Here is a 57671-nt window from a genome sequence, read left to right on the forward strand (position 1 = left end):
TGTTTCAACGCATGCCACTGGCGTAGACAGCCAAGAACCAGTTCATGATATAAGGCACGGTCTTTATCTGACACGATATTCATATGCTGCGCTAATACGGATTGCAGCGATTGACCATTTTGGACAGCCAATAACGTTTTCACCACCTGAGCACGTAAGTTTAAAGTCTTACCCGAGGCTTGGGGAGATTGTCTCATTATAAAATTTGTCCAATATTCAGTTTTTGGGTTTGTAAAATTTGTACGGCATTGAGCGGCTTGCCACCCGGCCATTGTAAAGCAGTGAGCGTGATTACAGTGTTATTTGCGCAGGCAACCTGTACACCGTGTTTGTCAATCGCAATAATTTCACCCGGTTGGGCATTTTCCGCAGTTGCAGCGGATAACTGGGAATTCCAGACCCGCAGGTTGTTTTGTTCATCCAGGCGAATAAAAGCCACTGGCCACGGGTTGAAGGCGCGGATATTACGGTCAATTTGTACGGCATCAATAGACCAGTCAATTTCTGCTTCGGCTTTTGACAATTTGTGCGCATACACGGTTAAGGCTTCGTCTTGTACTTCACGTGTCGCTAAATAATGCTGTAATTTTTCTTCTGACTCTAAAACAGCGGCAATGGCTGTTGCACCCTGTTCAGCCAGTTTGTCATGCAAAGTGGCTGAAGTGTCATTTGCTTCAATAGGACAAAGGGTTTTATACATCATGTCGCCCGTATCCAAGCCAGCCGCCATTTTCATGATGGTCACGCCAGTCTCACTATCACCTGTTGCAATGGCACGCTGAATCGGGGCTGCACCGCGCCAGCGCGGCAACAGGGAACCATGAATGTTGAGACAGCCATATTTAGGCGTGTCTAAAACCACTTGCGGCAAAATCAAACCATAGGCGGCAACCACCATCACGTCGGCATTTAGAGCTGCTAACTCTTGTTGTGCGGCCAAGCCTTCTTCAGTCGAAGATTTAAAGTGAAGTGGTTGGTAGACTGGAATATTATTTTCTAAAGCCAGCTGCTTTACTGCAGACGCTGTCAGTTTTTGTCCACGCCCAGCTTTGCGGTCCGGTTGAGTATAGACCGCAACAATGTCATGTTCGGTTTTAAGCAGTGCAGCCAATGCTGTGGCTGCAAATTCTGGGGTACCCGCAAAGATGATTTTCACACATGAAATTCCAAATAAACTTAACGTATTATAAGGCAAAAACTGAGTGAGACCTAAGGTCCTCTATAGGTAGTTATAAGCTGTTGAAACTCAGATATTTATCAGAAGATAATAACTAAAAAATCTGCTTTAAATCATAAAATTAATAAAATAAAGTAATGCAAAATTAAAAAATTATTCATGGAAGTTTTGTATTTAATTCACTGCTATGGCGTTATATTAGTTTTCAGTATCAGTTTATTTTATATGAATCATTGAAACATCAATAGATTTATCTCATAAAACAGCCTGCTTATCGGACTTTGCAAAACAGTAAGCTGTAGTAAGATAGATCTCTATTTCAACTGATTTAGCGTTATATATCAGTATCATTCAGCCAGATTGAATCCTAGAATTCATTTCGAGCACAAACTTTGTTGGAAATACACAATGCCTGACTATCGTTCAAAAACATCGACACACGGAAGAAATATGGCTGGCGCACGTGGCTTATGGCGTGCGACAGGTATGAAAGATGAAGATTTTGGTAAACCGATTATTGCGGTAGTCAACTCTTTCACCCAGTTTGTACCGGGTCACGTCCATTTGAAAGACTTAGGTCAGCTGGTGGCACGTCAAATTGAAGCGTCAGGCGGCGTAGCCAAAGAATTCAATACCATTGCTGTGGATGACGGCATCGCGATGGGTCATGACGGCATGCTGTATTCATTGCCTTCGCGTGACCTGATTGCGGATTCAGTCGAGTACATGGTCAATGCCCATTGTGCCGATGCGATGGTGTGTATTTCGAACTGTGACAAGATCACCCCGGGCATGTTGATGGCATCAATGCGTCTGAACATTCCGGTAGTTTTTGTCTCTGGCGGTCCAATGGAAGCGGGTAAAGTCAAAATCCGTGGCAATGAAAAAGCCATTGACCTGGTCGATGCCATGATTGTTGCGGCAGATGACAACTTTACGGATGAAGAAGTCGCAGAATACGAACGTTCTGCTTGTCCAACCTGTGGTTCATGTTCAGGCATGTTTACCGCGAACTCGATGAACTGTTTGACTGAAGCTTTAGGTTTATCTTTACCGGGTAACGGCTCAACACTGGCAACCCATGCCAACCGTAAAAAATTATTTGAAAAAGCTGGTCAACTGATTGTTGAGTTGGCGAAGCGTCATTATGAACAGGAAGATTACAGCATCTTGCCACGTTCAATCGCAACCAAGGCTGCATTTGAAAATGCCATGACGCTGGATATTTCCATGGGTGGTTCGACCAATACGGTTCTGCATTTGTTGGCAGCTGCACACGAAGCTGAGGTCGACTTCACCATGACCGACATCGACCGCTTGTCGCGTAATGTGCCGGTACTATGTAAAGTTGCCCCAGCGAAGCAAGACGTCCATATGGAAGATGTACACCGTGCCGGTGGCATCATGTCGATTCTGGGCGAACTGGATCGTGCAGGCTTAATCGACACATCTGTTCCAACCGTGCATGAAAAAACATTAAAAGATGCCTTGGACAAATGGGACATCATCCGTACTGAAGATGAAGAAGTGTATCAATTCTTTAAATCAGCGCCGGGTGGTGTACCAACGCAAACCGCATTCTCGCAAGACCGTTATTATGCCCGTTTAGATGGTGACCGGGACAATGGCGTAATCCGTAATGCAGCCAATGCCTTCTCGCAAGATGGCGGTCTGGCGGTACTTTACGGCAACATCGCGCTAGAAGGCTGTATCGTAAAAACAGCGGGTGTGGATGATTCAATCCTGAAATTCAACGGCACCGCACGTGTGTTTGAAAGTCAGGATGCTGCGGTTGAAGCGATTTTGGGCGGCAAAATCACTGCAGGTGATGTCGTCGTGATTCGCTACGAAGGTCCACGTGGTGGACCAGGTATGCAAGAAATGCTGTACCCAACCAGTTACTTGAAATCGAAAGGTTTGGGTAAAGACTGCGCACTTTTAACGGATGGTCGTTTCTCGGGTGGTTCGTCTGGTCTTTCAATTGGTCACGTGTCGCCTGAAGCAGCGGAAGGCGGTGCGATTGGTCTGGTTGAAGATGGTGACCGTATCGAAATTGATATTCCAAACCGAACTATTCACCTGGCAGTGGATGATGCAACCATGGCAGCGCGCCGTGAAGCACAAGAAGCCAAAGGCTGGCAGCCTGCTGAACAGCGTCCGCGTAAAGTGTCTAAAGCACTGAAAGCGTATGCAATGCATACTACCAGTGCCTCGAAAGGTGCGGTACGTGATATCTAAGCTGTAAATTTTTATAGCGTTAAAAAAGCACTCCTGATGGGGTGCTTTTTTTATACAAGAAACTATTTTTTAGACCTTCCAAATTTTGCCCAGTGGAGTGCGACAGGAAGTCGCACGTTTGCCCGTATGGCAAGGATGCTATATCGGGCAAACAAAGGGGGCTTTCTTGCGGAGCTGTGCTCCTCATTTTGGCCAGTCAAAAGTAAAAGTGCCTACGAGATAGCATTAAAAATTACTCAGGTAATTTGAGGCTGTATGGTAAAAAATCAAAGCTTTAATAACTTTAAAAGTTCTGATGATCTTTGTGCAGGCAGAATCTTACTTTTGACGGCGCAAAAGTAACAAAACGCTCTTGTTCCGCTGACTCTACTTCCCTGTAGAGCATCGAAACAGCGACATCCATGTCGCTTTATCATGTGATTTGGTTGGAGTTGAAAAGCATTAAATGGGGCAATACCATAACAGAGTTTCGCTTTTATGTGTTGTCTACCTTATATACAATGACCTTAGAATAAATTGCCAAAGACCCATGCTTAAAATTGGTCATCGCCCAGGAAGAGAATAATGAGTAAAGATAATATCCGCGAGCATTCTGCACCGGTGTATGAAGGTATTGAAAATGCACCGGCACGTTCCATGATGCGTGCTACAGGTTTTAAAGATGCCGATTTTGAACGGCCATTCATTGGTATTGCCTCGACTTGGGCCAATGTCACGCCATGTAATATGCATATTGATGGCTTGGCACGTGAAACTGAAAAAGGCGTGAATGCCGCAGGCGGTAAAGGCATTATTTTCAATACCATTACCATTTCTGATGGGATCTCGAATGGTACTGAGGGAATGAAATATTCCTTGGTGTCACGTGAAATTATTGCCGATTCGATTGAAGCCGTAGTCGGCTGTCAGGCTTATGATGGCGTGATTGCGATTGGTGGCTGCGACAAAAACATGCCGGGTTGCATCATGGGGCTTGCGCGTTTAAATCGTCCGGGTCTGTTTATTTATGGTGGAACCATCAAGCCAGGTGCTGGTCATACTGACATGATTTCAGTTTTTGAAGCGGTCGGTCAGCATGCTAAGGGCGAAATCAACGAAATTCAGGTCAAGCAGATTGAAGAAGTCGCATTGCCGGGCCCGGGTTCCTGTGGCGGGATGTATACCGCAAACTCGATGGCCTCTGCGATTGAAGCACTCGGTATGAGCTTACCCGGTTCATCGGCTCAGGAAGCAGTGTCAGACGAGAAGCTGCTTGACTGTAACCGAGCGGGTGAGGCGGTGATGAACCTGCTGCGTCTGGACATTAAACCGCGTGACATCATGACCAAGGCAGCATTTGAAAACTCGATCAAAGTGCTGATTGCACTGGGTGGCTCGACCAATGGCGTACTGCATTTATTGGCGATGGCCCATACTGCCGGCGTTGAACTCACTCTGGATGATTTTGTACGGATTGGCAAAGACATTCCTGTAGTGGCGGATGTGCGTCCATCAGGGAAATACCTGATGTCGGAACTGATTGCCATTGGCGGGATTCAGCCGCTGATGAAACGTATGCTGAATGCAGGCATGCTGGATGGTTCCTGCTTGACCGTGACCGGTAAAACGCTGGCGGAAAATCTGGCTGATGTAGAGGATTACCCCGAAGGGCAGCAAATTATTCTGCCATTTGATGCGCCGATCAAAAAAGACTCCCATCTGGTGGTGTTAAAAGGCAACTTGTCACCGACTGGTGCAGTGGCAAAAATTACCGGTAAAGAAGGTCTGTATTTTGAAGGGCCGGCACGCGTATTCGAAGGTGAAATTGGCGCCATGCGCGGGATTCTGGATGGTGAAGTACAGGAAGGCGAAGTGGTGGTGATTCGTGGCGAAGGTCCTAAAGGTGGACCGGGGATGCCAGAGATGCTGAAACCGACTTCCGCCATTATTGGTAAAGGTTTAGGAAAATCTGTTGCGCTGCTCACTGATGGACGTTTCTCAGGCGGCAGTCATGGTTTTGTAATTGGTCACGTGACCCCTGAAGCCTATGAAGGCGGCCCGATTGGTCTGGTCAAAAATGGCGATAAAATTTCCATTAATGCTGAAACTCGTGAAATGACATTGCATATTTCCGATGAAGAGCTGGCAGCGCGTAAAGCGGCATGGGTTAAGCCTGAACCGAATTATCGTTACGGCGCTTTGGCGAAGTTTGCCAAATTGACTACAGGTGCTGAAAAAGGGGCAGTTACGGATCTAAATTTAGATGTATAATTGATCATTACCTAACAAATTGTTATAAACCCTTGTAGCACACAAGGGTTTTTTTTCGAGGCTGATCTCATGTCACTGTTACGCCGTTGGTTTGATCCACTCCGATCGCGTTGGTTTTACCAAAAGCCGACTCGTCAGGTGGTGTTATCTACGGAGCAGGGTTTAAGCATCCACTTGCGTCTGGATGATGTCTATAGCTATCTGGCTGCACAGCAGTTACCTGAACTTGAAGAAATCTTAAGTGATGAGATCAAACCTCTAAAGGTGATTATTTCCAGTCGAACGGCAGAACCTCCCAACAATATGTCGAAAATGGAGTGGCAAAATTACTGCCTCAACGATGCAAAAATTCTATCCAAACAGCATCGCTTTAGTTTTCATGAAACCCCGGAACAACCGCCACTTGAAGCCATAGCACAAGCAGAAACGATTCTGCGCAATACGCCCTTACGCGGACAGGATTTCCTGTATTTACTTGAAGATGTATTCCACATGCTGTGGCAAAAACAGTATGGAAAATTACGTACCTTGCACGCCATGGCCAGCCGCCATCATCAAGCGCAAAACTTCCCGGAACGAATTTTTAACGATGCCGAAGTGCTTGCCAGTTATTTTGAATTTGGTGAAAGGAAGTATCATGCAGTAGATGATCTGCTGCGTTTGACTCGCCGTTTAAAACAGCAAAAATTGCTGACCGGCAATCCCATCTTCCTGATTAACCATATTGAATGGCGCGAGCATCTGATTTCTGATGCAGAAGAACTGAATGAAATTCAGGCGCTGGACCCGGAACTGGATTTATATATTGCCCTGGAAGACCCGATCTCTTGGCTGTTATTGGCTTATATTAAGGAAGAACTGGCCAATTTTTATAATATTCACCTCAATGTTTATCCGCTGTCTTATCATGGCCGCGATTTCTTTGACTGGGGGTTGGCTACACGCCTTTCCAAGCGGACAGAGGTGAAATTTACTCCATTCTGCCGTCCCACCCAGCAGGCCACTTTTGAGATGGCACAACTGTTTTATAGCGTACCTGAAGAACAGCGGGTCGAAGCGATGTACCGCATTTTGCAAGCGGTCTGGACCAAAGGCAAAGATCTTTCCTTTAAGTCACATTTTGATCAGATTAAGCGTGATCTAGAGATTAATGAACTGAGTACTGAAGATATCACTGCCAAATTGAAAGAAAATGACATACTCTGTGAAATGAAATCTCAACCAGATTTTCCAGTGCTTGAACTGCGCATTGACGGGCAAAGTTATGTATTTAATAGCTTGTACCGGGTCTGGATGATTGAGAGTATTTTTAGTAATGTTTTAGAAGACCAATATAAAAGTGAAAATGATGATATCAAAGATGAAGAAAGAGAAATGTGAGTCTTTAGAACAAGCCCGTGCAAAGATTGATGTCATTGATACTGCGCTCATTGACATGATTGCGACCCGTCAATTTTATGTCGATCAGGCTGCGCGTTTTAAGCGTACTGTACAAGATGTGCAGTCACCTGAACGAGTGGAGCAGGTGATTCAGAAAGTACGTGCACAAGCCCTAGATTTGGGCACCGATCCCGACTTGGTAGAACACTTATATCGTGAAATGATCCAGCGTTTTATTCAACGTGAGTTAAAAGAGATTCGACCGTAATTTTATTGCCTGTTTATAAATTCAATCAGCAAAATAAAAAAGACACCTTATAAAGGTGTCTTCAACCGCGCGGCTTATCTATTAAGCCAGTCGGTAATAGGTATAGGTTACGCGGTCATTTTTATAAACAGCATGGCTGTTTTGGCGGAAATCAGAAACCCATTGACGACCGGTATAGGCAGCAATATGGCCATAAATATGCTTTTGGGTTCTATGGATAATATAAATATCGCCTTCTTTTGGATTATCAAAAGAGGGATTGATTTTTTTATAGCCAATTGTCTGTAGAGTATTTCCCCAATCCGCAGCTGCGACAGGATGATTTAAAATCCGAGCACCGGCAGACTGGAGTGCAATCCGGATGCTTCGAGCACATTTTTTAGTACTGGTCGCCGAGGAAATGCTATGTAACTTTTGCGTGAATTTACGCACATCGAGATAGGGAATACCTTTATTTTTGGAGTTTTTGGCGCCTGAACCTGCCTGATGTTTCTGGAAATTTTGGGAGATTACCGCAGTATTCTGATCCGCAGTATTAATCATATTGCTATGATGTCCATCATAAATCATTCTTAAATCTCTACCTTATCTTCAATTACTTTTAGAAAAAAATAGACAGCATTTTTCAGAACTAAAACCCGAATATTTTTTCTCTAACTCTCAATAGTGAAATGCTATATCATTACATAGCCTATTCATGCGAAGGGCGTACTTTAAAGAGGTTTTGTCTAAAAATCCACCCAATTTAGGCTAAAAAAAGATCAATTTTGAGTAAAAAAAGCACTAAAATTGTCAAAATCCGGGCAGAAAATGAACTTAAGATAGCTCATAAATCATACAGTTAAACCAGACTTAATAATGTGTTATTAATTGATGGAATTTTTATGTAAACATGCAATTAATTGCTCAATTGTTAATCAAAAATTAACATTTTGTCATATTTGCAGTCCTTTTTTTAACATTTCTGCCCCCTCTAAAAGGCCTCAATTTATTCTTGAGGCTTACTCTGGAAAACAGTGATTTTTAAAGTGCTCAGAGTCGCCTATGATCAGCTTAAAATTTAACGGGTGCTCAATATGATTGGCTTTGTGATTGGGGTGTTTGCCATTGCAGGCATGATTAAAGGCACCATTGGACTGGGTTTGCCTGCGGTTTCCATGGGCTTGCTGACGATTTTTATCAGTCCCTTTCAAGCAGCCACCTTGTTGATCGTACCGTCAATGGTCACCAATTTCTGGCAACTGTTTGCCGAAGGGCATGTGCTGAAACTGGTTCGTCGCTTTTGGCCACTGTTGCTGGGCATTGTGGTCGGTTCTATCTGGAGTATTTTTCCAACCCTGGGACATGGCGAGTTTCAGAGTGAGGCGCTGCTCGGCGGAATGCTGGCCTTATATGGCTTGTACGGTCTATTTGCCAAGAACATGCCCAATCTGGCTGCACATGAAAAATGGTTGTCTCCGATGATGGGTTATCTGGGTGGGGCACTGACAGTCGCTACCGGGGTGGTCGTCATTCCTGTGGTGCCTTACTTGCAATCGTTGCATCTCAAACGTGATGATCTGGTGCAGTCGCTCGGTTTGGCCTTTACCATCTCCACGATTTGTCTGGCGGTATTTCTGCATCAGAATCCGGTGGAAAATATTCCCATGGATTATAAGATGTCATTTATTGCCCTGCTTCCGGCCTTAGTGGGCATGTGGCTGGGAACCAAAATCCGCTATCGCATTCCCGAACAAAAATTTCGCAAAGTATTCTTTTGTGGTCTGGTCATTTTTGGTGGTTATATGGTGCTGCATCAGTTTGGTCTGCTTTAAAGTCAGCAAAACAATCTGCCCACATTTTTTTAACTTGGCAATCTGGATTTATGCGAAATTAAAAACTGGCTGAAATGTTGATAAGCGACTGGCAAGGCATCAAAGTTTTTTGCTGCCAATAATAGCTTGCGATTGGCCCAGTCACCAGTCAGTTCAATTTGTTGAAAAGAATAAACTGACTGTAAGCGATTAGCTGCACGTTTCGGCATAATGGCAATTCCGACGCCATTAGCAACCACCTGAGCAATCGCAGCAAAATTGGGTAAACGTAAACGGTACTGAATCGCACAGCCCAGTAATTTGGCTTGGGTTTCAATCGATTGCTGCAAGGAATGATATTGCATTAAACCGACAAAGGGATAATGCAGCACATCGGCTAATTGCAGGGTAGATTGCTGCTGCAGTTCATGATCTATGGGGCAAATCAGCACCAAAGGATCATCGGAAAACTCGAGGGTCTGTAACTTTTTTGAATTGAAAAAACCTGAAATCAAGCCGAGCTGGGCGTTGCCATTTTCCAGAGCCTGAATAATATCTTTACTTTCCGCTTCTTTTAAATCAATCTGGATATTGGGATTTTCAAGCAAATAAGAGGGTAAAAGCTGTGGAAGATACTCACTTTGAGCCGAGGAATTACACCACAGCGTCATTTCACTTTGTGCACCTGTAGCGAAGGGCAGCATCTGTTGTTGCAATTGTTGCGCTTGGTGAACCAGCATCTGCGCCTGCGTGGCAAACACCTGTCCGGCAAGGGTCAGTTTGACGCCGGAAGCATGCCGGGTAAATAAATGCACCGCAAACTGCTGTTCAATTTTTTTAATCCGTTCACTGGCGGCTTGCAGCGAAATGGCAGAGCGTTCTGCACCTTTGGTCAAGCTGCCCGTATCTACAATATTCAAGAAAAGTTGCAAATCAAAAAAGTCGAGACGCATCTGCTGAGTCTGTTCAGTGAAATTTAACTCATCATACTAAAATTTATTCAGCTTCAGACATAAAAAAAGCAGCCTGAAGGCTGCCTGAAAATTTGTCTTTATATTTATGATTTATCGCCCAGGCTAAAGAACCAGTTCAGGATGAGGGCTGCAAATGTAGCGGTGCCAATACCACCGAGGTTAAAGCTGCCGAATTGCAGGGCAAAGTCACCAGTACCTAAAATAATGGTCACCGCAGCCACCATCAGGTTTTTGTTTTTAGAGAAATCAACCTTGTTTTCAATCCAAATTTTGGCTCCGGCAATGGTAATTAAACCGAAGACCACAATCGAGGCACCGGTTAAAATCGCAGTCGGAATGGTGTGAATGATCGCACCAAATTTTGGTGAAAGTCCCAAGAAAACTGCAAAGATACCGGCAAAGACAAAAATGATGGTCGAATAGACACGTGTTACGGCCATCACGCCAATATTTTCACCATAGGTGGTCATGCCCGGAGCACCGACACCACCCGATAAAGTCGTTGCAAGACCATCGGCCACGAAGGCTTTGCCAATATGCGGATCAAGGTTTTCACCAGTCATGGCACCGACAGCTTTAATATGCCCCAAGTTTTCAGCCACTAAAATCAAGGCAATGGGTGCAATAATTAGCATGGCGTTGAAGTCAAAGACTGGAGAGTGGAAGGTTGGAATACCAAACCAATCGGCTTGCTGAATTGGCGCAAAATTAATTGGTGTGCCATGTCCCATCACATTGGAAACAATGTAATAGATCAGGTAAGCCAGTAATAAACCAATCAATAACAGCAGACGTTGCAGCAGGCCTTTGGTAAATACCGCAATCGAGCCCATGCACATTACGGTGACCAGTGACATCCACATATTAAAGTTATTACCCGCCACGCCTTTAACCGTCACCGGTGCCAAATTCAGGCCGATGATCATGACCACAGCGCCGGTCACTACAGGTGGCATGAGTTTTTCAATCCATTTGGTGCCGGTTGCCATCACAATAAAACCAAAAATGGCATAAAGCACACCACAGGCCATAATACCGCCAGCAGCCAAGGCCAGATTGGCATTGGGTGCACCTGTACCCGAAGCGGCATAACCCGTTGCCGCAATCACCACCCCAATAAAGGCAAAGCTGGACCCCAGATAACTCGGTACTCGACCTCCGGTCATCAGGAAAAACAGAATGGTACAGATCCCTGACATTAAAATGGCCAGATTCGGATCAAAACCCATCAGGAAAGGTGCAAGAACGGTCGCACCAAACATGGCAAAAGCATGTTGTACGCCCAAAACCACACTTTGTGCAGGCGGAAGGTATTCATTGGTACCTACAGGACGTGCATCGATACTGCCTTCGTACGGGCGCCATTTGGGAAACCAATTGGACATTTTTTGAGCACTCTAAAGATAAATTGTGCACATCATACGCTTCTTTTTTGGAAGATTTAATCATTGAAACAAAATTTTGTTCAAACTAATGCTATGACTTTTCAAACGTTTTTACCATATGGTAAAAATTTTACTATTTAAAAAATAATGCTAAATCAACAGCTAATCACTATGAAGATGTTTCAATTTATTCATAAGTATTTCTTATTTTAGTTATAAAAAATACCAGGAAACTTTTGACCATATGGTTAAAAAAAAAGCACATTACGAAAATGTGCTTTTTCTGGGGAAAATCAGGACTTAACCGGTATTACGCAGTCCGGCAGCAATTCCTGCAATACTCACCATCAAGGCATGATCGACCGGGGTATGTTCGGCCTGACATTCGGCCAGATAGCGACGGCGGCGTTTCATCAGTTCGGCCTGCAATAAATGTAGCGGCAATAAATATGGTTTACGCACTTTCATGGACTGATCCAGTACTTCATTGCTACTGAGCAGTTTGGATTCGCCTTTTAAGGCCAGCAGAGTTTGTACCGCATCTTTTAGGCGCTGACGCAGTTCATTGCCCAAGACTTTTAAATCTTCATCATCGGTTAAATGCGATTCGTAGTAGAGTGCGACATGACCATCAGCTTTAGAAAGAACCATTTCCAGCATGTCTATCAGCGTCTGGAAATAGGGCCATTGTTGCAGCATTTCATCCAGCAAATCTTTTTGGCCTTGATCAAGCACCTGATTAATTGCTGCTCCGGTACCGAGCCAAGCCGGAAGCATCAAACGGATTTGGGTCCAGGCAAATACCCAGGGAATGGCACGTAAAGATTCAATTCCCCCACTGACTTTACGTTTTGCCGGTCGTGAACCGAGTGGCAGCATTTGCAATTCAAGTTCCGGTGTAACCGTACGCAGGTATTTTACAAAATACGGATTTTCACGCACGGTTTGACGGTAGACCTGTACCGATAAATCGGTCATGGTATGCATCAATTGACGCCATTCATCTTTAGGCACTGGCGGGGGAAGCAAGGTGGCTTCTAAAGTAGCTGCGGTATAAATTTCCAGGTTTTGCAGGGCAATGCCTTCCAGACCAAACTTGAAGCGAATCATCTCGCCCTGTTCAGTCACGCGAATGGCACCGGAAATTGAGCCTGGCGGTTGTGAAAACAGCGCTTGCTGGGTCGGTGCGCCGCCCCGGCTGATCGAGCCGCCGCGACCATGGAATAAAGTCAGTTGTACAGCATGCTTTTGTGCAACCGCAGTCAGCTCTTCCTGTGCACGGTACTGCGCCCAGTTGGCCGACATAAATCCGGCATCTTTGGCAGAATCTGAATAGCCAATCATCACTTCATGTTTGCCCTGAATATGCTGTTTGTACCAATGCATATTGAACAGGGTATTCATGGTTGCGGCTGCGCCGTCCAGATCTTTCAGCGTTTCAAATAATGGCACGACTCGCAGCGGATATTTGATGCCCGCTTCTTTTTGCAGCAGTAAAACTGCCAATACATCGCTCGGATATTCCGCCATTGAAATAATATAAGCCCCCAGGCTTTCTTCCGGCTGCTGGGCCAGAGTCCGCATGGTGGCAAACACTTCCTGTACATCCGGATGTTCAATCAGGCTCTGTTTCGGTTCATTCAAATGTTTAGGCAGTAACGGACGTTTGCTTTGTAATTCTTGAAGTAAGAAATTTTGACGCGCCTGTTCGGTCCAGGTTTCAAAATTGCCCAGACCCAGATATTCAGTAATCGCTGAAATGGCCTGGCGATGACGACCGGATTCCTGACGGATATCCAGCTTTAATAACTCAATGCCAAAGCAGTTGACGCGGTGAATAAAGTCCAGCAGTTTGCCATTGGCAATTTCCGGCAAGTTGCAGGCAATCAGTGAGCGATAGCACAGCAATAGCGGTTGTAATAATTCATCTTTGCTTTTAATCACCAGATGCTCATCGGCATCTTGTCCATGCAGTTTTTGCGCCAGCCAGTGACGGGTCGCTTTGAGACGTTCGCGAGTATCGCGTAAATATTCACGGTAAGGCTCTGGATGCGACTGACCGAGTGCCTGCATCAGTTCATGACTACAGTTCTGAATCGACAGTTCCCAGCGCAGGTCTTCAATATCACGCAGATATAAATCAGCCGCTTTCCAGCGCGATAACCATAATACTTCCTGGGTAATGTTGTGCGTGACATTTGGGTTGCCGTCACGGTCACCGCCCATCCAGGAGGCGAAGCGAACCGGAGCAACGTTTAAGGGTAAGCGTTGACCACAGTGTTCTTCGACCATTTCATCCAGTTCGCGAATGAATTTGGGAATGGCATTCCACAGGGTTTGTTCAATGGTGGTAAAGCCCCATTTGGCTTCATCAACAGGAGTCGGGCGGTGCTGACGGATTTCATCAGTCTGCCAGGCAGAGCAAATCAGCTGTTTGAGTTCTTCCAGTACGGTTTTGCGTTCACGTGGGGTCAGTTTTTGCTGATCGGCCTTAAACAGGCAATCATTAATATCATCATATTTTTGAATCAGGGTACGACGGCTCACTTCTGTCGGATGTGCAGTCAACACCAGTTCAATGTTCAGCTCACAGATTTGCTTGAATAGGGTATCGGCTGAAATTTTGTGATCTTTAAACTTTTGCAACAGGTGATCGAGCGGATTGGGAGAGGGTGCATGCTCATCAAATTCACTTTGACGGCGGCTACGTACCACATTGTACTGTTCAGCAATATTGGCAAAATTCAGAAAGTGGGTAAAGGCACGGGTGAGCGGAAGAATTTCCTCATCTTTCAGGCTTAAAAAAAGTTGTTCAAGTTGTTTTTCTGCTTCCACTTGGCCATCACGTGCACCTTTAGACAGGGCACGAATCTGTTCGACCTGATTAAACAAATCTTGTCCTGCATGTTCCTTGAGGGTTTCTCCCAGTAGGTTCCCAAGTAAGCGTACGTCCTCACGCAGTGGAGCATCAATTTGTTGAATCATTTTTTTCATTCTCCTAGGCTTCTCTTTTGAATATACCTCGATTCGATGACATTCCAAGTAGGGGGCAGACAAAAGTCGGTAATCTTTTGCTGCTAAAACTAGCAATTCATATGCCGTTGCAGCACTTAGGAAAATAAAAGAAAAGGTTTAGGCCACTATTATCCTATTATAGTTATGCCAAGCACTTTTATTTTCTGAGAATAGTGAATTTAAAATTAAAATCATCTTATGTCGTTTAGAAGCTTTCACTGCCGCAGTTTTTCAATAAAACTGAAAGGTGTTTGTGTAGGCGAAAACTTACTTTTGAGAGGCCAAAATGAGAACCTCAAAATATATTTTGAGTTCGCAAGAAAAGCCTTTGTTACCCACACACAACATCCTGAGCCAGTTTTAAGCACTGCTTTAAAATGCAGCGCAAGGGTGGGTAACGTGTGGCATCCCTGCCACACTCATGCACCTAAAGCTTGTACAAATCAAGTTATGAGACAGGGGTATATTTAGCCCTTTTTTTGATATTTCAGCATAAAGATCTCAATACTGTTCAAGACAATCTGCTGTTTTTCTTCAGCAGTAGGCACTTCGCGAACTCCAAGCAGCACTTCATGATGGCGCATGCCAAACAATAAAGACACGATCAGCATGGTCAGTGTTTTTAATTCCTCAGCTTGAATAAAACCCAGATCAATCGCCTGCTGAAAGAAGTTTTCCCAAACGGCATTCATGCGCAGATGTGAGGCTTGATAAAATTTTTGTGCCAGCGGATTTTGTTCCGCTGCCAGTTCTATCAATAAGCGTTCCAGCTTGATGGCTTCGGGTAGATTGCTGATATTCAGCGCCAGCTCGCAGGCATGTATGAAGGCATGATGAAAATCACTGTTTAGCTGCAAATTGAACGGACGAGCATTGATCAGCTCATCGCAGGTGGCGGCAATCGCGCAGACAAACAGGTTGGCTTTGTCCTGAAAGTGGTTGTATACCGTCAGTTTGGTTACACCGGCTTCTTGCGCAATCTGGTTCATGCTGGAACCCTGATAACCGTATTTCAAAAATAAGCTTTTTGCCGCATTTAAAATACGCTGCTTTTTTTCTAAATCTTTGGGACGACCCACATTTATTTGCACAATTTTTTCCAAAAAAATTAAAAAGGTCATTGCTTTGACCTGATTATTATAATTACTGTACCAGTCAGTATATTAATTAAAAAATGATCAATTTAAGAGATTGCTTATTTTGCCCTAAAAAACATTTTGAGATAAGAGCGAACTTCATGAGCACAGTAAAGATTGCAGTAAAAACCGCCCTTGCCAGCATGATGATTATTTGCAGTGTGACTTTATTGGGCTGCAGCACGGACGCAACCGAAACAGAACAGGTTCCGTTTGTGATGGTCACTCAACCGAACAGTACTCATAACGAGCAGAAAAGCTACGCTGGAGATGTGCAGGCACGTCAGCAAACAGCTTTGGCCTTCCGGGTAGGGGGACAGATTACCGAACGTTATGTTGATGTCGGTGATCAGGTCAAAGTGGGTCAGGTACTGGCTAAACTGGATGTGAAAGATGCCCAGCTCCAGCTCAATGCAGCAAAAGCTCAACTGGAAAGTGCCCAGTCGGCAGCAAAAATTGCTGCAGATGAACAGCAGCGCTTTAAGCAGTTACTGCCGATGAATGCCGTCAGCCGTTCACAATATGATGCGGTGGATAACCAGTATAAATCGGCAATATCTGCACTGAAACAGGCACAATCCAATTATGAAGTCACTCGTAACCAGACTGGCTATAACCAGCTGATTGCCAATAAAAATGGTGTGATTACGGCACGTAATATTGAAGTCGGACAGGTGGTTGCAGCAGGGCAAGCCGCGTACCAAATGGCGATTGCCAGTGATCGTGAAGTGGTCATTGGGGTGCCTGAACAGGCCATTTCAGAGATTAAAGTCGGTCAGTCGGCATGGGTCACTTTATGGTCTAAAGCTGAAAATAAATTTGCAGGCTATGTACGTGAAATTTCTCCGGCGGCTGATCAGTCCCGGACCTTTAGTGTCAAGGTAGCCTTGCGTGAAGGCAACTCTGCCATTCAGCTGGGGCAAAGTGCCCGGGTGTTTTTTAATCATACCCAGAACAATGTTTTAAGTGTGCCTTTGTCCAGTGTTTCCGCCAATGGCCAGCAGGCCTATGTCTGGGTGGTCAAGCCAGACCAGACCATTCGTAAAGTGGCCGTGACCCTAGGGGCCTATGGGCGTGACAGCGTGCCGGTATTGTCCGGTTTGCAGGCAGATGATTATGTGGTGATTGGCGGTGTGCATTTATTGCGTGAAAAACAGAAAATCCAGCCAATTGACCGCGAAAACCGTGTCGTGAAAATTCGTGCAGGAGCGGTATCATGAATTTAGGCATGAACTTTAACCTGTCGGAATGGGCACTGAAAAATAAAGGTTTGATCCTTTATTTCATGCTGCTGTTAGGGATTGTCGGCATCGTTTCCTATTCCAAACTGGCACAAAGTGAAGATCCGCCGTTTACCTTTAAGGTCATGGTGATCCAGACTTACTGGCCGGGCGCAACCGCGCAAGAAGTGTCCTTGCAGGTGACCGATCGCATTGAAAAAGAACTGATGAGTACCGGTAATTATGACCGCATCATGGCCTATTCGCGTCCCGGTGAATCACTGGTGACCTTTGTCGCCAAAGATTCGCTGCGCTCGAACCAGATTCCCGATGTGTGGTATCAAGTACGTAAAAAAATCGGTGACATCCAGCATCAACTTCCGAGTGGAGTACAGGGCCCTTTTTATAATGATGAATTTGGTGATACTTTCGGAAATATCTATGTCCTGACCGGCAAGGATTATGACTACGCCGTATTGAAGGAATATGCCGACCGTTTGCAGTTACAGTTACAGCGTGTCAAGGATGTTGCAAAAGTCAATCTGGTTGGCCTGCAAGACCAGAAAATCTGGATTGAACTGTCCAATACCAAAGCAGCACAATTGGGTATTCCAGTCACTGCCATTCAACAGGCGCTACAGCAACAAAATACTATGGCCAGTGCGGGTTTCTTTGAAACAGGAACCGACCGCATTCAAATGCGCGTTAGTGGTCAGTTGCAAAGTGTCGATGAACTCAAGCAAATGCCACTTTTGGTGGCAGACAAAACCATTCAACTGGGCGATGTTGCCGAGATTTATCGCGGCTTTAGCGAGCCGGCCCAGCCACGGATGCGCTTTATGGGCGAAAACGGCATTGGCATTGCCGTATCCATGCGTAAAGGCGGCGATATTCTGGCCCTAGGTAAAAATCTGGAAACCGAATTTGCCCGTTTGCAAAAGTCATTGCCTTTGGGCATGGAACTGAAAAAAGTTTCTGATCAACCGGTTGCAGTAAAGCGCAGTGTCAATGAATTCATGAAGGTGCTGGCAGAAGCGGTGATTATCGTCCTGCTGGTCAGCTTTTTTTCACTGGGTTTTCGTACCGGTCTGGTGGTGGCATTTTCCATTCCGCTGGTTTTAGCAATGACCTTTGCCGGCATGAATTTGTTTGATGTCGGGTTGCATAAAATTTCCCTGGGTGCCCTGATTCTGGCACTGGGCCTGCTGGTGGATGATGCCATTATCGCCATTGAAATGATGGCCATTAAAATGGAGCAGGGCTATAGCCGGCTGGAAGCCGCAGGTTTTGCCTGGAAAACCACGGCTTTTCCAATGCTGACCGGCACCTTGATTACCGCAGCCGGCTTTTTGCCAATTGCCACGGCAGCCTCCAGTACCGGTGAATATACCCGTTCCATTTTCCAGGTGGTGACCATTGCCCTGGTGGTGTCCTGGGTTGCTGCGGTACTGTTTGTACCGTATCTGGGAGATAAGTTGCTACCAGATTTTAATAAAGACCTGATTCAAAAAGCACCGTGGTATCAGCGCTTATGGGCCCGTTTGCGCAAGCAGCCAGAGCCTCAGCCGTTCGTGCATCATGCCGGTGAGCATCATGACCCTTATCAAACCAGGTTTTATCAAAAATTTAGAGCTTGGGTAAGTAAATGTATTAGCTACCGTAAAACCGTGATTGCTATCACCGTGGGCATTTTTGTGTTGTCGGTCTTGATGTTTAAACTGGTGCCACAGCAGTTCTTTCCGCCGTCCAACCGTGCTGAAATTCTGGTGGATTTAAAACTGGAAGAAGGCGCATCACTGACTTCAACAGAAAATGCAGTGAAGAAAGTGGAGAAATTCCTGTCGACGCAGCAGGGAATTGATAACTATGTGGCTTATGTCGGTACCGGTTCAACCCGTTTTTATTTGCCTTTAGACCAGCAACTTCCACAGGCCAGTTTTGCCCAGTTTGTGGTTTTGGCATCCTCACTAGATGACCGTGATGAAATCCGCAAATCTTTAGATCAGCAGATCCGCAAATTGTTGCCAGATGTACGTACCCGGGTCTCGTTATTGGAAAATGGCCCGCCAGTCGGTTATCCGTTGCAGTATCGCGTTTCCGGTGAAGACCTGAATCTGGTGCGTCAGTGGGCACATAAAGTGTCGGCCGTCATTGCCGATAATCCGAATACCACCAATGTCCATCTGGACTGGGGTGAACCAAGTAAAGTGATTCATCTGAATATTGACCAGGATCGCGCCCGTCAAATGGGGATATCCAGCCTGGATTTATCTAATTTCTTAAACAGTTCGATTAGTGGGGCCACCATCAATCAATATCGTGAAAAACGTGAACTGATTGAAATCCGCTTACGTGGGGATCAGCAAGAACGGATCAATGTGGAATCACTGTCCAGTCTGGCCGTACCGACTGCCAATGGAGGTTCTGTGCCTCTTGCACAAATTGCCAAAATTGAATATGGCTTTGAAGATGGCCTGATTTGGCATCGTAACCGTTTACCGACCATCACCGTACGTGCCGATATTCAGAGCAAGTTACAGCCTGCCAGCGTGGTGGGAGAACTTGCTGACAAAATGGACCAGCTGCGCGCCGAACTGCCAAGCGGTTATTTGGTCGAAGTCGGCGGTACGGTTGAAGAGTCGGCACGTGGACAAAACTCGGTCAATGCCGGTATGCCGGTCTTCCTGGCAGTGGTCATGACCTTGCTGATGATTCAGCTCAAGAGCATGTCACGTGCCTTCATTGTGTTGTTGACGGCACCCTTAGGTTTAATTGGAGTGGTCCTGTTTCTGCTGTTGCTGAATAAACCTTTTGGTTTTGTCGCAATGCTGGGAACCATTGCACTCTCTGGTATGATCATGCGTAACTCTTTAATCCTGATCGACCAGATTGAACGGGATATTCAGGCAGGACATGATCCTTGGAATGCCATTATTGATGCAACCGTTCGTCGTTGCCGTCCAATTGTGCTAACTGCCTTGGCTGCAGTATTGGCAATGATTCCTTTATCACGCAGTATTTTCTTTGGTCCGATGGCTGTTGCCATTATGGGTGGCTTGATTGTGGCGACCCTGTTAACGCTGTTCTTTTTACCTGCATTATATGCACAATGGTTTAAAGTGAAAAAAAATAGCCAAATGGAGTAATTTTTTGACAATAATCAGGTGCGAAATGTTGAAAACTTCAATATAGTAGCACCTAATATTTGTATACATTTTTATCAAGCAATTTACTGCATATTAAAACTCTAAACATGTGGTAAATGGGGTTGAAACGCACATGATTCAAGACAACTTAAGCCGACTTCGCCGTTCTATTGCGATTTCCTATGTCTTGATGTTTTTCGCATTATTTACGGTGATTAGTGGCATATTTGCCTACTGGTTTGCACGCAGAGTCACCCAGGTGGATGAAGCAGAGGTCTGGCTTCAGGCGCAAGCGCTCTGGATCATGCGTAATATTGTCATTTATATGATTTTGGTGTGTTTTGCAGCACTGTGGTTTATTCCACTGGTTTTCTTTTATTGGGATAGCGCAATTTGGGTCAAAGGTTGTACGGTTGCAGGCGTGGTTTTTGCCATGATTGCCTTTTTATTCTTGTTGAATGCCTGGCTCAAAGGAATCTCTCGATTTTTCAAAAATAAAGCCGTTTTCTAATCTGAATAAACTTTTTTCCCATCTTACCCTTGTAAAATTTGTTTGCATCCCCAATTTCACTCCACAGTTAAGTATTAAATAAAATTCCGTGAGGAGCATCGCCAGACATGGCTAAACGTGATTATTATGAGGTTTTGGGCGTCGCTAAAACCGCTAGTGATGATGAAATTAAAAAAGCCTACCGTAAGTTGGCGATGAAATATCATCCAGACCGTAACCCGGACAACCCAGAAGCTGAAGAAAAATTTAAAGAAGCTGCTGAAGCTTATGAAATTTTATCTGACAGCGAAAAACGCAGCATGTACGACCGTATGGGGCATAACGCTTTTGAAGGCGGCATGGGCGGTGGTGGCTTTGGTGGCGGTTTCAGCGCAGAAGACATCTTTAGTCAGTTCGGCGACATTTTTGGTGGGGCATTTGGTGGCGGTGGTGGCCGTGGCCAGCAACGTGCACGTCGTGGTTCAGACCTTCGCTACGTGATGGAATTGACCCTTGAAGAAGCGGTCAAGGGCGTGAAAAAAACCATTACCTTTACCGCGCCGGCACCGTGTGAGGCCTGTGATGGTAAAGGTTCTAAAAACCCGAACGATGTTGAAACCTGTAAAACCTGTCATGGTGCAGGCCAAGTGCGTATGCAACAAGGTTTCTTCTCTGTTCAGCAAACCTGTAGCACCTGTCGCGGTCAAGGTAAAATCATCAAGAACCCATGTAACACGTGTCATGGTTCAGGTGTAAAAGACCGTCAGCAAACCCTTGAAGTGACTATTCCTGCAGGTGTGGACAATGGCGACCGCGTACGTTTAACCGGTAAAGGTGAAGCGATTCGTGACGGCCAGTCAGGTGATTTATACGTAGAAGTAGTGGTGCGTGAGCACGAAATCTTCCAGCGTGATGGCGCAGACCTGTATATGGATGTGCCTGTCAGCATTGCTGATGCTGCTTTGGGTAAAGAAATTCAGATTCCAACCTTGGATGGTCGTGTAAGCCTGAAAATTCCTGAAGGAACTCAAACCGGTAAACTGTTCCGTTTGCGTGGAAAAGGGGTGAAACCAGTACGTACCAGCATGCAGGGCGATTTACTCTGCCGCGTAGTGGTAGAAACACCGGTGAATTTGACTGCTCGTCAACGTGAGTTGTTAAAAGAATTGCAAGAAACGATGGATGGAGATGACAATAAATCATCGCCTAAGAAGAAATCGTTCTTTGGGCTGTTTGATTAAATTCAGACAGTGATCAGAAAAAGGGATGCATGTGCATCCCTTTTTTATTATTTTATATTTCCTATAAGAGATTTTATTTTAAATGAATTTTAAATAAGAAATTGAAATTATTAGATTTATTCATGCATTTTATGTGGTTTAAATCTTTATATTATAGATATTTATTTTTAGTAAAATCTTATTCATCGGATTTCTTTAGGGATAAGGGTTTTACAATACTTATCCCTAAATTAAATTATAATGAATATTAATATCTTAATTTATTTTAATTAGATTATAAAATTTATCACTCAGAAATTTAGCACCATCTGGTCCAAAATGTCCTCCATCATAAAAAATTATTTTTTTATCATCTGTTAATACCTTACAACTTATTTCTGATGGACAAATTAAGTTATACATATTTATATATGTTAGTCCTGGTCTAGAGCGTAAAATTTTATCAATTTCAATATTTTGTTCTTTTTTAAATTTTGCTGCATATTTGTCAATATCATTCATATCTGTATATTTTTTTCTGCTATACAGGTTAAATAACTCAACGCTACTTTTAGATAAATCTTTGCGACCAAAAACCCATATTTTTTTATTCGAATTTGCTAAATTTTCAATTTTATCAAAGGCTGTATTTATATACGGAGTAGTAAAGTCATTCCAATTAAAAGCAATAAATATTCTATCTGCTTTCTCAAATAATTTTTTATCACTCAGAGCATAATTTATTTGTTCATTACAAGTTGGAATAACATCTGGTTTATTCATAGTCATAAAATTAATTTTTTCATAGTATTTTTGTTTTATTGATTCATTAATATACGGGATATTACATTCGGTATAGATAGTGCGAGCTACAATGTCAAAATTTTTATCATTATTTTTTCCTTTTAGTAAGTTTATTAAATCTGCTGATTGAGAATCACCAATAATTAATATTTTTTCTTTACCATTCTGGTCAAATTGTTTTTTTGAAGCATAATACCTTTGGTATTCCCAAGTATATTCATGCATTTCCTGTATATTAATATTATTTGCTTCCTGTAATTCTACAGGTAACCTCCACACCCATCCTTTTCCTATAAAGCTTGAAGCACTTGCAAGAAGAATAATAATTATAAAACTTTGGCAAAGTGATAGGTATGTTGCTTTGTCAAAATTTAAAGTATTTCTAAATTTTTTTTCCACTAAATTATATAATATTATAGATAAAATAAATGTAGTAAATAATAATAATAACTTTATTCTATAGTTAAGGGTTATTTCAGGAAATATATAAATGAAAAATACAAATACAGGCCAATGTACTAAGTATAATGAATAACTAATTTCACCTATATATTGTATAGATTTTAAGCTAACTATTTTTTCAAAAGAAATATTACTACCTGCATAGATTATTAAGGATGTTCCTATAACAGGTATCCAAACAATTATACCAGGGAATGCCATAGTATTATTAAACTTAAGTATTGAAAATATTATCAAAAGTAAACCAAAAAAGTAAATTAAATTATTAATGAGTCTAGTAAATAAAAACTTTCTTTCTAGGATAAAAACTAATGCACCTATCGAAAATTCATGTATACGAAAAGGCATTAGAAAAAATACACCTGTCGAATCATATGATAAATATTTATATGATATAAATCCTGAAATGAAAATTATTAATGATAAAAAAATAAAATAAAGTTTTCTTAAATAGATCATAAATAAAAGAATTAATGGCCATATCATGTAAAACTGGAATTCGACGCTTAGAGACCATGTATGTAAAAGTGGTTTTAGTGTGGAAAAATTATCAAAATACCCACTAGTAAACCAAAAATAGATATTTGAGAATCCAACAGTAGAAAATATTGTTGTAGCTGATAAAGCTTCAAAATCTAGTGGAGAGAAAATAAAAAAACCTATGATATAAGTGATTATTATAGTTGCCAAAAAAGCAGGATATAACCTTTTTATCCTGCTAAAATAAAAATCTTTAAAATTAAATTTTTTTTGTTCTGTATTAATGATGATAGATTTAGAAATTAAATAGCCAGAAATTACAAAAAATATATCAACTCCGACAAAGCCACCTTTAAAAAATGAAACTTGGAAATAATATAGAATTACAGCTAATACAGCTATTGCTCTTAGACCTTGAATGTCATCTCTAAATTGTTTTTGAGTCAATTTTTATCCCCATAATTTTTCTTTTTAACTACATATAATTTTTAATTATTGATGAATTTATATGCTGTGAAGTATAAGCTAACTTAGCTATTTTGTACAAAAAATAAACAGTAAAAGTGATTCCCTAACCTTATAAATCTTGTTTCTATTACATTAAGAAGGAAATCTACATTTTTTAGAAAATTAACTGGTCTTATACAAAGGATGATTTTTTAATTTCTCTAGGATTCATACTAAAAAATAGACAAATATATTTTTCGTATTTAAATAATTCAATTGTTTATTTCTATCAAAAATTGGTTCGCCTTTTTGATACTTTATCTCGTTCGATGTCTAAGGACTTATCAATGCTCTAAAGCTGGGACGAGTGGTTTTAAATAATGAGCTGATTTTTTCTTATCCATATTTCTTGGCTTTCTTTCAAATCTTGGCTTAGGATATGATCACGTCAATACCACTAAGACCCGTAGAAATAATTTTATTACTAAAGCCATATTTCTCAATTTTGTATCAGCCTTGTTCTGTATCAACTATCATCAAACCTCAAATTTAAGTGATCGCTAAAATTGACATTTAGTCATATTCCAAAAAAATTCTACATGACTTTATTTATCGGTTTTTTATCAAAATCAGTGATTTTGCTATTTAGGTATTTTCATTGATTTTATGCAATCAATCTTAGTGTTATTACAGAGTTTTGATATAGTAAGACCAATTTAGAATCAACATTAGGAATATGTTATGTCAGCAGCTCCACGCATTGGTGTATTAGGTGCAGGCGGTCGTATGGGACGCATCCTTATTCAGGCAGTGAAAGAAGCAGGTTACCAACTTGCAGCAGCGGTTGAACGTCCTGAAAGCAGCCTGATTGGTGCAGATGCCGGTGAGATCGCTGGTATTGGTGCTGTTGGCATTAAGGTTGTAGGTAATCTGCAAGACGTATTAAAAGACTGTGATGTGGTGATTGATTTCACAGCGCCTGTTGCGAGTGTACAGCATTTAAAATTGTGCCGTGAAGCAGGGGTGGCCATTGTGATTGGTACCACAGGCATGAATGATGAACAAAAAGCATTTTTAGATGAAAGTGCAACGCAAACGCCTGTGGTCTATGCAGCAAACTATTCTGTTGGGGTAAATGTTTCAATTAAACTGTTGGAACTTGCTTCTAAAGTATTTGGTGATACAGTCGATATTGAAGTGATTGAAGCGCATCACCGTCATAAAGTCGATGCACCATCAGGTACAGCATTAATGATGGGTGAAGCAATTGCCGGTGCTTTAGGTCGCGATCTTAAAGAAGATGCCGTGTATTGCCGTGAAGGGCATACCGGTCCGCGTGAGCGTAAAAGCATTGGTTTCCAAACCATTCGTGGTGGTGACATCGTGGGTGAACATACTGCAATGTTTATTGCTGATGGTGAACGTGTTGAAATTACCCATAAAGCAACTAATCGCATGAACTTCGCTTCAGGTGCGGTACGTGCAGCTGCTTGGGTAGTGGGTCGCGAAGCACGTAAATATGATATGAAAGATGTACTTGGTTTTAACGATATTAAAGTATAAAAAATCGTTAAAATCATTTATAACAATACATAGCAAAATTAAAATAAGAAGCACAATGGAATGAAAAAAGTGATATTGATGGCCTGTGCAGTAGCGATGCTTGCTACTGTACAAGCTAAACCTATGGATAATGCCAAACTCAGTATTAACAAAAATAATATTAAAGTGTGGACCTATCAAAACAGTCAAAACCCGGTATTTTTATACAAAGCTGAGACCACTTACGATACACCTTTCGAAAAAGCCGTCGGTCTGATTCTGGATGTCGATCATGCGGTGAAATGGGTGCCGTATATGGGCAGCATCAAAGTCCTGTCGCGCGATGACAAAAAAGGCGAGTTTTTATTGTATATGGTGTTGGATTTTCCTTTTCCGCTAAAAGATCGTGATTTAGTGGTACAAGGCAAAATGATGAAAGATGCTCAGGGTGTTATTACCATAAAAAATAAAGCAGTCGATAAAGGCTATGCCAAAAATCCGGATTATGTACGTTTAACCCATTATGAAGGCGATTGGACCTTTCAAAAATTAGCCAATAATAAGGTCAAAGTTTCCACGTATGGTTATGCCAATCCTGAAGGTTCCATTCCTTTAACCTTTGTAAATATGTTTGTCCAGCAGCAACCGTATCAGATGTTGCAGAAGATGAAGACAGAACTTGCGAAACCTTCAAGTATTCCGCTGTTGCCTGAAGCATTACGTTAAAACAGAAAAATAAAAAGTCCGCATCAAGCGGACTTTTTCCTTTACAGTATTTTATAAATATCACTAATTATTCAGCTCTTTATTCGATGAAAATTTAATCTGAACAAATATCTATATTCACTGAAAAATCTGACCTTAAGTATCATGAGCCACAGATATGCTCTATGTGTTGTAGTGGGAAAATCATGTCAAAAGCAGTTCTATCCCAAGTGATGAATGCCAATGTTGTCGATGAGTTATTCAGTTAATTCCATTTTCAAGTTTTCAAGATCGGCGTGATTTTGCAGCTGTTATTGTGGTTAAAAATACATTAATTTGAAAAATATTCTGGATTAAATATCAATACATGAGTGCAAGATGAAATCGACCATCGAAGAATTACACGCTTTTGTGACCATTGTCGATAGTGGCTCGATTGTGATGGCAGCCGAACGTCTGGGACAAACTACATCCGGTGTCAGTCGGGCTTTGCAACGTCTTGAAAACAAGCTCACTGTAACCTTGCTGGAACGTACCACACGTAAGTTGAAACTCACTCAGGAAGGACAACTGTTTCTGGAAAAAGCCCGTAAAATTTTAAATGACCTGGGTGAAGCTGAAGATGCCTTGCTGAAATCTGATAGTGATACTTCGGGACTGATTCGGGTGGATTCTGCGACGCCTTTTATTTTGCATGTCATTGTGCCGCTGATTCAGGAGTTTATGCAGCAATATCCCAATATCGAAATTGAACTGACGAATCATGATCAGGTCATTGATTTACTGGAACATAAAACCGATGTCGCCATTCGTTTTGGAGATTTGCATGATTCAAGTTTACATGCCAGATTATTATGTCGCAGTCGTCTCTATATCGTAGCCAGTCCCGGGTATTTAGAACAACATGGAATACCGCAATCTCCAGCGGATTTATCGCAACATGCTTTACTGGGCTTTAGTCAGCCGACCCATTTAAATGCCTGGCCGATTCAGTTAAATGACACAGATTTGATTGTTCATCCTAAAATAAAAGCCTCCAATGGTGAAACCGTTCGGCAATTGGCTTTACAGGGCCTAGGAATTACTTGTTTGTCACGATTTTTGATTGAACAGGATTTACAAGCGGGACGCCTGACAGCCTTATTGGAAGATCAAATTCGTCTGCATTATCAGCACATTCATGCAGTTTACTACCGACAAGAGCATCTGCCGAAACGGGTACAGTTGTTTATTGAATTCCTGGCACACAAGCTTGCCATCTATTTATAAGTGACTTAAAAACCAATCAGGCAAAATAAATAAAAATCTGCCAAGCCCGATGGGTCTTGGCAGATTGGATACAAGTGAAGATTAAATTGAAAACAGACTTAGAAATCTGCTTTCAGCACAATCCGATAACGCGCATTTCCTGAATGGAGGTGTTCAATCGCCTGATTGAGTTGCGACATTGGAAATACTTCAATTTGCGGGGCAATATTTTTACGCGCAGCGAATTTCAGTAATTGGCGTAATGCAGCAGGGGAGCCTGTAGGCGAACCAGTCAGTGATTTTGCACCGCCAATCAGTGTGCCAGCTGAGATCTGCATAGGTTCCAAGGGAAGCCCTAGCATATGCACCGTACCGTTTGGTGCCAAAGTAGCCAGATAAGCCTGCCAGTCCAGGGTCACATTGACGGTACTGAGTAACAAATCGAATTTACCGCGTTGAGCTTTTAATGCGGCTGTATCACGGCTATTCACTACATGGTCTGCACCCATGGCTTTCAGTTCTTCAGCCTTGTCTAAATTAGATGTGAATGCCGTAATTTCACAGCCCCAAGCTTTGAGCAGTTTGATCGCCATATGACCTAGACCGCCAATCCCGATCACACCCACATGATGTATGGCTTGAATCTGGTGTTTGAGAATCGGATCAAACACGGTAATACCCCCACAGAGGAGTGGTCCGGCACTTTCAGGGTCCAGATCTTCGGGCAGGGGAATCACCCATTGCCAACCGGCACGAACTTTGTCGGCAAAACCACCGGCATGTCCAACAATGGTTGCCGTTTGTCCACCAGTACACAGCACTTGCTGACCCGATACACAGGAATCGCAATATTGGCAACTTTCAGCAGTCCAGCCAATGCCCACTCGTTGTCCGACTTTTAAACCTTTGGCTTCTGAGCCGAGCTGAGTAATGGTGCCAATAATTTCATGTCCGGCCACCACAGGATAAACCGAAGATTTCCACTCATTATCAATCACTGAAATATCAGAATGGCATAAACCGCAGTATTCAACTTTAACTTCAACCTGATGCGGCTGTAATTCTCCCGCATCAAACTGGTAGGGTTCAAGGGCTGCACCTGCCTGCATCGCTGCATAGGCATGGATGATGTTATTACTCATGGCAAAATCCTTTCATGATCATTTTAATGAGGACGATGTTTTAAAAGTGCAATGATTTTCATGGTCATCGACCATACCCACTGCTTGCATAAAAGCATAACAAATGGTGGGTCCTACAAATTTAAAGCCCTGCTTTTTTAAAGCTTTTGAAAGCGCAAGACTCCTGTCAGTTTGGGCAGGGGCTTGACGATAATCTACTACATCATTGTATAAGGTTTGATATTCAACAAAGCTCCATAGCCAGTCGCTGACATTACGCTGTTGTGGTTTTAATTGTTGGGTTAAATGCTGCCAGGCCATGGCATTGTCACGAATTGCTTTGAGCTTGCCGATGTGTCGAATCAAACCGGCATCTTGTAATTTATTTTCCAGCTCTGCATCACTGAACTGGGCAATCTTTGCAATCGGAAATTGAAAAAAATGCTGCCGATAACGGTCCCGTTTTTTTAGTACCGTAATCCAGGACAGGCCGGCCTGCTGTCCTTCTAGACACAGCATTTCAAATAAATGGGCTTCATCATGACTGGGAACTCCCCACTCATGGTCATGATAAGCGATATAAAGAGGATCATTTGAGCACCAGCCACAGCGTTGAATCGACATTTTTGATGCTCCTGAACAGGTTTAAAGTTTGAATTCAGTCCATTGATCTTGCTGATTGTCCCAGTAATACAGTTCGGCTTGCGGTAAATCAGTGAACTGAATCCACATGTCTTTACCCGTTTTTTCTGCAAAACCGGTGCTGATCAAAAGCGCTTCTTCGGTAATTTCCATTACCCAGCCCTGGTGAGTTTGTCCCGCCAAAACAATTTTTTGTTGATTGCCTGATTCAGCAAATTCGACCAAACGATTGATCAACGCTTCTGACATGAATAGTTCCTAAAAAATTAACGTAAATAAGGATAGGGATTCACCACACCACGACCCTTACCTTCAAGGTAAATACCATAGTGTAAATGCGGTGCCGTATGACGGGCATTGCCGGTATTGCCGACATAACCGATCAGGTCGCCTTTTTTGACATAATCACCGACATTTAAGCCGCGTTTATGATCATCAAGATGGGCATAGTAATGCCAGGTTCCACCGGGTCCCAGAATCCAAACCACTTTACCACCCAAATTGTTATTGCGTAAGTCGGCAATGAGGCCTTCCGTGGCGCTCAGCACTTTTGTTCCACGTGGAGCCATAATATCAATGCCTTCATGAGTGCGGCCACTACTGCGGGAAGCGCCCCAGGTATCCTTTAACTGTCTGGCTTTGATATTTTTTACCGGAATAGGCAATGATGATTTCAGCTGCATACTTTTCAGCTTTTGTACCTGAGCTGGCGGAAGCCGGGTAGAGGAAGATTTTTGCGGCGTTGAAGTACATGCCGCAATCCACAAGATGCTAAAACCCAAAAATAAGGTCGAAATAAAACGTAGCACTGTTCATCCTTTTTTCATTCTAATCTATGTGAAAATTATTCGAAGTACAGTGCCTGACTATGTCATAAATTTACTGCAGAGATCAATTTTTTCATCGCAGTAGGCAGCCCCATTGCTGTTGCACTTTTTGGGCTTAACCAGTTGCCATTCAGTTCAATCGAAAGATGTTCTTGCTGGTCAGCATCCACTTCAAAGCAGATGGCTTCCAGTTGCCAGGTAAAATGAGTAAAACTATGCGTGATCTCAGCGCGTTGAATTACTTTTTTAAGTCCCAAAGTCTGGCACAGGCTTTCAAACTCAACTGGATCTTCAATAATCGGCAAGCACCATAAGCCGCCCCATAGCCCGCTATTGGGACGTTGCTGCCATAACCATTGATCACCAGACTGAATTAGTAACACTTGAGCTGATTTTACCGGCACAGCTTTCTTGGCTTTTTTAAACGGCAGTTCAGTTTCCAGGCCTTGTTGATGTGCCTTACAGTGCTGTTGCATCGGGCAATATAAACAGAGCGGTTTTTTCGGGGTACAAATGGTTGCGCCCAGGTCCATAATGGCCTGGGTATAGTCATGATTGCGCTCAACTGGACAAAGCTGTTCAGCCAATTGCCACATGGCACGTTCATGTACAGGTTTGGACAGATCGTCTTCAATGGCAAAGAAACGCGCCAATACCCGTTTGACATTGCCATCCATAATCACGCCGTACTGACGCAAACCCAGTGACATCAATGCCCCTGCCGTGGAGGGACCGATTCCCGGCAGTTCCATCCATTGTTCACGTGTTGAGGGAAAATGGCCTTGCTGTGCAACAAGTGCTGCAGCTTTATGCAAATTTCGAGCCCGGGCATAGTAACCCAGACCCGCCCAATAAGGGGCTACATCATCCCAACTGGCCCGTCCTAAATCTTCAACTGTAGGAAAGCGTTCGATAAAACGCTCAAAATATTGCAGCACAGTTTTCACCTGGGTTTGCTGTAACATGATTTCAGACACCCAGACCTTGTAGGGATCATCAACCACTTGCCAAGGCAAATCATGACGACCATGTACATCAAACCAGGAAAGCAGGGCATCGGCAAAAGAAAACTGTGACATGTGAACCGTAGAGTGGGAATAGATGAATAGTATAACGAAAATTGCATGTTACTGCGGGGATGTCCTAAGCAAAAAATGATGCCGAAGCATCATTTTTTGTTGGATAAAACACCATCCTTTTTTACTCGCTGGACATGCCCCAGCGCTCATCAAGTTTCAATGTCTGACCTTCATAGCGTGGAATAATATGAATATGCAAATGTTCATTCACCTGACCAAACACTGAACCATCATTAAAGCCAATATGGAAGCCGGAAGGATGGTAACGTAATTTCAATTCATTACGGGCCAGCTCCAGCAGAGACATTAAGCTTTTACGTTCCTTGTCGGTAATATCAAAAAAAGAACTGACATGACGTAGAGGAACAATCACGGAATGACCTTTAGATAAAGCATTTGGTTCGGGTAAAATCACCCCGAAATCATTTTTATCAATGATGTCATATTCATCAAAATTGCAATATGCACAATTGTTTGTAGTCATTGTTGTATCCTCTCTAAATTTTCCATGTCACGGGTTCAGTAAAAATACCAGAACCCTCTTACCTTCATCGTTATTCACCAAGTCGGGTTTTCAATAATTCATACATCGCAGATAAACCTTGCTGTTCAGCTGCTGCGTTATAGCCCAGATCAACACCATTGGCTTTGGCACGCTCGTCTGCAAGCGGGTTGCTAAAGCCATGTTTAGCATCTTCAAAGATAATCACTTCATGCTCGACTTGAGCAGCATGCATTTCTTCTTTAAAGCGTGCTACATCATCCAGACTCACCATGCTATCTAGCTCTCCGTGGAGCACTAGAATTTCAGCTTTGACCTGTCCGGGTTGGGCCGGTGCTTTGGGGGTAAGTGTGCCATGGAAGGTGACCACAGCCTGTAAGTTCGCTCCAGAACGTGCCAGATCAAGTACGACTTTCCCGCCATAACAAAAACCTACAGCTGCAAGTTTATCTGCATTTACTTCCTCTTGCGCAGCTAATGTGGCTAAACCTGCGGACGCACGAGTCACAATTGTTTCAGGGTCTTCAAAGGTTTGCATCATCCATTCACTGGCTTGAGGTACGGCCGTAGTGACTTTTTTATCCCCGTACATATCAATAGCAAGAGCGGCATAGCCGTGTTCAGCAAGCTCACGCGCACGCTGTTCGGTGTAATCATTTCGTCCCCACCATTCTGGTGCAACAATAATTCCCGCGAGCGGTTTTGCCGATTCAGGGGCGGCAAAGTATCCAATCAAATGTGTTCCATCTGCTGCGGTGTACTGAATTTCACAAGTCTTAATGCTCAGAGCCATGGATTTAATCCTTGTAATGAATAAAAAAAAGTATTGATTAAAGTATAGAAATGGATTTCTTTTAATGATTGTACAAGATCGGTCAATGTTGAGTGCATACTATTCTGCATAAATTGAAACATGCTTTTTATTAATCGGGTGATATATCTAAATATTCAAAAAATATGAATTAATTTTATTTTATAAACAAGAGAAGAAAGAGGAAACAGGTTGGCAAAATTTAGAAATATGGCTTTTTAAAGGGAAATGCACATGATGAGGGGAGTACATCTAATCGATGTTAAAAATAGCGAGCGGTCATAACTGTTAGGAGAGCTTTAGATTAACTCGCTCGCTATTTTAAAATGAAAAGTAACGGATTGATTAGTTACTGGATTTAGGTAATACCTCAAGCAATTCGACATCAAAAATTAAGGTGCTATTTGGTTCAATCACATCGCCAGAACCAATTTGACCGTAACCCAGTTGTGCAGGAATAAAAAAGCGGTATTTGGCACCTTCTTTCATCAGCTGCAGACCTTCAGTCCAGCCTTGAATAACCTGGCTGACCTGAAATTCCGCTGGTTGGTTTCGGGCAATTGAACTGTCAAACACCGTTCCATTAATCAGTCGCCCTTCGTAATTAACTTTAACCACGGAATTGGCCTTCGGTGATTTTCCAGTACCCTGTTTCAAAATCTGATATTGCAAACCGGATTTGGTTGTTTGAACACCTTCTTTTTTGGCATTGGCCGCTAAAAATTCAGCCCCAATTTTGGCATTGGCGTCGGCCTTTTGTTTTAGTTCGATCAGCTGTTTTGCTTCACTTTGCTTTTTATGTTGATTCAGAACACGAGCCATTTCTTCATCGGTCAAGGCAGATTTACCATCTTGAGTGGCTGTCTTTAAACCAAGTATGAATGCATCCAGATCTAAATCTTTAAACGATTCAGCATTGCTACGTCCCATTAAATAACCAAAGCTGTAGCCAACCTGTTCTTTTAAACTGCTGGTATTGGTCACCGTTTTTGCAAAACTTACCGTGCTGCACAAGCATAAACAAAGGAGTGTTATAGATATTTTCATATTCTTATCTCAAGATAAATAAATAAATAAGGAGAGCAAAAGCTCTCCTTAAAATTATTATTTTACTTTAATCAATTCAACATCAAAAATAAGTGTGCTATTGGCAGGAATCATGCCAGGAACGCCTTGTTCACCATAGCCTAATTGTGACGGAATATAAAGAGTCGCTTTACCGCCTTCTTTCATCAGCTGTAGACCTTCAGTCCAGCCTGGAATGACTTGATTTAACGGAAATTCGATCGGCTGACCACGCTCAATTGAGCTGTCAAATACTTTACCATCGACCAATTGGCCTTTGTAATGGACAGTCACCATAGAACTGGCATTTGGTTGTTTACCTGTGCCTTCTTTGATAATTTTGTATTGCAAGCCTGAAGCTGTAGTTTTCACACCCGGTTTTTTTGCATTTTCAGCCAAGAAATTATCACTGGTAGATTGAGCTGTTTTTGCTTGATCCAGCTGTTTCTGTTGCATCTCTTTTTGGAACTGCTGATAGGCCTGTTGAAGTTCTTGTTCTGTATAAGCCGGTTTATTACGAGCATGCCCTTCACGTACACCTGTAACAAAGCTGTTAATATCTAATTCTGGTGGGGTTTGATGTGCCACTTCATAGCCGAGTGCATAACTGATTTTCTCAACAGCAGAAGCATTTTTTGATGCTTTTGAAGTCACAGTAGCCGGGTTTTGAGTTGCATAATAAACAGGTACAAGTGCAGCACCGCCTAACAGAACAGCGACAGCGATGGGTAAGGCTTTACTCATAGGTTTTCCCAAATTCATTTTATATTAAAAAAGTTGCATTAATTTTAGCAGACTTTTCTATCCAACACGTTTCCAGTGAAGCGTAGTGTACAGAAATCCAATATATTCTTATCAACACCTCTATTCTATAACAGACTGAATATATAAAACATTTATCATACAATAAAATGTCTATTTTTATTTAAGCAAAAAATGAAAGATGAGTTTTAAGCCATATGCTTTCATCGTTTAATTTGCCCAAGAAATAGTGACAAGGAAATAAGCATAAAAAAGTAAAAGCCAGTGATTTGCACTGGCTTTTAGCATAAAATGCTTTCAATCATGTTCAATAAAAAGAGTTAATCATTATCTTTTGAGGCTTTATACCCATAGGTGTAGTTATAGCCATAACCATAGCCATAACCGCCTGAGCCACGTTGAATATCATTCAGAATAAAGCCATTCACTTTCACATTCACTTGTTCAAAACGATTGACTGTTAATTCAAGTTCCTTCATTTGCGATTTTGCATAACGCGCAATCACTAAATTTACACCTGCATATTGTGAAATGATAATACCGTCTGTGACTGCCAATACCGGCGGAGTATCAATAATAATATGATCATACAAGGGTGAAAGGTGATCTAAAAGTTCCGAGAATTTTGCCGAACTTAACAGCTCTGAAGGATTCGCCGGATTTTTACCACGAGTGATCACATCCAAATGAGGAACTTCTGTAGATTTAATAATGCTTTCAAATGATTGTTGACCATTTAAAAATTCAGCCAGACCGGATTGATTATCCTGATTAAAATATCTGTGTAAATAACCACGACGCATATCGCCATCGATAAGTAACACCCGCTTATTACTCTGTGCCAGAATGGTCGCCAAGTTCGCGGAAATAAAAGATTTACCCACCTCAGGAGCAGGCCCTGAAATCATGATGATATTATTTTTGGCGTTGCTTAAAGCAAAATGAATCGCTGTACGCATGCTACGTAAGCTTTCAATCGCAATATCATCGCTGTTTTTAACGGCTAAAATAGGAATATGTTTGTTCTTTTTCAGTAGCTTAAGTCGGCTTTCTTGAATAGGTGAACGTGGAACAGTGGCATAGACAGGCAAATCCAGTTCATTTTCAATTTGATTGGCATCTTTAATGCCTGAACGCATCATATTACGTAATAAAGCCAGTAAGGTTCCCAGGAAGCCCCCCAGGAAGATGGCTAAAATTAAAATTTGCAGTTTTTTCGGTGCAATCGGTTTAATTGGCTCAACGGCTGTATCGACAACCCGGACATTGCCAATTTCACCCGCTTTGGCAATACGCAATTGCTGGTATGAGTTAAGCAGGGCAGTATAAAGCTGCTGTTTGACTTCAACCTCACGGTAAAGCTGTAAATAACGACGTTGCAAATCAGGCAGTTGTTTTAAAGTACCATTCAGCTCGGCAATTTTATTATTAATAGCACCAAGTTGAGCATTCATTTGCTGCATCACCGGATGTTCACTGGTGTATTTTGCAGAAGCTTCCGCCAGTTTTTGCTCCAGTTCAGCTTTAGATGTTTCTAGCTGAATGCTCTGGGTTAAATACAATTCGGATTCTTTGGTCACATCAACCGTATTAAACTGTTGACGGAATTTGTTAAATTCGCGTTCAGCAACATCGAGCTGTTGTTTTAATTCAGGTAACTGTTCTTCAAGGAATTTAAGTGTTTGTGCAGTTTCAGCAGAACGGCGTTCAATATTTTGGTGGCTATAGGCAACCAGAATTGAATTGAGAACCTGGGTGATATGTTGTTTGTCTTGACCTTGATAATTTAAGCCCAAGATACCTGTCATTTTGCCTTTTTCAGCCACAGAATAGTTATTTGTGATTGAACTCATGGCAGCAGGTAAAGACATTTTTGCAATATTATAACTGTCTTTCAGCTGGTCTTGAGTATAAATGGCCACTTTCCAAGTCCCGAATTCTGAACTGAGATGGCTCTCTTGGTTGGTCAGTCCAGTAAAAACCACTTGTTCGGTTTCTGGATCCATTAAGGTGAATTTATTGCCATTAAAATTAAGTAATAAATTCTTGTCTAAGTAATAAGCCGGAACTTCAAATTTGCGAACATCAAATGACTGGGCATCATCCTTAAATAAAACAGATTTGCTGTGATATTGAGTCTGATAATCGTGTGGATTTAATAAGCGATCAAAAAAACTGTTTTCTGTCCCAGAAATCTTTAAATCCAGATTTAAGTTTTTAATGACTGAGCCAAGTACTAATCGCGATTTCAAAAGTTCAATTTCAGCCTGAGCCGGTTGCTTTTGCTCAATCATATTGGATAAATCACCCAATAATGCGGCAGAAGTCCCCTTACTTTCTTCTACTTGTACCAAGGCATCCACTGAATAGGTATCGGGCGTGGTTCTTAAATATAATAGGGCACAAACCAGACTTAAAATGATGCAGAGTGCAATAAGTTTCCATTGAGCAATCAGTGAAAAGAATAGTTCTTTTAAATCAATGGTATCTTCAGTATTGGTATTTTGGCTCATAATTTTGCTATCAAAAAGTTAAATATGTTGTGTCCAGTCGTTAATACAGTCTTGTATTAACTGACAGGTTTCATCAAAGACCAATTGCTCATGCTGGAAGGGGTCAGGGACATTTTTGCCTTGCCAATGACCTAAGCGGAAGGTTTTTCCTTTAGCAAAAGGCCAGGTTTGCTCTAAATGCTTTTGCTGATTTTGACTCATGACTAAAATCAGATCGGCCTTTTTAATGAGGTCAGCATTCAGCTTTTTGGCAATATGAGGACTCATATCAATACCTAAACGCTGCATACAAAGAGAAGCCTTTTGATCTGCAGCGTGGCCGACTAAACCGGAAATACCCGCAGACTCAATATGAAGCTGCGGATACTGCTGTTTTAAGAAATATTCAGCCATCGGACTACGACAGATATTGCCTACACAAACCACAAGGATATTCTGAATTTGCATTATTGCCCCAAGCGATCCAAATTATAAAGTGCATTTGAAAATGGAATAATTTGGTTGACTACACGTTGCCAACGAGCTAGACCAGAAGCATCGACGTAGACAATGTCATTACTGCGCATTTTGAACTTATTGGCTAAACCAAAATCGGCAATACTGGTTAAATCCAGTTGATAAACTTCAGTAGAGGTATCTCCAGCATTGCTGCGAACCACATAAATTTTACTTCGACTTGCAGACAGCGGATTTAAACCTAAACTTTCACCTAAAACATCACTTAAACTCATCCCCTGATCACGCATTGGTAAGGATTGGTTTTTACCCGATTCACCCATCACATAAATTTTTTGGTTTTCACGTGAATTGACATATAAAGTATCATTCGGTTGAATCAGCAAGTTATGTAAGGACAGTCCGGCTTTTTCCAGCTCAATACTATTCAGTTGATAGGTACGACCTTGTCTGACCAGAGTAATAGAGGCATTATCGCCTTGCTGAGAGTTCACACCACCCGCCATACCTAAAGCGGTATATACACTCACGGGTTGATCGCTTAGAGCAAATTGCCCGCCTTTCATCACATTGCCTTGCACGGAAAAGCGCTGACCTTGATATGACAATACCCGAGCAATCACATCTGGTGTTTTTAAATAGCGGGAAAGTTGACTACGTAACTCCTGGTTGACCTGAGTTAATGACTTTCCTGCAGCCTTGTAGCGTCCAATCATGGGGAATTGGATATAGCCATTTTGATCAATTTGATAACCATTGGCTTGTACAGCTTGTTCATTACTTATTGTATTTGTAGGCGGGGTAATTTCGGGATAGGCCCAAAGATAAATGGAAAGAATATCGCCTGGACTCAATTTATAATTTTTATGGGAAGTATTAAATAAATGGGCATAATCTTGACGAATATTAATTTCGGCGGGTTGTACGGCAAATAAAGATTCTTGAGTGAGTTTGATTACATTAACTTGAGTTCCTAAATCCGTTTGATAAACCCCTTCACTAGGTAAATCATAAGTTTGCAGACCTGATGTAATGGCACAACCCGTCATTCCTAAACTCAGTGCAAACATAACGCTATAATGGTAATAACTCACTCGAAATCCTGTTTATAAAAATAATTTGAAAATATATAGGCGTAATTTGCCCAACAAATAAAATTTGAACAATATTATTTTATACCATTAACCTTTTGTTACCTAGTCTAAGATGTAGTTGAATCGTAAGAGGTTTGGTGGAGGGGCAGAATTACTGCTGTCTGATCGTTAAATAAAAAATAAATTTATCTATTACATGATGTTTTTTGCATTTATAAGCCATCATTTTAAGAGTTAATTGAATTGCCCATTTGAATAATCTCTCAAGTAAAGACAACATTTTACAATTAAAATTACTGAAATTTCTGTTATATTATAATGCTATTTACAACGTCACGATGATTAACAATTCATCGATCGCATAGGCTTCTATATGTTACAACTCTCTGAACTGAAAATAGCAATTATTGGGCTAGGTTATGTTGGTTTGCCACTGGCAGTAGAGTTTGGTAAAAAAGTTTCAGTTATAGGCTTTGATATTCATCAAAAACGGATTGATGAATTAAAAAGCGGACAGGACCATACTTTAGAAGTTTCTCCCGAAGAATTAAAACAATCCACACATTTAAGTTACACCTCACAGCTTGAAGAGCTGTCTGAGTGTAACTTCTTTATTGTTACTGTACCCACCCCGATTGATGAATATAAACAGCCTGACTTAACCCCATTGGTTAAAGCCTCGCAGAGTATTGGCAAGGTGCTAAAAAAAGGCGACGTGGTGGTATATGAGTCGACCGTATATCCGGGTGCAACGGAAGAAGTCTGTATTCCTGAACTGGAAAAAGTATCTGGCCTAAAATTCAATCAGGATTTCTTTGCCGGTTATAGTCCTGAGCGCATTAATCCGGGCGACAAACTGCACCGTGTGACCAATATTTTAAAAATCACTTCAGGTTCAACCGCTGAAGTGGCGGACTATGTTGACCAGGTCTATAACCTGGTGATTGAAGCGGGTACCCATAAAGCGTCGAGTATTAAAGTCGCGGAAGCTGCGAAGGTGATTGAAAATACCCAGCGCGATGTCAACATTGCTCTGATCAATGAATTGGCGGTGATCTTTAACAAAATGGGTATTGATACTGAAGCTGTGCTTCAAGCTGCAGGAACAAAGTGGAACTTCTTACCGTTCCGTCCGGGTCTGGTCGGTGGTCACTGTATAGGGGTTGATCCGTACTACCTCACCCATAAAGCACAAGCGATTGGCTATCATCCGGAAATTATTCTGGCCGGTCGCCGTCTGAATGATGGCATGGGTGCGTATGTGGTGACTCAGTTGGTGAAAGCGATGCTGAAAAAACGCATTCAGGTTGAAGATGCCAAAGTCCTCATTCTCGGGTTAAGCTTTAAAGAAAACTGTCCCGATATCCGTAATACCCGTATCACTGATATTGTCAATGAACTGAAAGAATATCATATCGATGCCGATATTTATGACCCTTGGGTAGATGCAGCTGAAGCTGAACATGAATACGGGCTTAATCCCATTTCAACCCTGGAAAATGGCAAATATGATGCAGTGATTCTGGCGGTTGCGCATCATCAGTTTAAGGATATGGGCGTAGAAAAAATCCGTGCCTTGGGTAAAGCAGAACACGTGTTATATGACTTGAAATATGTGCTGTCTCAAGCCGAATCTGATCTTCGTTTGTAATAGGACATACGAGCATGAATACATATCAAAGCGTATGTGAACAGTTAAAGCAAAGCCCTAAAACCTGGCTGGTGACCGGTGTTGCCGGCTTTATTGGCTCCAATCTTTTAGAGACCTTATTAAAGCTTGATCAGAGCGTTGTTGGTTTAGATAACTTTGCCACCGGTCATCAGCACAATTTAGATGAAGTCAAAGGCTTGGTCACGGCCGAGCAGTGGGCGAAATTCACCTTTTATGAAGGGGATATCCGTAAACTGGAAGATTGCCAAAAAGCCTCTGCCGGTGTGGATTATGTCTTGCATGAAGCTGCTTTGGGCTCAGTGCCACGATCAATTGCCGACCCGATCACTACCAATGAAACCAATATCAGCGGTTTCCTGAACATGCTGACTGCGGCGCGTGATGCTAAAGTCTCCAGCTTTACCTATGCAGCCAGCAGCTCAACCTATGGCGACCATCCGGCATTGCCGAAAGTGGAAGAAAATATTGGCAAGCCTTTGTCGCCTTATGCCGTGACCAAGTATGTCAATGAGCTCTATGCCGATGTTTTTGCTAAAACTTATGGTTTTAAAGCGATTGGTTTGCGCTACTTTAATGTGTTTGGCCAGCGTCAGGATCCGAACGGGGCCTATGCTGCGGTGATTCCGAAATGGACCGCAGCCATGATTGCCGGTGATGATGTATTTATTAATGGTGATGGCGAAACCAGCCGTGATTTCTGCTTTATCGATAACACGGTGCAAGCCAATATTCTGGCAGCAACCACAGTCGATGATGCCGCAAAAAATCAGGTCTATAACGTCGCAGTGGGTGACCGTACCACCTTGAATGATTTGTATCGTGCGATTCAGGCTGCATTGGCTGAAAACGGCGTGAACTATACGAAAGATGCCGTATACCGTGACTTCCGTGCCGGAGATGTACGTCACTCCCAAGCCAGCATTGCCAAAATTGAACAAGCCCTGGGTTATGCACCTGAGTTTCGAATTGATGCCGGTATTCAGCTGGCCATGCGCTGGTACGTTAAAAATCTGACATGATTGCGCGTATTTTCGCCAAATATCAGTCGATTGGCTTAATCACGTCGAGTTTATTGGTAGGTGCGATAATTACATTTATCGCACTTCCTTTTTTAACGCGCCTTTATTCGGTTCAGGATTTTGGTGAATATGGCATTGCCTTGGCTGTGGTCAGCGTTTTATCGACCATTGCCAATTTGCGTCTCGATCAAGCCTTACTGGTCGCGGAAGAGCAGGACAAAAAAAGCCTGATCTTTGAAGGAACGATGTTCTCCACAGCTATTGTAGCGGTCAGTGCCATCATCTTAAGTTTTATTTTTAATATGGCTGTGGTGGTTGCCATTTGTAGCGGTGTGTTGGCCAATACCCTGATTCAAAGTATCTATAATTATAAATTTGCCGCGCATGCCGAATATTTCTGTGCCGGACTGAATATTTTGCGTAGCCTGATTGTGGTGCTGGTACAGCTGGGCTTGCCCTTGTTGATGAGCATCAGCCTGGTCAACAGTTACAGTGTCAGTTCAGTGCTGATGCTGCTGTTTGTACTGATTTATATTGTAAAAAATCAGCTTTATCAGGTCAGTTGGCAGGCGTTTAAGCACTATAAGGACTTTATTTATTCCAATACGCCACATGCCTTGCTGAACAGCTTTTCGCATAACTTGCCTTATTATGTGGTCTCGCATTTTGTCGGCGTTCAGGCGATGGGCTTTTATGCCATCGTCGAACGCACCTTGCGGGTGCCGATTAATTTAATGTCGCAAACCATTCGCCAGTTCTTTATCCGTAAATTTAAACATCTGCAAAATAGCCAGGAAGCCCTGAAAAGCAGTGTGCTGCTTAGTCTGTTGTCTTTGCCCCTGTTTGCCGTGTTCTTGGTGCTGCCAGAGTCGCTGTATTTATGGGTGTTTGGCAAAGAGTGGGTCGGTATCTCGACTTATTTTCAGTTATTGGCCTTGGGTTATTGGGCCATTTTTTGCAATCCGCCCAGTTCGGGCTTCCTGATTGCGCAGCGTAGTAGCCATATCCTGTTTAGATTGCAAATCATTGAATTATTAATTAAATTTATTTTATTCTTCGGCCTGTATGTGCTGCTTGAAGATAAAATCTATATGCTGCTTGCCGTACCGGTTGCCCTGATTGCTTATAACTTTGCCATTTTGTTTTCTGTGTGGAGAATCCAAAAATGATGTTTTTTAAAGCTTTAAAACTCATGCACTGGTTCACTGCACAGTGCCGCAAGGTTGTTTATAATCAGGCTTTTGCTACTCAATTTAAATATTTTGGTAAAGCGTGTACCTTGGAAATTTCCGGTCAGGTTCGCATCGGCAAAAATGTCTATATTGGCGATCATGTCAGCCTGATTGTGGAACAGGGTGCAACGTTTAATATTGCCGATAACAGCTTTATTGGCGAAAGTTGCTATATCAAATGTTTTGGCGGCACTATCAGTATTGGTCAGGACGTCAGCATCAATTCCAAGTCATTTATCAATGGTTGTGGCGGGGTCAGCATTGGCAATAACACCCGCATTGGCACGCAAAGCATCATTATTGCCAGCAACCATAAATTTGGCGAACCTGATCTGTTGGTGAAAGATGCAATTACCAAGCAAGGCGTGATGCTGGGTGAAAATATCTGGCTGGGTGCGCGGGTCACGGTGCTGGATGGCGTTGTAATCCCCAATGATAGCGTCATTGGTGCCTGTAGTTTGGTCTCTAAACCTTTGCCTGAGTCCGGTGTTTATGTCGGAATTCCGGCCAAAAAAATCAAATCGGTGTGATGGCTTATCCATATCGTTTAGGTCATTTTCAGCGTAAAATATTGCACTGATTTTTCTCCTTTCCAATTTAGGTCCTTCTACTCAGGTCATGCGTATGGCATTTATGGTTTCTGCTTTTCTACAGCTGTTTGATCTCGCTTATTTTTTTGCGAAGGGCAGCGTGGCTTATGCACGCCGTAAAGGGGTGACGGTCGGTGAAAATTGCCGTATCTATATTCGCAGTTGGGGTTCAGAGCCATTTCTGGTGAGTCTTGGTGATGATGTGACGGTCACTTCAGGGGTAAAATTTATCACCCATGATGGCAGTACCTGTCTGGTCAAAGACCAGCACGGCAAACGCTATCAACGCTTTGCCCCGATTCAGGTCGGTTCGCATGTGTTTATCGGGGTCAATACGATTGTTATGCCGGGGGTGAAGATTGGTTCCAATGTGGTGATAGGCGCCGGTTCGGTGGTCACCAAGGATATTCCGGATAATAGTGTGGCAATTGGCGTGCCTGCTAAAGTGGTCTCAAGCTTTGAAGATTATCAAGCCAAAATCCAGGCCACTTGTGCCAGTGATTCAGAACTGACTGGTATCCATGATTATCAGCAGCGTGTCGAACGAGCAATGGCTCTGCAAGCCTCCAAAAATGCTCATTAATTTCTTCCATTGCAGGTACTGTTATGCTCAATACAATCATGTTTTTTTTGCCGAGCTTAGGGGGTGGTGGGGCAGAACGTACCGTGATTCAATTGGCCAATAACTTGGTCCGGCTGGGACGTAAAGTGGATGTGGTGGTCTGTGACATCAGCGGGGTAAAAGGTAAACTCCTGCCCGAGGTTGATCCGCAGATTCAATTGATTGATTTAAGCTGTGGCCGTGTTGCCAATGCCATTTTCCCACTGAAAAAACTGTTACAGGCGGTGGAGTATGATGTGCTGGTGGCGACCCAGACCCATACGAATATTATTGCTGCCCTGGCCAGACGTTTAGCCAAAAGTCAGGTCCGGTTGATTTTGCGCGAGGTTTCCACGCCTTCAAAAAATTTGAAATTGCAGGGCATGGCAAAGTGGCTGCTGAAAACCCTGGTCAAAATGACCTATCCAGCTGCCAGTCAGGTGGTCTGTGTGTCCAATGGCGTACTGGATGATTTTCGTGAATATTATGATTATTCCAAGAACAATTTAGTCACCATTTATAACCCGGTGATTGACGAGACCTATGCTGAAAAACTGCAAGTGCCCGTTCAGCATCGTTTCTTCCAGCCAGAACATAAAGTCATTCTGGCAGTCGGGCGTTTAACCGAAGCGAAAAATTTCGGCTTCCTGATTCGTTCTTTTCATGCCTTGTATCAACAGCACCCGGAAACCCGCTTGATTATTCTGGGTGAGGGTGAATTGCGTGCCGAATTTGAATCCCTTATCCAGCAACTGGGTCTGGCTGGGGTGGTCGATCTGCTCGGCTTTGATCCCAATCCCTATGCCTATTTTAAATATGCCGAGCTGTTTGTGTTGAGTTCAAACTGGGAAGGCTTGCCCGGGGTACTGATTCAGGCTTTGGCCTCGAAAATTAAAGTGGTGAGTACCAATTGCCCGAGCGGTCCAAAGGAAATTTTGGCGGATGCTAAATTTGGCTTACTGGTGGAATGTAATGATCAGGCGGGTATGACTGCGGCAATGCAGCAGGCGATTTTTGGTCAATATGTCACTTATGATGAAACTGAATTTACCCAGCATTGCCAGCAATTTTATCAAGCTAATGTATTAAATCGCTATTTAGAGATGATGGAGTCTGTATCATGAGTAAAGAATTAATGGTACATGTCATTACTAATTTTGCAGGTGCTGGCGGTGTGGAAATGATGCTGGCACGCTTAATTAAGCAAACACAGCATGATTATGATCATGTCATTATATCCTTAATGAAAACCTCTGAAATATATAAGGATACTTTGGCACTCTGTTCATCATATTACGAGCTTGACTGGAACTGGCTGAATAGCGTTATTGTGATCTGGAGATTGAAAAAACTGCTGAAAAAACTAAAGCCTAAAACAGTTCAATGCTGGATGTATGGTGCTAATTTTATGACTTCCTTTAGCCAGCTAAATGAAAAAAAACGGCCTGATATTTTTTGGGGCATTCATCACTCTTTAAATGCCTTGAGTGAGGAATCTATTGCTACTCGAATAGGATTAGTTTTTAATAAACTTTTATCTAGGCAACCGACAGGAATTATTTATTGCGCTAATTCTTCATTAATTCAGCATCAAAAAATCGGCCTTCATAATCCTAATGTATATTTTATTCCTAATGGTGTGCCTCTTAAAAATTTTAATCTCAATGTAGACCTTCATGAGCCGGTTGTTATTGGATTTGCAGGGCGTTACCATCCAGCTAAGGGATATCCTTATTTATTTGAAGTTATTTCTAAGCTGAAAGGCTATCCCGTAATTTTTAAAATTGCAGGAAGTGGGGTTAATATCAAAAATCCAGAAATCAAAGCATATTTTGATAAGTACCTATTAGATACGAATAAAGTAAAACTACTGGATCAAATTTCAGATATGCCAGCTTTTTATCAATCTATTGACCTTTTTCTAATGACTTCTATTACTGAGGGTTTCCCTAATGTGTTGGTTGAAGCCTTAGCTTCGGGTTTGCCTTGTATAAGTACAGATGTAGGCGATGCTAAATATATTATTCAGGATGTAGGTAATATAGTTCGCCCACGTGATCCAGATGCGCTTGTAAATTCTATTTTACAATATCTAACATTGGATACTGAAGAAAAAAAAAGGTTGAAACAAGCTGCCCGTTGCCGGGCTGAAAAAGAATTTGGAATAGTAAAGGTTAGCCAACAGTATATAAAAGTTTGGCAATCAGTAAAAAAATGAATTTTTAATGTTATCTGAGGTAATTACTAGTGTTTGATTATTAGAAAAATGTTCAAGGAATGTCTATATATTTACTAAAATTTTAAAATAATGTAATCAAAAGTAAAAGTATAATATTTTTAATTTTATAACAAATAATTGATTTTAATAAACCCGAATCCTGTTTAAGCCATTGATCCCATAATTTGAATTTTTGGCTTATTTTGATGGGTAAGTTGATATGCGCATAACGATGCATAGATTCCACTGAGAAATCCAGAAATACTACGTGATTTGCTTGTAACCAGATTATATTGACCTTTCAATAAGCTGAATAAGGTTTCTATTTTATTGCGCTGTTTCAAGTGATATCCATCAGATTCAGAAAGCTGTTGGTAACAGGGTAAGCTTTTAAATAAATGTCTTTTATCCTGTTTCAACCATGAGAAGAATGCTTTGAAATTAGTGAAATAAGAACATTTATACCAAACAGCGATAAAGATGATTTCTGAAATAGTTAATTGTGCAGCTCGGATTCTTGAGTAGCGACAGCTTTGCTTGAGGAATTTCCAATAAGTTGCTTCAAATTTAATAAAGAAATCATCAATTACACAGAATAATTGGGTACTATTAAACATCAGGACTAGAGTTGTGAGTTTTGTGTGGTAACTTAACTGATGGCTCTAGTCCGCTTATTTTTCAAGTCAATTTCTTATCCGAGATTCGGGTTAATAAAAATTAAAATAAATAGAATTGTAAGCAAATAGTAAAATAATGTAACTAAGATGAATTTTTAGCTTTATATATATTCTTGATAAAGTTTAATGATAATTAATATATATATTCTAGTGAATATTGCAGGAATTCTGATATATTATGCGCTGATTTTATAATCTCTTAATTACATAATATATTACATAGGCTTAAGTGGATGTTACAGCTTTCTAAACTGAAAATAGGAATTATTGGACTAGGTTATGTGGGTTTACCTTTAGCTGTAGAGTTTGGAAAACAGGTTTCTGTTGTTGGTTTTGATATTCATCAAAAGCGTATTGATGAATTAAAAAGCGGTCAAGACCATACCTTAGAGGTCTCGCCTGAAGAATTAAAACAATCTGCTCATTTAACCTATACTGCAAATCTAGAAGATCTAAAAGACTGCAACTTCTTTATTGTGACGGTACCAACCCCGATTGATGAATATAAGCAGCCAGACCTGACACCATTGGTCAAAGCCTCGCAAAGTATTGGTAAAGTGCTAAAAGACGGCGACATTGTTGTTTATGAGTCAACGGTTTATCCGGGAGCCACTGAAGAGACCTGTATTCCGGTTCTGGAACAGGTATCAGGCCTGAAGTTCAATCAGGACTTCTTTGCTGGTTATAGTCCGGAACGAATTAACCCGGGTGACAAATTGCACCGCGTAACCAATATCTTAAAAATTACCTCAGGTTCTACCCCTGAAGTCGCTGATTTTGTCGATCAGGTCTATAACCTGATTATTGAAGCCGGAACGCATAAAGCCACCAGCATTAAAGTGGCTGAAGCGGCAAAGGTGATTGAAAATACCCAGCGGGATGTCAATATTGCGCTGATTAACGAGCTGGCCTTGATCTTCAATAAAATGGGGATTGATACCGAAGCGGTGCTTGAGGCTGCGGGAACGAAATGGAACTTCCTGCCGTTCCGTCCAGGTCTGGTCGGCGGACACTGTATCGGGGTGGATCCGTATTATCTCACCCATAAAGCGCAAGCGATTGGTTATCACCCTGAAATTATTTTGGCCGGGCGCCGTCTGAATGATGGCATGGGCGCTTATGTAGTGACTCAGCTGGTAAAAGGCATGCTGAAAAAGCGCATTCAGGTGGAAGATGCAAAGGTGCTGATTCTGGGTTTAAGTTTTAAAGAAAACTGCCCCGATATCCGTAACACCCGCATTATTGATATCGTCAATGAATTGAAAGAATATCACGTGAATGTGGATGTTTATGATCCATGGGTAGATTGTGCCGAAGCCGAGCATGAATATGGGATTCAGCCTGTTTCGACATTAACAGACCACAGCTATGACGCCATTATTCTGGCGGTGGCACATCATCAGTTTAAAGAGATGGGCGTAGAGAAAATTCGTGCCTTGGGCAAAGCAGAACATGTTTTATATGATTTGAAATATGTACTTGCACAGTCTGAATCTGATCTTCGTTTATAATTGATAAGGATATTATAAAGATGAGCCAATATCAGACAGTATGCGAGCAATTAAAGCAGAGCCCTAAAATCTGGCTAGTGACGGGGGGTGCCGGTTTTATTGGCTCCAATTTGTTAGAAACACTGTTAAAACTTGATCAAACTGTTGTTGGTCTGGATAACTTCGCTACCGGTCATCAACATAATCTGGATGCGGTGCAACAGGCGGTATCCCCTGAGCAATGGGCGAAATTCAGCTTTATTGAAGGTGATATTCGTAAATTCGAAGACTGCCAAAAGGCCTGTGCCGGTGTGGATTATGTCTTGCATCAGGCAGCATTGGGTTCCGTGCCACGTTCAATTGCCGACCCGATCACCACCAATGAAACTAATATCAGTGGTTTTTTAAATATGCTGACGGCTGCACGTGATGCACAAGTTTCAAGCTTTACCTATGCCGCAAGTAGCTCAACCTATGGTGATCATCCTGCATTGCCAAAAGTGGAAGAAAACATCGGTAACCCGTTGTCGCCGTATGCAGTGACTAAATACGTGAATGAACTGTATGCCGATGTCTTTGCACGTAGTTACGGTTTTAAAGCGATTGGTTTACGCTACTTTAATGTCTTTGGCCAGCGTCAGGATCCGAACGGGGCTTATGCGGCGGTGATTCCGAAATGGACCGCAGCCATGATTGCTGGTGATGATGTTTTTATTAATGGCGATGGCGAAACCAGCCGGGATTTCTGCTTTATCGATAACACGGTTCAAGCCAACATTCTGGCAGCAACCACGGCCGATGATGCTGCAAAAAACCAGGTTTATAATGTGGCGGTGGGTGACCGTACCACCTTGAATGATTTATATCGTGCGATTCAGGCTGCATTGGCTGAAAATGGCGTGAACTATACGAAAGATGCCGTATACCGTGACTTCCGTGCCGGAGATGTACGTCACTCCCAAGCCAGCATTGCCAAAATTGAGAAAGCCCTGGATTATGCACCTGAGTTTCGAATTGATGCCGGTATTCAGCTGGCCATGCAGTGGTATGTTCAAAACCTGAAATGATTTTATGTTTACTCTAATTAATAAAGCCAAGTGGCTGTTAAGTGGGAATATACTATTTGCATTTTCTCAATGGCTCACTTTAATTTTGTTTGCAAAATTAACCTCTAGTCAGGCTCTGGGGCAATATGCTTTTGCTCTATCAATAACAGCCCCAATTTTTATGCTGACTAATTTACAGTTACGACCATTGTTAATTACTGATTATCACGGGGGAAAAAAGTACGATTTTGAGGATTTTTTTTCATTACGTTTTTATAGTAATTTTGTTGCATTTTTAATAGTATTTATTTGGGGCTCTGTAAGTAATCCAGAAGCATTAATTATTATAATGGTTGTGGCTTCAATAAAATTTTTAGAAAGTATATCTGATATATTGTATGCATATTACAATGCAGATAATAAGACGAAATTAATAACAAAATCATTAACTATAAAAGCAATAGCTTCATTAACTTTTGTAACTTTAGCCTTGTTAATGAGTAAATCTGTAGGAATTGGAGTTTTTTCGATTTTTCTTACTTATCTTTTAGTTCTGTTTACTATAGATTTAAGAATATTAAAACCATCATTAGATTGGTTTAAATTTAATTATGAAAAAATTAAAGAATTAGCATTATATGCTTTACCTTTAGGTATTGCTGTAATGTTAGTATCATTGCAAACGAATATGCCAAGATATTTTATTGAAAAATATCAGTCTATAGAAGATGTGGGGATCTTCACCGTATTCTATTATTTTATTGTAATTGGTGGTATTTTTATTAATTCTGTATGCCAATATTTAAGCCCTTATTATTCATCCTTTTGGCATCAAGGTGATGTGAAGAATTTTTGGCTATATGTAAAATACTCTTGGCTTATTTCTTTTATATTTTCTTTTTTAAGTTTTATTTTTGTTTGCTTTTTTGGTGAATATATTATTTCACTAATTTATGGTGAAAATTTTATTAAACATTTATATGTTTTGAAATTATTAATGTTTTCCAGTTTATTTGTTTATTTGTCAGTTGTAAATGGTTATATTTTAACAAGCTTAAATGTATTGAAAGTACAAGTTCCGATGTTTTTATTTCTGATTTTAATTAGTATTATGTTTTCTTATTGCCTTATACCAAATTATGGTTTACGTGGTGCGGCATGGGTGTGTTGTATTTCAGCTTTAGCTCAATTTTCTATTAGTTTATTAGTATTAATTTATAAGATTCGAGGTTCTCATGTCAAAGCCTAAAAAAATCATACATGTTTTGGGGGCTATGAATATTGGAGGTATTGAATCATGGCTAATGAATATTTTACGCACTTCTGATAGAAATTTATATGAGCATGATTTTTTAGTACATAAAGCAGAAAAAGCATATTTTGATGAAGAGATTAAATCATTAGGGAGTCACAAGTATGTTTGTGATTTATCAAAAAATTTATTTATTTATTTATTTTATTTATTTTTCTTTCTAAAAAAAATAAAACCTGATGTTGTCCATAGTCATGTACATGATTTTAGTGGTCTGGTTTTAATGATTGCATGGCTCGTAGGTGTAAAAACTCGTATTTCTCATAGTCATAGTGATACACGTTTAAATGAAGCAAAAGCTGGATTTAGTAGAAAGCTGTATTTAAAAATGATGAAAAAATTAATAAGTATATTTTCAACATCTTGTCTAGCAGTAAGTGATGAGGCTGCATGTGCTTTATATGGAGAAAATTGGAAAAATAAGCCTAAATGTAAAGTAATTTATTGTGGTATAAATTATGAAAAATTCAAAAATGTAGATAGAACTATTGATTACCGAAGAGACTTAGAAATTCCTTTAAATGCAAAGATTATAGGTCATGTAGGAAGATTGGAAAAACCCAAAAACCATGCATTTCTATTAAAAATTTTATATGAGCTTAGAAAGTCACATCCAGAATATTATTTAGTTATGGTAGGGGATGGTACATTAAGACAAGATTTAGAAGCCCAAGTGGATATTTTAGGTATTAGTCCATATGTAAGATTTTTAGGGAATCGCTCTGATATTCCAGAAATTATGGTTAATTTATTTGATATTTTTGTTTTTCCATCGCTTTGGGAAGGTTTACCTTTGACTTTAGTAGAGGCCCAATTTGCTAATTTGAAATGTTTGGTATCTAATCAAGTGACAAATGAATGTAATTTAGGTTCTATAGAATATTTATCTCTTGAAAATATAAGCACTTGGATTAATAAACTCGAAAGTTGTGAAAAAAACCTAATTAACTATGTAAATTATGAAAATAGTAAATTTAATTTAAAAATTTCACAACAACTTATAATAAAAGAATACGAGGTGAATTTTTGATTGCCTATAATTTATTTATTTTTATTTTATGTGCTATTCCAGTTTTTTTATCTATAATATCTTTGATTAAAGTTGGAATTAAGCCTTTTAGCTTATTTAATATTGTTTTTTTTATAATATTTGTTGTCCCTATATTACTTGATATGTCTAATGGAATACCTCAGTATTCATTATTTCCTATTTTTTATGAGGTGTCATCTAATTCTGGAACTAATATTCTTTATAGTTTTTTTTTGATATTTGGTAGTTGGTATTTTTGGATTTTTCGTGGGAAAGAAACAATAGATTTAGGGCGAACTGCTTTAGGTAAAAATTTTGACATTTTTTTAATAATAATAACAATTCTTCCAAATTTATATTTTTTATTATTTTTTGAAAATAAACAAAAATATTATGATTATGGGGGTGCTGCTGTTAGGAATTTTAATGAATTAGAAGCTTTTCAGCACTCAATAATGTCGAGCTTAACGATCTTAAGTGTAATAATTTGTGGATATTTAATTTCTAAATATTTTAAAAAATCAATTGTTATGATTGTTTTTTTATTAGCAATAACATTTTTAGATTTTTGGCTAAATGGGAAAAGAGCTATTGTAATATTCTTTATTGCTTCTTATTCTTTATTTATATTTCTTAAATATAAAAATTTGAAGTCTATTTTATCTATCTTATGTTTATGTTTTTGTTTTGGAATATATACGAACTGGTATCAGAGTAACGTAAGGGAATTTGATGCTACGGTATCGTTTAATGAAAAGTATGAAAATTTAAGAGTTGATTATTTTCGTGATCAAAGAGTTAAGATGGCTATATATGCTGAGATTTACCCAGAGCGTGTTAAAATTTTAGCATATAGGGGGCAAAGTTTTTTAATGCTAATGACTTTTTATATTCCACGAGATATATGGCCAGAAAAACCACTCACTTATGCTCAATATTTTACTTCTGCTATGTATAATATGGAACCAACAGCATTTGGTTGGGGTATGACAACAACTTTTTTTGATGAATCAATAGCAAACTTAAGTTGGTTTGGTTTAATTTTTCCATTTATTTTTTTTAGTTTATTTATAAATGAAGCAAAAAAAACTGGAAGTAAATTTTTTATTATATATTCGACAATATTGATATTAATAATGATGACTGTTCAGGTTTTGGCATTTATTATTTTGTTTTTATTGTGGTTTTTTTGGTTTATAAAGTTGAAATTTTTGAAGAAATCTATGTAGTAAGGTCTGATTTTTTAATTCTTGTTAGAATGGTTTTTAGAAATATTGTTTCAATTCTTTATTTAGAATTTTTATTGTTTATTGAAATATTGGTAAGAAGTTTTTTGATGTTTTTGTTTTTTTCAGGTATATGTTAATATTAAATCATGATTTTAGGTTGTGTTTATTTTTGAAAAATCTTAATTTTATGAGTATTTGACGGAATTTAGGTTGTTCATAATATAGTGCGATTAAATTTTAGGAGTTAAATTGATTTGGATGTTTTGGTTTGCATCCTAATATTAAGGTTGAATATTTATGTGCTTAAACTGTCTGTATGTACATGATCATGTTTTTAAAAAAAATAATTTTGGTTATTTTAGTGAAGGAAAGATGACTGATGAAATTTTCAAAGATTATACATCAGAGAATGATAATATAATTGTCCTTTCTCGAATGGCTAATTTGGATAACTCTTTATCATTAAAATATAATAAAATATCATTGAATAATGTTTGTTTTGAACCGGTTTTGGGACAATCATTTCCAAAAATATTTCTTAAATATTTTTTTATAAATTTTTTTAGAACTATCAGCTTATTAAGAAAAAGTGATTATATTGTAGTTAGATTGCCTAGTTTTTTGGGTGTATTTGTTTTGTTTTTAAATATCTTTTTTAAGAAAAAATATTTTGTTGAGTTGGTTGGTGATGCAGAAGATGCCTTGATTTTTAGAAAAAGTATAAAGAATTATTTATATTTATTAATGGTCAGTTTTTTTGTTTTTTTAAATAAGATATTTGTGAAAAATGCATCAGGAATTATTTATGTTACAAAAAATAATTTGCAAAATAAATACCCATCTAAAGCTGAAATTAATAAGGGTATTTCCGATGTTATTTTAAATATTGAAAATATTAAAAATGATTTAGATTTTTATAAAAAGAAAAATATTAATGGTTTTAAAATTGGTTTAATAGGTTCATTTAATAATGAGTATAAAGGGATAGATTGCGCTATACACGCTATCCATAAATTAAAAGAATTAGGTTTTACTGTAAATCTACATATTTTAGGCACAGGTCGTTTACAGGATAACTATGCAGACCTAGCTGCTCAATTGGGTGTAAGTGATTCTATTTTCTTTGATGGGTCATTAGCAGGTGGTAAAGCTGTCTTTGATTGGTTAGATAAACTAGATATTTATATTCAACCAAGTAAAACAGAGGGATTACCTAGAGCTTTATTAGAGGCAATGAGTCGAGGTTTACCAATTGTTGCATCTAATGTAGGAGGTATACCCGAATTAATTAACCAGAATTGGTTAATTGCACCGAATGATTCAAAAGATTTAGCTAAAAAAATACAAATATTCATGAACTCTCAGGATGTAAGATTTCAAGCGGGTAATGAAAACTACAAAGTTGCTTGCGAATATGATTTTGATATTCTTTCCTTGCAACGAAAAGAGTTTTGGGATAATGCTCGTAAAATGGTACAAGGTCAGTTATGAAGTTTTTAATGATTTGTAGCTATCTTCCTTCAGCTTTGAACTTTAGAGGAAAACTGTTGGAAGCTATTCATGTCAAAGGCTATGAAATCCACATTATCGCCCCTGATTTGACTTCTTTCTCTGCTGAGCATAAAAAACTGTTAGAACTTGGTTATTTCGTACATGAAGTTTGCATGCAGCGTACAGGGACCAACCCGGTAGCAGACTTAAAAACCTTAGGGAGCATGTATACGCTTATAAAAAAAATCAAACCTGATTATGTCCTATCTTATACGATCAAACCGGTGATCTATGGAACACTCGCCACATGGCTGGCAAAAGTACCGCATCGTTATGCCTTAATTACCGGTTTAGGTTATGCATTTCAAAATGTAGAAACTCAGACTAAGCGCAGCGTTTTTCAGAAACTGGTTCATGGTTTATACCAGCAGGCATTATCGCGCAGTCATAAGGCATTTTTTCAAAACCCGGATGACTTAAAACTTTTTCAGGATTTAAAGCTTTTAAATGCTCAAACACCTACAGTGGTAGTGAATGGTTCCGGAGTCAATGTTGCTGACTTCAATGTATTGCCTTTACCTGTAATGGCTGATCAAAAAATCAAAATATCCTTTTTACTGATTGCGCGTTTACTGGTAGATAAAGGTGTCCGTGAATATGCCGAAGCAGCAAAAATTATTAAACATAAATATCCGCATGTAGAATTTAATCTGGTGGGCTGGATTGATGAAAATCCTTCGGCCATTCGCCAGCAAGAATTGGATCAATGGGTGGCTAGTAACACATTAAACTACTGGGGGAAACTATCCGATGTTCGTCCTGCAATTTCAGAAAGTTCGGTTTATGTGTTGCCGTCGTATCGTGAAGGCACTCCGCGTACAGTTTTAGAGGCCATGGCAATGGGCCGGGCAATTATTACCACGGATGCCCCAGGTTGTCGTGAAACTGTTACCGATGGCGATAACGGATTTCTAGTTGAAGTAAAATCCGTAGAAAGTTTAGTAAAAGCAATGGAGAAACTCATTCTTCAACCAGAGCTTATCGCTAAAATGGGAAGTCGCTCCCGAGAAATCGCACTTCATAAATACGATGTACATCAGGTAAACAAACATATGATGCAAGAAATGGGTTTGATCTAAATGCTAAAACGCCTTCTCGATATTCTCATCGCTTCCATTGCCCTGATCCTGCTTTCACCACTTTATGCCTTTGTTGCTTACAAAGTGAAAAAAAATCTGGGCTCTCCGGTCTTGTTTCGTCAGGTGCGTCCCGGTTTACATGGCAAGCCCTTTGAAATGATCAAGTTCCGCACCATGAAAGATGCTGTGGACGAGCAGGGTAACCCATTGCCGGACAGTGAACGTCTAACGCCTTTTGGTCAAATGTTGCGTTCTACCAGTCTGGATGAAATGCCGGAACTGTGGAACGTGATTAAAGGCGATATGAGTATTGTCGGTCCACGCCCACTGTTGATGGAATACCTGCCGCTTTACAGCCCTGAACAGGCCAAACGCCATGATGTAAGACCGGGCATGACGGGTCACGCGCAGGTCAATGGCCGCAATGCCATTGGCTGGGAAGAAAAATTCAAGCTGGATACCTGGTACGTCGAAAAACAGTCGATTTGGCTCGACTTCAAAATCATGTTTAAAACGGTACATAAAGTTTTAGCAAAAGATGATATCAGTGCCGAGGGTGAAGCGACTATGACACGTTTTACTGGCTCACAACACAAGGACGAAACATAATGAAAGCTTTATATATTGGTGTTTACGGTGCAAGTGGTTTTGGTAAAGAAGTTATGCCATTGGTTCGCCAGCAATTTCCAACCCTCGCCAAAGATAACTTTGTTTTTATCGATGATGGCCAAGCTGGCAATAGTTTAAATGGCTATGCTGTTCTAAGTTATCAGGATTTTCTCGCTACACCAATTACCCATAAGGCTGTAACCATTGCTATCGCAAACAGCCAAGTTCGTGAAAAATTGGTCAACCGTATAACTGAAGACCAAATTCAGCATTTAGACGTTCATGCAAGTAATACAGTTATTCTAGATGAAGTAGATATTGGTGAAGGTAGCTTACTTTGTCCTTTCACCTGTCTAACATCCAATATTAAAATTGGAAAATTCTTTCACGCCAATATTTACAGTTATGTAGCTCATGACTGTGTTATCGGCGATTATGTCACCTTTGCACCGGGCGTGAAATGTAATGGCAATATCCATATTGAAGACCATGCCTATATTGGGACAGGTGCTGTGATCAAACAGGGGACACCGGACAAGCCTTTAGTGATTGGTAAAGGTGCGGTAGTGGGTATGGGAGCTGTGGTCACCAAAAGTGTACCACCCGGCGTGACGGTAGTCGGCAATCCGGCACGGATCTTAGAGAAAAAATAAGTTTTTAAATTTTAAAAATTCAGGAAACATCATGTTAAACACTGCATTTGAACCATGGCCAAGCTTTACCCAAGAAGAAGCTGATGCTGTCTCCCAAGTCTTATTGTCCAATAAAGTGAATTACTGGACCGGTCAGGAATGTCGTGAGTTTGAAAAAGAGTTTGCGCAGTTTGCCGGCACTCAACATGCTGTAGCACTTGCTAATGGTACGGTAGCGTTAGATGTGGCACTGAAAGCTCTAGACATTGGTGCAGGGGATGATGTCATTGTGACTTCACGTACTTTCCTGGCATCAGCAAGTTCAATTGTCACAGCTGGTGCAAATCCAATATTTGCCGATGTTGAACTCGACTCACAAAATATTTCACGTCGTACCATTGAAGCAGTTTTAACCCCAAATACCAAAGCGATTATCTGTGTACATCTGGCAGGTTGGATGTGCGACATGGACCCAATTATGCAATTGGCCGAAGAAAAAGGTTTATATGTAATTGAAGACTGTGCCCAAGCCCATGGTGCAATGTACAAAGGTAAATCAGCAGGTTCGATTGGCCATATTGGCGCATGGTCTTTCTGTCAGGACAAGATTATGACCACAGGTGGGGAAGGCGGCATGGTCACCACCAATGACGAAATACTATGGAAAAAAATGTGGTCTTATAAAGATCATGGTAAAAATTTCGATAGTATTTACAACAAACAGCATCCACCAGGATTCCGCTGGTTACATGATTCATTTGGTACCAACTGGCGCATGATGGAAATGCAAGCGGTGATTGGACGCATCCAGCTGAAAAAAATGCCGGAATGGACTGCAAAACGCCTTGCCAATATGGAAAAAATTTATGCGGCATTTGCAGACAGCCCATATTTTATTGTTCATCGTCCAGCCGACGACTATGTACATGCTGCTTATAAATGTTATGTGCAGGTCAATATTGATGCCTTACCAGAAGGTTGGTCACGTGACCGGATCATGCAGGAAATCAATGCTCAGAATGTGCCTTGTTTTAGTGGTTCCTGTTCAGAAGTCTACTTAGAACATGCTTTTGATGGTACACCGTGGCGTCCGATAGAAAGACTCGAAAATGCAAAAACATTAGGTGAAACGAGCTTGATGTTTTTAGTTCATCCGACTTTAAGTCAAGAAAGCATGAATAAGACTGTAGCGGGCATTCAGCAAGTGATTAAGCAAATTTAAACATTTTATAAAATGATAAGGAGAGTAAAATCATATACTCTCCATATCATGTAAAATGTTCACTAAATGCTTGGGAATCTAGAAATAATAAAAGATTATCTAAGTAAGCTACATAATAGAATTGAATAGAAGTCTTTGCCGTGAAATCACTTATTGTTCCATTTGCTACAGCGCCAAGACACGTTAAACAAAGCTTTCTCATGGCTTTAG

Annotated in this window: 50 protein-coding genes and 1 pseudogene (1 of these 51 running past the window's edge); 30 read left to right on the forward strand and 21 right to left on the reverse strand. The window is 40.8% G+C overall.

What is annotated here, in order from left to right:
- Both B4C48_RS10715 and fmt read right to left on the reverse strand, forming a co-directional pair.
- A pseudogene (locus B4C48_RS10715) lies at positions 1-197 on the reverse strand (16S rRNA (cytosine(967)-C(5))-methyltransferase RsmB); the annotation flags it as partial.
- A complete protein-coding gene (gene fmt / locus B4C48_RS10720) occupies positions 197-1156 on the reverse strand; it encodes a methionyl-tRNA formyltransferase (protein WP_291356323.1) in 960 nt (319 codons plus the stop codon). The gene fmt and the pseudogene B4C48_RS10715, both read right to left, overlap by 1 nt.
- Positions 1157-1585: 429 nt before the next feature.
- Between fmt and ilvD (B4C48_RS10725) the strand changes: the two genes are divergently transcribed.
- The 4 genes from ilvD (B4C48_RS10725) (at position 1586) to B4C48_RS10740 (ending at position 7313) form a co-directional block, all read left to right on the forward strand.
- A complete protein-coding gene (gene ilvD, locus B4C48_RS10725; RefSeq protein WP_291356325.1) occupies positions 1586-3415 on the forward strand; it encodes a dihydroxy-acid dehydratase in 1830 nt (609 codons plus the stop codon).
- Between the two features lie 564 nt (positions 3416-3979).
- Complete coding sequence (ilvD, locus tag B4C48_RS10730) at positions 3980-5665, forward strand: dihydroxy-acid dehydratase (protein ID WP_291356327.1); 1686 nt, start codon at positions 3980-3982, stop codon at positions 5663-5665.
- A gap of 69 nt (positions 5666-5734) precedes the next feature.
- Positions 5735-7045 carry a hypothetical protein gene (locus B4C48_RS10735; RefSeq protein ID WP_291356329.1) on the forward strand — a complete coding sequence of 437 codons (1311 nt, stop codon included), beginning with the start codon at positions 5735-5737 and terminating at the stop codon, positions 7043-7045.
- Positions 7026-7313: a chorismate mutase gene (locus B4C48_RS10740; RefSeq protein WP_291356331.1), complete on the forward strand. Its 288-nt coding sequence runs from the start codon at positions 7026-7028 to the stop codon at positions 7311-7313. Before B4C48_RS10735 ends, B4C48_RS10740 begins: the two co-directional genes overlap by 20 nt.
- Before the next feature lie 81 nt (positions 7314-7394).
- Here B4C48_RS10740 and B4C48_RS10745 read toward each other — a convergent pair whose 3' ends face one another.
- Positions 7395-7856, reverse strand: a complete 462-nt coding sequence (locus B4C48_RS10745) for a hypothetical protein (protein ID WP_291356333.1) — start codon at positions 7854-7856, stop codon at positions 7395-7397.
- Between the two features lie 533 nt (positions 7857-8389).
- Between B4C48_RS10745 and B4C48_RS10750 the strand changes: the two genes are divergently transcribed.
- Positions 8390-9127 carry a sulfite exporter TauE/SafE family protein gene (locus tag B4C48_RS10750; protein ID WP_291356335.1) on the forward strand — a complete coding sequence of 246 codons (738 nt, stop codon included), beginning with the start codon at positions 8390-8392 and terminating at the stop codon, positions 9125-9127.
- Between the two features lie 29 nt (positions 9128-9156).
- On the opposite strand, the gene B4C48_RS10755 is transcribed toward B4C48_RS10750, so the two are convergent.
- The 4 genes from B4C48_RS10755 to B4C48_RS10770 all read right to left on the reverse strand — a co-directional run bounded on the left by B4C48_RS10755 (position 9157) and on the right by B4C48_RS10770 (position 15571).
- Complete coding sequence (locus B4C48_RS10755) at positions 9157-10059, reverse strand: LysR family transcriptional regulator (protein WP_291356337.1); 903 nt, start codon at positions 10057-10059, stop codon at positions 9157-9159.
- 104 nt (positions 10060-10163) lie between these two features.
- Positions 10164-11465, reverse strand: coding sequence for a solute carrier family 23 protein (locus B4C48_RS10760; protein ID WP_291356339.1), 1302 nt, complete (start codon positions 11463-11465; stop codon positions 10164-10166).
- 300 nt (positions 11466-11765) lie between these two features.
- Positions 11766-14450, reverse strand: coding sequence for a phosphoenolpyruvate carboxylase (gene ppc, locus B4C48_RS10765; protein WP_291356341.1), 2685 nt, complete (start codon positions 14448-14450; stop codon positions 11766-11768).
- Between the two features lie 497 nt (positions 14451-14947).
- Complete coding sequence (locus B4C48_RS10770; RefSeq protein ID WP_291356343.1) at positions 14948-15571, reverse strand: TetR/AcrR family transcriptional regulator; 624 nt, start codon at positions 15569-15571, stop codon at positions 14948-14950.
- Between the two features lie 146 nt (positions 15572-15717).
- Between B4C48_RS10770 and B4C48_RS10775 the strand changes: the two genes are divergently transcribed.
- From B4C48_RS10775 to dnaJ, 4 genes are all read left to right on the forward strand, one after another.
- Positions 15718-16836: an efflux RND transporter periplasmic adaptor subunit gene (locus B4C48_RS10775; RefSeq protein WP_291356345.1), complete on the forward strand. Its 1119-nt coding sequence runs from the start codon at positions 15718-15720 to the stop codon at positions 16834-16836.
- 8 nt (positions 16837-16844) lie between these two features.
- A complete protein-coding gene (locus tag B4C48_RS10780) occupies positions 16845-19982 on the forward strand; it encodes an efflux RND transporter permease subunit (RefSeq protein WP_291356560.1) in 3138 nt (1045 codons plus the stop codon).
- A 133-nt stretch (positions 19983-20115) separates the two neighbouring features.
- Positions 20116-20493 carry a hypothetical protein gene (locus B4C48_RS10785; protein ID WP_291356347.1) on the forward strand — a complete coding sequence of 126 codons (378 nt, stop codon included), beginning with the start codon at positions 20116-20118 and terminating at the stop codon, positions 20491-20493.
- Between the two features lie 107 nt (positions 20494-20600).
- Positions 20601-21713 (forward strand): molecular chaperone DnaJ, encoded by a 1113-nt coding sequence (gene dnaJ, locus B4C48_RS10790; protein ID WP_291356348.1) that lies wholly within the window; start codon positions 20601-20603, stop codon positions 21711-21713.
- Between the two features lie 255 nt (positions 21714-21968).
- Here dnaJ and B4C48_RS10795 read toward each other — a convergent pair whose 3' ends face one another.
- Complete coding sequence (locus tag B4C48_RS10795; RefSeq protein ID WP_291356349.1) at positions 21969-23885, reverse strand: acyltransferase family protein; 1917 nt, start codon at positions 23883-23885, stop codon at positions 21969-21971.
- 741 nt (positions 23886-24626) lie between these two features.
- On the opposite strand from B4C48_RS10795, the gene dapB reads away from it, so the two are divergent.
- The 3 genes from dapB (at position 24627) to B4C48_RS10810 (ending at position 27401) form a co-directional block, all read left to right on the forward strand.
- Positions 24627-25448, forward strand: coding sequence for a 4-hydroxy-tetrahydrodipicolinate reductase (gene dapB, locus B4C48_RS10800; protein WP_291356350.1), 822 nt, complete (start codon positions 24627-24629; stop codon positions 25446-25448).
- A 60-nt stretch (positions 25449-25508) separates the two neighbouring features.
- Positions 25509-26153: an START domain-containing protein gene (locus B4C48_RS10805; RefSeq protein WP_291356351.1), complete on the forward strand. Its 645-nt coding sequence runs from the start codon at positions 25509-25511 to the stop codon at positions 26151-26153.
- A gap of 357 nt (positions 26154-26510) precedes the next feature.
- On the forward strand, positions 26511-27401 hold the full coding sequence (locus B4C48_RS10810) for a LysR family transcriptional regulator (RefSeq protein WP_291356352.1): 891 nt from the start codon (positions 26511-26513) through the stop codon (positions 27399-27401).
- Positions 27402-27499: 98 nt separating this feature from the next.
- Here B4C48_RS10810 and ahr read toward each other — a convergent pair whose 3' ends face one another.
- The 12 genes from ahr to B4C48_RS10870 form a co-directional block, all read right to left on the reverse strand.
- Positions 27500-28522, reverse strand: a complete 1023-nt coding sequence (ahr, locus tag B4C48_RS10815) for an NADPH-dependent aldehyde reductase Ahr (RefSeq protein ID WP_291356353.1) — start codon at positions 28520-28522, stop codon at positions 27500-27502.
- Between the two features lie 18 nt (positions 28523-28540).
- Positions 28541-29125, reverse strand: a complete 585-nt coding sequence (locus B4C48_RS10820) for a DNA-3-methyladenine glycosylase I (RefSeq protein WP_291356354.1) — start codon at positions 29123-29125, stop codon at positions 28541-28543.
- Between the two features lie 21 nt (positions 29126-29146).
- Positions 29147-29392, reverse strand: coding sequence for a hypothetical protein (locus B4C48_RS10825; RefSeq protein ID WP_086196761.1), 246 nt, complete (start codon positions 29390-29392; stop codon positions 29147-29149).
- 17 nt (positions 29393-29409) lie between these two features.
- Positions 29410-29952, reverse strand: coding sequence for a M23 family metallopeptidase (locus B4C48_RS10830; RefSeq protein WP_291356355.1), 543 nt, complete (start codon positions 29950-29952; stop codon positions 29410-29412).
- A gap of 62 nt (positions 29953-30014) precedes the next feature.
- Positions 30015-31049, reverse strand: coding sequence for an A/G-specific adenine glycosylase (mutY, locus tag B4C48_RS10835; protein WP_291356356.1), 1035 nt, complete (start codon positions 31047-31049; stop codon positions 30015-30017).
- A 121-nt stretch (positions 31050-31170) separates the two neighbouring features.
- The gene (locus B4C48_RS10840) at positions 31171-31533 is read right to left on the reverse strand and encodes an HIT family protein (protein WP_291356357.1); all 363 of its coding nucleotides are present in this window, start codon (positions 31531-31533) and stop codon (positions 31171-31173) included.
- A gap of 70 nt (positions 31534-31603) precedes the next feature.
- Entirely contained in the window at positions 31604-32344 is a 741-nt protein-coding gene (locus tag B4C48_RS10845) for a dienelactone hydrolase family protein (protein WP_291356358.1), read from the reverse strand.
- Positions 32345-32707: 363 nt separating this feature from the next.
- Entirely contained in the window at positions 32708-33409 is a 702-nt protein-coding gene (locus B4C48_RS10850) for an FKBP-type peptidyl-prolyl cis-trans isomerase (protein ID WP_291356359.1), read from the reverse strand.
- A 57-nt stretch (positions 33410-33466) separates the two neighbouring features.
- Positions 33467-34171, reverse strand: a complete 705-nt coding sequence (locus tag B4C48_RS10855) for an FKBP-type peptidyl-prolyl cis-trans isomerase (protein WP_291356360.1) — start codon at positions 34169-34171, stop codon at positions 33467-33469.
- A 338-nt stretch (positions 34172-34509) separates the two neighbouring features.
- Complete coding sequence (locus B4C48_RS10860) at positions 34510-36702, reverse strand: polysaccharide biosynthesis tyrosine autokinase (RefSeq protein ID WP_291356361.1); 2193 nt, start codon at positions 36700-36702, stop codon at positions 34510-34512.
- Positions 36703-36720: 18 nt separating this feature from the next.
- Positions 36721-37149 (reverse strand): low molecular weight protein-tyrosine-phosphatase, encoded by a 429-nt coding sequence (locus B4C48_RS10865; RefSeq protein ID WP_291356362.1) that lies wholly within the window; start codon positions 37147-37149, stop codon positions 36721-36723.
- Complete coding sequence (locus B4C48_RS10870) at positions 37149-38228, reverse strand: polysaccharide biosynthesis/export family protein (RefSeq protein WP_291356562.1); 1080 nt, start codon at positions 38226-38228, stop codon at positions 37149-37151. The genes B4C48_RS10865 and B4C48_RS10870 overlap by 1 nt, the downstream gene beginning before the upstream one ends.
- A gap of 397 nt (positions 38229-38625) precedes the next feature.
- On the opposite strand from B4C48_RS10870, the gene tviB (B4C48_RS10875) reads away from it, so the two are divergent.
- From tviB (B4C48_RS10875) to B4C48_RS10905, 7 genes are all read left to right on the forward strand, one after another.
- Positions 38626-39903, forward strand: coding sequence for a Vi polysaccharide biosynthesis UDP-N-acetylglucosamine C-6 dehydrogenase TviB (gene tviB / locus B4C48_RS10875; RefSeq protein WP_291356363.1), 1278 nt, complete (start codon positions 38626-38628; stop codon positions 39901-39903).
- Between the two features lie 14 nt (positions 39904-39917).
- Positions 39918-40943, forward strand: coding sequence for an NAD-dependent epimerase/dehydratase family protein (locus B4C48_RS10880; RefSeq protein WP_291356364.1), 1026 nt, complete (start codon positions 39918-39920; stop codon positions 40941-40943).
- The gene (locus B4C48_RS10885; protein WP_291356365.1) at positions 40940-42112 is read left to right on the forward strand and encodes a lipopolysaccharide biosynthesis protein; all 1173 of its coding nucleotides are present in this window, start codon (positions 40940-40942) and stop codon (positions 42110-42112) included. Before B4C48_RS10880 ends, B4C48_RS10885 begins: the two co-directional genes overlap by 4 nt.
- A complete protein-coding gene (locus tag B4C48_RS10890) occupies positions 42109-42705 on the forward strand; it encodes an acyltransferase (RefSeq protein WP_291356367.1) in 597 nt (198 codons plus the stop codon). The genes B4C48_RS10885 and B4C48_RS10890 overlap by 4 nt, the downstream gene beginning before the upstream one ends.
- 94 nt (positions 42706-42799) lie before the next feature.
- Positions 42800-43348: an acyltransferase gene (locus tag B4C48_RS10895; RefSeq protein ID WP_291356369.1), complete on the forward strand. Its 549-nt coding sequence runs from the start codon at positions 42800-42802 to the stop codon at positions 43346-43348.
- 23 nt (positions 43349-43371) lie between these two features.
- Complete coding sequence (locus tag B4C48_RS10900; RefSeq protein WP_291356371.1) at positions 43372-44490, forward strand: glycosyltransferase; 1119 nt, start codon at positions 43372-43374, stop codon at positions 44488-44490.
- Positions 44487-45584 (forward strand): glycosyltransferase, encoded by a 1098-nt coding sequence (locus B4C48_RS10905; RefSeq protein WP_291356373.1) that lies wholly within the window; start codon positions 44487-44489, stop codon positions 45582-45584. Before B4C48_RS10900 ends, B4C48_RS10905 begins: the two co-directional genes overlap by 4 nt.
- 164 nt (positions 45585-45748) lie before the next feature.
- Here B4C48_RS10905 and B4C48_RS10910 read toward each other — a convergent pair whose 3' ends face one another.
- Positions 45749-46201, reverse strand: a complete 453-nt coding sequence (locus tag B4C48_RS10910) for a hypothetical protein (protein WP_291356395.1) — start codon at positions 46199-46201, stop codon at positions 45749-45751.
- A gap of 293 nt (positions 46202-46494) precedes the next feature.
- On the opposite strand from B4C48_RS10910, the gene tviB (B4C48_RS10915) reads away from it, so the two are divergent.
- From tviB (B4C48_RS10915) to B4C48_RS10965, 11 genes are all read left to right on the forward strand, one after another.
- Complete coding sequence (tviB, locus tag B4C48_RS10915) at positions 46495-47772, forward strand: Vi polysaccharide biosynthesis UDP-N-acetylglucosamine C-6 dehydrogenase TviB (RefSeq protein ID WP_291356397.1); 1278 nt, start codon at positions 46495-46497, stop codon at positions 47770-47772.
- Between the two features lie 20 nt (positions 47773-47792).
- Complete coding sequence (locus B4C48_RS10920; protein WP_291356399.1) at positions 47793-48818, forward strand: NAD-dependent epimerase/dehydratase family protein; 1026 nt, start codon at positions 47793-47795, stop codon at positions 48816-48818.
- Positions 48819-48822: 4 nt separating this feature from the next.
- Positions 48823-50046, forward strand: a complete 1224-nt coding sequence (locus B4C48_RS10925; RefSeq protein WP_291356401.1) for an oligosaccharide flippase family protein — start codon at positions 48823-48825, stop codon at positions 50044-50046.
- Positions 50033-51139: a glycosyltransferase gene (locus B4C48_RS10930; RefSeq protein ID WP_291356403.1), complete on the forward strand. Its 1107-nt coding sequence runs from the start codon at positions 50033-50035 to the stop codon at positions 51137-51139. The genes B4C48_RS10925 and B4C48_RS10930 overlap by 14 nt, the downstream gene beginning before the upstream one ends.
- A complete protein-coding gene (locus tag B4C48_RS10935; RefSeq protein WP_291356405.1) occupies positions 51136-52368 on the forward strand; it encodes an O-antigen polymerase in 1233 nt (410 codons plus the stop codon). Before B4C48_RS10930 ends, B4C48_RS10935 begins: the two co-directional genes overlap by 4 nt.
- A 372-nt stretch (positions 52369-52740) precedes the next feature.
- Positions 52741-53859, forward strand: a complete 1119-nt coding sequence (locus tag B4C48_RS10940; protein WP_291356407.1) for a glycosyltransferase — start codon at positions 52741-52743, stop codon at positions 53857-53859.
- Positions 53856-54998 carry a glycosyltransferase family 4 protein gene (locus B4C48_RS10945; protein WP_291356409.1) on the forward strand — a complete coding sequence of 381 codons (1143 nt, stop codon included), beginning with the start codon at positions 53856-53858 and terminating at the stop codon, positions 54996-54998. Before B4C48_RS10940 ends, B4C48_RS10945 begins: the two co-directional genes overlap by 4 nt.
- Entirely contained in the window at positions 54999-55607 is a 609-nt protein-coding gene (locus B4C48_RS10950) for a sugar transferase (RefSeq protein WP_291356411.1), read from the forward strand.
- Entirely contained in the window at positions 55607-56260 is a 654-nt protein-coding gene (locus B4C48_RS10955) for an acetyltransferase (RefSeq protein WP_291356413.1), read from the forward strand. Before B4C48_RS10950 ends, B4C48_RS10955 begins: the two co-directional genes overlap by 1 nt.
- A gap of 31 nt (positions 56261-56291) precedes the next feature.
- Complete coding sequence (locus tag B4C48_RS10960) at positions 56292-57461, forward strand: DegT/DnrJ/EryC1/StrS family aminotransferase (RefSeq protein ID WP_291356415.1); 1170 nt, start codon at positions 56292-56294, stop codon at positions 57459-57461.
- Positions 57462-57601: 140 nt separating this feature from the next.
- Positions 57602-57671 carry the start of a polysaccharide biosynthesis protein gene (locus tag B4C48_RS10965; RefSeq protein ID WP_291356417.1) on the forward strand. The gene runs 1805 nt beyond the window's last position, so the window shows 70 of its 1875 coding nt (coding positions 1-70); it begins with the start codon at positions 57602-57604; its stop codon lies off the right edge, out of view.

This window comes from Acinetobacter sp. UBA3106 (genome assembly GCA_002365595.1).
Taxonomy (GTDB): domain Bacteria; phylum Pseudomonadota; class Gammaproteobacteria; order Pseudomonadales; family Moraxellaceae; genus Acinetobacter.

Excerpts from the sequence above, each read along its gene's own strand:
- ilvD (WP_291356325.1), top strand. The coding sequence starts at position 1,586 with ATGCCTGACTATCGTTCAAAAACATCGACACACGGAAGAAATATGGCT.
- ilvD (WP_291356327.1), top strand. The coding sequence starts at position 3,980 with ATGAGTAAAGATAATATCCGCGAGCATTCTGCACCGGTGTATGAAGGT.
- B4C48_RS10735 (WP_291356329.1), top strand. The coding sequence starts at position 5,735 with ATGTCACTGTTACGCCGTTGGTTTGATCCACTCCGATCGCGTTGGTTT.
- B4C48_RS10740 (WP_291356331.1), top strand. The coding sequence starts at position 7,026 with ATGAAGAAAGAGAAATGTGAGTCTTTAGAACAAGCCCGTGCAAAGATT.
- B4C48_RS10745 (WP_291356333.1), bottom strand. The coding sequence starts at position 7,856 with ATGATTAATACTGCGGATCAGAATACTGCGGTAATCTCCCAAAATTTC.
- B4C48_RS10750 (WP_291356335.1), top strand. The coding sequence starts at position 8,390 with ATGATTGGCTTTGTGATTGGGGTGTTTGCCATTGCAGGCATGATTAAA.
- B4C48_RS10755 (WP_291356337.1), bottom strand. The coding sequence starts at position 10,059 with ATGCGTCTCGACTTTTTTGATTTGCAACTTTTCTTGAATATTGTAGAT.
- B4C48_RS10760 (WP_291356339.1), bottom strand. The coding sequence starts at position 11,465 with ATGTCCAATTGGTTTCCCAAATGGCGCCCGTACGAAGGCAGTATCGAT.
- ppc (WP_291356341.1), bottom strand. The coding sequence starts at position 14,450 with ATGATTCAACAAATTGATGCTCCACTGCGTGAGGACGTACGCTTACTT.
- B4C48_RS10775 (WP_291356345.1), top strand. The coding sequence starts at position 15,718 with ATGAGCACAGTAAAGATTGCAGTAAAAACCGCCCTTGCCAGCATGATG.
- B4C48_RS10780 (WP_291356560.1), top strand. The coding sequence starts at position 16,845 with ATGAACTTTAACCTGTCGGAATGGGCACTGAAAAATAAAGGTTTGATC.
- B4C48_RS10785 (WP_291356347.1), top strand. The coding sequence starts at position 20,116 with ATGATTCAAGACAACTTAAGCCGACTTCGCCGTTCTATTGCGATTTCC.
- dnaJ (WP_291356348.1), top strand. The coding sequence starts at position 20,601 with ATGGCTAAACGTGATTATTATGAGGTTTTGGGCGTCGCTAAAACCGCT.
- dapB (WP_291356350.1), top strand. The coding sequence starts at position 24,627 with ATGTCAGCAGCTCCACGCATTGGTGTATTAGGTGCAGGCGGTCGTATG.
- B4C48_RS10805 (WP_291356351.1), top strand. The coding sequence starts at position 25,509 with ATGAAAAAAGTGATATTGATGGCCTGTGCAGTAGCGATGCTTGCTACT.
- B4C48_RS10810 (WP_291356352.1), top strand. The coding sequence starts at position 26,511 with ATGAAATCGACCATCGAAGAATTACACGCTTTTGTGACCATTGTCGAT.
- ahr (WP_291356353.1), bottom strand. The coding sequence starts at position 28,522 with ATGAGTAATAACATCATCCATGCCTATGCAGCGATGCAGGCAGGTGCA.
- B4C48_RS10820 (WP_291356354.1), bottom strand. The coding sequence starts at position 29,125 with ATGTCGATTCAACGCTGTGGCTGGTGCTCAAATGATCCTCTTTATATC.
- B4C48_RS10825 (WP_086196761.1), bottom strand. The coding sequence starts at position 29,392 with ATGTCAGAAGCGTTGATCAATCGTTTGGTCGAATTTGCTGAATCAGGC.
- mutY (WP_291356356.1), bottom strand. The coding sequence starts at position 31,049 with ATGTCACAGTTTTCTTTTGCCGATGCCCTGCTTTCCTGGTTTGATGTA.
- B4C48_RS10840 (WP_291356357.1), bottom strand. The coding sequence starts at position 31,533 with ATGACTACAAACAATTGTGCATATTGCAATTTTGATGAATATGACATC.
- B4C48_RS10845 (WP_291356358.1), bottom strand. The coding sequence starts at position 32,344 with ATGGCTCTGAGCATTAAGACTTGTGAAATTCAGTACACCGCAGCAGAT.
- B4C48_RS10850 (WP_291356359.1), bottom strand. The coding sequence starts at position 33,409 with ATGAAAATATCTATAACACTCCTTTGTTTATGCTTGTGCAGCACGGTA.
- B4C48_RS10855 (WP_291356360.1), bottom strand. The coding sequence starts at position 34,171 with ATGAGTAAAGCCTTACCCATCGCTGTCGCTGTTCTGTTAGGCGGTGCT.
- B4C48_RS10860 (WP_291356361.1), bottom strand. The coding sequence starts at position 36,702 with ATGAGCCAAAATACCAATACTGAAGATACCATTGATTTAAAAGAACTA.
- B4C48_RS10865 (WP_291356362.1), bottom strand. The coding sequence starts at position 37,149 with ATGCAAATTCAGAATATCCTTGTGGTTTGTGTAGGCAATATCTGTCGT.
- B4C48_RS10870 (WP_291356562.1), bottom strand. The coding sequence starts at position 38,228 with ATGTTTGCACTGAGTTTAGGAATGACGGGTTGTGCCATTACATCAGGT.
- tviB (WP_291356363.1), top strand. The coding sequence starts at position 38,626 with ATGTTACAACTCTCTGAACTGAAAATAGCAATTATTGGGCTAGGTTAT.
- B4C48_RS10880 (WP_291356364.1), top strand. The coding sequence starts at position 39,918 with ATGAATACATATCAAAGCGTATGTGAACAGTTAAAGCAAAGCCCTAAA.
- B4C48_RS10885 (WP_291356365.1), top strand. The coding sequence starts at position 40,940 with ATGATTGCGCGTATTTTCGCCAAATATCAGTCGATTGGCTTAATCACG.
- B4C48_RS10890 (WP_291356367.1), top strand. The coding sequence starts at position 42,109 with ATGATGTTTTTTAAAGCTTTAAAACTCATGCACTGGTTCACTGCACAG.
- B4C48_RS10895 (WP_291356369.1), top strand. The coding sequence starts at position 42,800 with ATGGCATTTATGGTTTCTGCTTTTCTACAGCTGTTTGATCTCGCTTAT.
- B4C48_RS10900 (WP_291356371.1), top strand. The coding sequence starts at position 43,372 with ATGCTCAATACAATCATGTTTTTTTTGCCGAGCTTAGGGGGTGGTGGG.
- B4C48_RS10905 (WP_291356373.1), top strand. The coding sequence starts at position 44,487 with ATGAGTAAAGAATTAATGGTACATGTCATTACTAATTTTGCAGGTGCT.
- B4C48_RS10910 (WP_291356395.1), bottom strand. The coding sequence starts at position 46,201 with ATGTTTAATAGTACCCAATTATTCTGTGTAATTGATGATTTCTTTATT.
- tviB (WP_291356397.1), top strand. The coding sequence starts at position 46,495 with ATGTTACAGCTTTCTAAACTGAAAATAGGAATTATTGGACTAGGTTAT.
- B4C48_RS10920 (WP_291356399.1), top strand. The coding sequence starts at position 47,793 with ATGAGCCAATATCAGACAGTATGCGAGCAATTAAAGCAGAGCCCTAAA.
- B4C48_RS10925 (WP_291356401.1), top strand. The coding sequence starts at position 48,823 with ATGTTTACTCTAATTAATAAAGCCAAGTGGCTGTTAAGTGGGAATATA.
- B4C48_RS10930 (WP_291356403.1), top strand. The coding sequence starts at position 50,033 with ATGTCAAAGCCTAAAAAAATCATACATGTTTTGGGGGCTATGAATATT.
- B4C48_RS10940 (WP_291356407.1), top strand. The coding sequence starts at position 52,741 with ATGACTGATGAAATTTTCAAAGATTATACATCAGAGAATGATAATATA.
- B4C48_RS10945 (WP_291356409.1), top strand. The coding sequence starts at position 53,856 with ATGAAGTTTTTAATGATTTGTAGCTATCTTCCTTCAGCTTTGAACTTT.
- B4C48_RS10950 (WP_291356411.1), top strand. The coding sequence starts at position 54,999 with ATGCTAAAACGCCTTCTCGATATTCTCATCGCTTCCATTGCCCTGATC.
- B4C48_RS10955 (WP_291356413.1), top strand. The coding sequence starts at position 55,607 with ATGAAAGCTTTATATATTGGTGTTTACGGTGCAAGTGGTTTTGGTAAA.
- B4C48_RS10960 (WP_291356415.1), top strand. The coding sequence starts at position 56,292 with ATGTTAAACACTGCATTTGAACCATGGCCAAGCTTTACCCAAGAAGAA.